The organism is Marinomonas sp. ATLA20 (genome assembly GCF_057180105.1).
Genome location: NZ_JBXUKU010000011.1, coordinates 57,672 through 114,512, shown reverse-complemented (window position 1 = coordinate 114,512; position 56,841 = coordinate 57,672). Strand labels below are relative to the sequence as shown.

57 protein-coding genes (2 of these 57 running past the window's edge) are annotated in these 56,841 nt (G+C 42.8%); 36 read left to right on the top strand and 21 right to left on the bottom strand.

All coding sequences use genetic code 11. The annotated features are described in order from the left end of the window. Positions 1 to 29: the final stretch of a YheU family protein gene (locus AC2A4J_RS16775; protein ID WP_255825957.1), read on the top strand. The gene continues 208 nt to the left of window position 1, outside the view; only the last 29 of its 237 coding nucleotides appear in the window; the start codon falls outside the window, past its left edge; the stop codon is at positions 27 to 29. 55 nt (positions 30 to 84) lie between these two features. On the opposite strand, the gene cysE is transcribed toward AC2A4J_RS16775, so the two are convergent. Continuing rightward, positions 85 to 900, bottom strand: a complete 816-nt coding sequence (gene cysE / locus AC2A4J_RS16770) for a serine O-acetyltransferase (RefSeq protein ID WP_255829302.1) — start codon at positions 898 to 900, stop codon at positions 85 to 87. A gap of 116 nt (positions 901 to 1,016) precedes the next feature. Here cysE and AC2A4J_RS16765 point away from each other — a divergent pair, with 116 nt between their 5' ends. Further along, entirely contained in the window at positions 1,017 to 1,346 is a 330-nt protein-coding gene (locus tag AC2A4J_RS16765) for a hypothetical protein (RefSeq protein WP_255825955.1), read from the top strand. A 68-nt stretch (positions 1,347 to 1,414) separates the two neighbouring features. Here the strand turns inward: AC2A4J_RS16765 and mnmC are convergent, their stop codons facing one another. Together mnmC and AC2A4J_RS16755 are read right to left on the bottom strand one after the other, a co-directional pair. Continuing rightward, positions 1,415 to 3,418, bottom strand: a complete 2,004-nt coding sequence (mnmC, locus tag AC2A4J_RS16760; protein ID WP_484176825.1) for a bifunctional tRNA (5-methylaminomethyl-2-thiouridine)(34)-methyltransferase MnmC2/FAD-dependent 5-carboxymethylaminomethyl-2-thiouridine(34) oxidoreductase MnmC1 — start codon at positions 3,416 to 3,418, stop codon at positions 1,415 to 1,417. After that, positions 3,408 to 3,959 carry a peptidylprolyl isomerase gene (locus tag AC2A4J_RS16755; RefSeq protein ID WP_114410362.1) on the bottom strand — a complete coding sequence of 184 codons (552 nt, stop codon included), beginning with the start codon at positions 3,957 to 3,959 and terminating at the stop codon, positions 3,408 to 3,410. The genes mnmC and AC2A4J_RS16755 overlap by 11 nt, the downstream gene beginning before the upstream one ends. Before the next feature lie 91 nt (positions 3,960 to 4,050). Here AC2A4J_RS16755 and AC2A4J_RS16750 point away from each other — a divergent pair, with 91 nt between their 5' ends. After that, positions 4,051 to 4,332 carry an Rdx family protein gene (locus AC2A4J_RS16750; protein ID WP_114410361.1) on the top strand — a complete coding sequence of 94 codons (282 nt, stop codon included), beginning with the start codon at positions 4,051 to 4,053 and terminating at the stop codon, positions 4,330 to 4,332. 72 nt (positions 4,333 to 4,404) lie between these two features. On the opposite strand, the gene AC2A4J_RS16745 is transcribed toward AC2A4J_RS16750, so the two are convergent. Both AC2A4J_RS16745 and AC2A4J_RS16740 read right to left on the bottom strand, forming a co-directional pair. After that, positions 4,405 to 4,710, bottom strand: a complete 306-nt coding sequence (locus AC2A4J_RS16745) for a YciI family protein (protein WP_114410360.1) — start codon at positions 4,708 to 4,710, stop codon at positions 4,405 to 4,407. 2 nt (positions 4,711 to 4,712) lie between these two features. Then, the gene (locus tag AC2A4J_RS16740) at positions 4,713 to 5,249 is read right to left on the bottom strand and encodes a septation protein A (RefSeq protein ID WP_114410359.1); all 537 of its coding nucleotides are present in this window, start codon (positions 5,247 to 5,249) and stop codon (positions 4,713 to 4,715) included. An 83-nt stretch (positions 5,250 to 5,332) separates the two neighbouring features. Between AC2A4J_RS16740 and AC2A4J_RS16735 the strand changes: the two genes are divergently transcribed. From AC2A4J_RS16735 to AC2A4J_RS16710, 6 genes are all read left to right on the top strand, one after another. Next, a complete protein-coding gene (locus AC2A4J_RS16735) occupies positions 5,333 to 6,184 on the top strand; it encodes a PHP domain-containing protein (protein WP_484176824.1) in 852 nt (283 codons plus the stop codon). A gap of 71 nt (positions 6,185 to 6,255) precedes the next feature. Further along, on the top strand, positions 6,256 to 6,876 hold the full coding sequence (locus AC2A4J_RS16730; RefSeq protein ID WP_255825943.1) for an L-threonylcarbamoyladenylate synthase: 621 nt from the start codon (positions 6,256 to 6,258) through the stop codon (positions 6,874 to 6,876). A gap of 115 nt (positions 6,877 to 6,991) precedes the next feature. Continuing rightward, positions 6,992 to 7,894, top strand: a complete 903-nt coding sequence (rluB, locus tag AC2A4J_RS16725) for a 23S rRNA pseudouridine(2605) synthase RluB (RefSeq protein ID WP_255825941.1) — start codon at positions 6,992 to 6,994, stop codon at positions 7,892 to 7,894. Positions 7,895 to 7,923: 29 nt separating this feature from the next. Continuing rightward, positions 7,924 to 8,379 carry a DUF1499 domain-containing protein gene (locus AC2A4J_RS16720; protein ID WP_484176823.1) on the top strand — a complete coding sequence of 152 codons (456 nt, stop codon included), beginning with the start codon at positions 7,924 to 7,926 and terminating at the stop codon, positions 8,377 to 8,379. A gap of 71 nt (positions 8,380 to 8,450) precedes the next feature. Further along, positions 8,451 to 9,170, top strand: coding sequence for a winged helix-turn-helix domain-containing protein (locus tag AC2A4J_RS16715; protein ID WP_255825937.1), 720 nt, complete (start codon positions 8,451 to 8,453; stop codon positions 9,168 to 9,170). Positions 9,171 to 9,253: 83 nt separating this feature from the next. Then, the gene (locus AC2A4J_RS16710) at positions 9,254 to 10,690 is read left to right on the top strand and encodes an ATP-binding protein (protein ID WP_484176822.1); all 1,437 of its coding nucleotides are present in this window, start codon (positions 9,254 to 9,256) and stop codon (positions 10,688 to 10,690) included. A 226-nt stretch (positions 10,691 to 10,916) separates the two neighbouring features. Here AC2A4J_RS16710 and AC2A4J_RS16705 read toward each other — a convergent pair whose 3' ends face one another. Together AC2A4J_RS16705 and argF are read right to left on the bottom strand one after the other, a co-directional pair. After that, positions 10,917 to 11,843: a LysR family transcriptional regulator gene (locus tag AC2A4J_RS16705; RefSeq protein ID WP_304941363.1), complete on the bottom strand. Its 927-nt coding sequence runs from the start codon at positions 11,841 to 11,843 to the stop codon at positions 10,917 to 10,919. 158 nt (positions 11,844 to 12,001) lie between these two features. Beyond that, the gene (gene argF, locus AC2A4J_RS16700; RefSeq protein ID WP_255825933.1) at positions 12,002 to 12,907 is read right to left on the bottom strand and encodes an ornithine carbamoyltransferase; all 906 of its coding nucleotides are present in this window, start codon (positions 12,905 to 12,907) and stop codon (positions 12,002 to 12,004) included. Positions 12,908 to 13,149: 242 nt separating this feature from the next. On the opposite strand from argF, the gene grxD reads away from it, so the two are divergent. Beyond that, positions 13,150 to 13,482 (top strand): Grx4 family monothiol glutaredoxin, encoded by a 333-nt coding sequence (gene grxD, locus AC2A4J_RS16695; RefSeq protein WP_072841300.1) that lies wholly within the window; start codon positions 13,150 to 13,152, stop codon positions 13,480 to 13,482. Positions 13,483 to 13,569: 87 nt separating this feature from the next. Beyond that, a complete protein-coding gene (locus AC2A4J_RS16690; RefSeq protein WP_255825928.1) occupies positions 13,570 to 14,193 on the top strand; it encodes a peroxiredoxin in 624 nt (207 codons plus the stop codon). Between the two features lie 103 nt (positions 14,194 to 14,296). On the opposite strand, the gene gloA2 is transcribed toward AC2A4J_RS16690, so the two are convergent. Both gloA2 and AC2A4J_RS16680 read right to left on the bottom strand, forming a co-directional pair. After that, positions 14,297 to 14,686, bottom strand: coding sequence for an SMU1112c/YaeR family gloxylase I-like metalloprotein (gene gloA2 / locus AC2A4J_RS16685; protein WP_484176821.1), 390 nt, complete (start codon positions 14,684 to 14,686; stop codon positions 14,297 to 14,299). Positions 14,687 to 14,711: 25 nt separating this feature from the next. Further along, positions 14,712 to 15,662, bottom strand: coding sequence for a LysR family transcriptional regulator (locus AC2A4J_RS16680; protein ID WP_484176820.1), 951 nt, complete (start codon positions 15,660 to 15,662; stop codon positions 14,712 to 14,714). A 229-nt stretch (positions 15,663 to 15,891) separates the two neighbouring features. Between AC2A4J_RS16680 and AC2A4J_RS16675 the strand changes: the two genes are divergently transcribed. Beyond that, the gene (locus tag AC2A4J_RS16675; protein ID WP_484176819.1) at positions 15,892 to 17,310 is read left to right on the top strand and encodes an esterase-like activity of phytase family protein; all 1,419 of its coding nucleotides are present in this window, start codon (positions 15,892 to 15,894) and stop codon (positions 17,308 to 17,310) included. Between the two features lie 1,252 nt (positions 17,311 to 18,562). Here AC2A4J_RS16675 and glgA read toward each other — a convergent pair. Then, the gene (gene glgA, locus AC2A4J_RS16670) at positions 18,563 to 19,999 is read right to left on the bottom strand and encodes a glycogen synthase GlgA (RefSeq protein ID WP_484176818.1); all 1,437 of its coding nucleotides are present in this window, start codon (positions 19,997 to 19,999) and stop codon (positions 18,563 to 18,565) included. A 93-nt stretch (positions 20,000 to 20,092) separates the two neighbouring features. On the opposite strand from glgA, the gene glgC reads away from it, so the two are divergent. From glgC to acpS, 8 genes are all read left to right on the top strand, one after another. Then, the gene (glgC, locus tag AC2A4J_RS16665; RefSeq protein ID WP_484176817.1) at positions 20,093 to 21,343 is read left to right on the top strand and encodes a glucose-1-phosphate adenylyltransferase; all 1,251 of its coding nucleotides are present in this window, start codon (positions 20,093 to 20,095) and stop codon (positions 21,341 to 21,343) included. 374 nt (positions 21,344 to 21,717) lie between these two features. Then, positions 21,718 to 22,350: a riboflavin synthase subunit alpha gene (locus tag AC2A4J_RS16660; protein WP_255828263.1), complete on the top strand. Its 633-nt coding sequence runs from the start codon at positions 21,718 to 21,720 to the stop codon at positions 22,348 to 22,350. A 236-nt stretch (positions 22,351 to 22,586) separates the two neighbouring features. Next, positions 22,587 to 24,392: a translation elongation factor 4 gene (gene lepA, locus AC2A4J_RS16655; protein WP_255828264.1), complete on the top strand. Its 1,806-nt coding sequence runs from the start codon at positions 22,587 to 22,589 to the stop codon at positions 24,390 to 24,392. Positions 24,393 to 24,442: 50 nt separating this feature from the next. After that, positions 24,443 to 25,267: a signal peptidase I gene (gene lepB, locus AC2A4J_RS16650; RefSeq protein WP_484176816.1), complete on the top strand. Its 825-nt coding sequence runs from the start codon at positions 24,443 to 24,445 to the stop codon at positions 25,265 to 25,267. An 18-nt stretch (positions 25,268 to 25,285) separates the two neighbouring features. Further along, a complete protein-coding gene (gene rnc / locus AC2A4J_RS16645) occupies positions 25,286 to 25,969 on the top strand; it encodes a ribonuclease III (protein ID WP_113917248.1) in 684 nt (227 codons plus the stop codon). Then, positions 25,962 to 26,870, top strand: a complete 909-nt coding sequence (gene era / locus AC2A4J_RS16640) for a GTPase Era (RefSeq protein ID WP_255828266.1) — start codon at positions 25,962 to 25,964, stop codon at positions 26,868 to 26,870. Before rnc ends, era begins: the two co-directional genes overlap by 8 nt. 5 nt (positions 26,871 to 26,875) lie before the next feature. Further along, the gene (gene recO, locus AC2A4J_RS16635; protein ID WP_484176815.1) at positions 26,876 to 27,613 is read left to right on the top strand and encodes a DNA repair protein RecO; all 738 of its coding nucleotides are present in this window, start codon (positions 26,876 to 26,878) and stop codon (positions 27,611 to 27,613) included. A gap of 27 nt (positions 27,614 to 27,640) precedes the next feature. Then, positions 27,641 to 28,024 carry a holo-ACP synthase gene (gene acpS, locus AC2A4J_RS16630; protein WP_484176814.1) on the top strand — a complete coding sequence of 128 codons (384 nt, stop codon included), beginning with the start codon at positions 27,641 to 27,643 and terminating at the stop codon, positions 28,022 to 28,024. Between the two features lie 21 nt (positions 28,025 to 28,045). Here acpS and AC2A4J_RS16625 read toward each other — a convergent pair whose 3' ends face one another. Next, entirely contained in the window at positions 28,046 to 30,829 is a 2,784-nt protein-coding gene (locus AC2A4J_RS16625) for a response regulator (RefSeq protein WP_484176813.1), read from the bottom strand. A gap of 382 nt (positions 30,830 to 31,211) precedes the next feature. Here AC2A4J_RS16625 and cysM point away from each other — a divergent pair, with 382 nt between their 5' ends. From cysM to AC2A4J_RS16580, 9 genes are all read left to right on the top strand, one after another. Then, positions 31,212 to 32,105: a cysteine synthase CysM gene (gene cysM, locus AC2A4J_RS16620; protein WP_255828270.1), complete on the top strand. Its 894-nt coding sequence runs from the start codon at positions 31,212 to 31,214 to the stop codon at positions 32,103 to 32,105. Positions 32,106 to 32,233: 128 nt separating this feature from the next. Continuing rightward, positions 32,234 to 33,556 (top strand): 23S rRNA (uracil(1939)-C(5))-methyltransferase RlmD, encoded by a 1,323-nt coding sequence (gene rlmD / locus AC2A4J_RS16615; protein ID WP_484176812.1) that lies wholly within the window; start codon positions 32,234 to 32,236, stop codon positions 33,554 to 33,556. A gap of 16 nt (positions 33,557 to 33,572) precedes the next feature. Continuing rightward, on the top strand, positions 33,573 to 35,822 hold the full coding sequence (relA, locus tag AC2A4J_RS16610) for a GTP diphosphokinase (protein ID WP_484176811.1): 2,250 nt from the start codon (positions 33,573 to 33,575) through the stop codon (positions 35,820 to 35,822). Beyond that, a complete protein-coding gene (gene mazG, locus AC2A4J_RS16605; protein WP_484176810.1) occupies positions 35,819 to 36,622 on the top strand; it encodes a nucleoside triphosphate pyrophosphohydrolase in 804 nt (267 codons plus the stop codon). Before relA ends, mazG begins: the two co-directional genes overlap by 4 nt. Before the next feature lie 68 nt (positions 36,623 to 36,690). Beyond that, a complete protein-coding gene (gene ppc / locus AC2A4J_RS16600; RefSeq protein ID WP_484176809.1) occupies positions 36,691 to 39,321 on the top strand; it encodes a phosphoenolpyruvate carboxylase in 2,631 nt (876 codons plus the stop codon). Positions 39,322 to 39,546: 225 nt separating this feature from the next. Beyond that, a complete protein-coding gene (adk, locus tag AC2A4J_RS16595) occupies positions 39,547 to 40,203 on the top strand; it encodes an adenylate kinase (protein ID WP_484176808.1) in 657 nt (218 codons plus the stop codon). 7 nt (positions 40,204 to 40,210) lie between these two features. Next, complete coding sequence (tsaB, locus tag AC2A4J_RS16590) at positions 40,211 to 40,918, top strand: tRNA (adenosine(37)-N6)-threonylcarbamoyltransferase complex dimerization subunit type 1 TsaB (RefSeq protein ID WP_484176807.1); 708 nt, start codon at positions 40,211 to 40,213, stop codon at positions 40,916 to 40,918. A gap of 4 nt (positions 40,919 to 40,922) precedes the next feature. Next, positions 40,923 to 41,723 carry an undecaprenyl-diphosphate phosphatase gene (locus AC2A4J_RS16585; RefSeq protein WP_255828277.1) on the top strand — a complete coding sequence of 267 codons (801 nt, stop codon included), beginning with the start codon at positions 40,923 to 40,925 and terminating at the stop codon, positions 41,721 to 41,723. 197 nt (positions 41,724 to 41,920) lie between these two features. Beyond that, positions 41,921 to 42,715, top strand: coding sequence for a class I SAM-dependent methyltransferase (locus AC2A4J_RS16580; RefSeq protein WP_255828278.1), 795 nt, complete (start codon positions 41,921 to 41,923; stop codon positions 42,713 to 42,715). A 277-nt stretch (positions 42,716 to 42,992) separates the two neighbouring features. Here AC2A4J_RS16580 and AC2A4J_RS16575 read toward each other — a convergent pair whose 3' ends face one another. Further along, entirely contained in the window at positions 42,993 to 43,205 is a 213-nt protein-coding gene (locus tag AC2A4J_RS16575) for a SlyX family protein (protein ID WP_484176806.1), read from the bottom strand. A 289-nt stretch (positions 43,206 to 43,494) separates the two neighbouring features. Between AC2A4J_RS16575 and AC2A4J_RS16570 the strand changes: the two genes are divergently transcribed. Together AC2A4J_RS16570 and tpx are read left to right on the top strand one after the other, a co-directional pair. Beyond that, positions 43,495 to 43,965: a cold-shock protein gene (locus AC2A4J_RS16570; protein WP_304941379.1), complete on the top strand. Its 471-nt coding sequence runs from the start codon at positions 43,495 to 43,497 to the stop codon at positions 43,963 to 43,965. A 27-nt stretch (positions 43,966 to 43,992) separates the two neighbouring features. After that, positions 43,993 to 44,490: a thiol peroxidase gene (gene tpx / locus AC2A4J_RS16565; protein ID WP_255828280.1), complete on the top strand. Its 498-nt coding sequence runs from the start codon at positions 43,993 to 43,995 to the stop codon at positions 44,488 to 44,490. A 98-nt stretch (positions 44,491 to 44,588) separates the two neighbouring features. On the opposite strand, the gene panD is transcribed toward tpx, so the two are convergent. The 4 genes from panD to dapE are packed head-to-tail and all read right to left on the bottom strand — an operon-like array spanning position 44,589 to position 46,853. Beyond that, positions 44,589 to 44,969: an aspartate 1-decarboxylase gene (gene panD / locus AC2A4J_RS16560; protein ID WP_484176805.1), complete on the bottom strand. Its 381-nt coding sequence runs from the start codon at positions 44,967 to 44,969 to the stop codon at positions 44,589 to 44,591. Between the two features lie 53 nt (positions 44,970 to 45,022). Further along, positions 45,023 to 45,397, bottom strand: coding sequence for a hypothetical protein (locus AC2A4J_RS16555; RefSeq protein WP_255828282.1), 375 nt, complete (start codon positions 45,395 to 45,397; stop codon positions 45,023 to 45,025). 4 nt (positions 45,398 to 45,401) lie between these two features. Further along, entirely contained in the window at positions 45,402 to 45,668 is a 267-nt protein-coding gene (locus AC2A4J_RS16550) for a hypothetical protein (protein ID WP_255828283.1), read from the bottom strand. Positions 45,669 to 45,710: 42 nt separating this feature from the next. Beyond that, a complete protein-coding gene (dapE, locus tag AC2A4J_RS16545; RefSeq protein WP_484176804.1) occupies positions 45,711 to 46,853 on the bottom strand; it encodes a succinyl-diaminopimelate desuccinylase in 1,143 nt (380 codons plus the stop codon). Between the two features lie 79 nt (positions 46,854 to 46,932). On the opposite strand from dapE, the gene AC2A4J_RS16540 reads away from it, so the two are divergent. Further along, positions 46,933 to 47,130 (top strand): hypothetical protein, encoded by a 198-nt coding sequence (locus AC2A4J_RS16540; RefSeq protein ID WP_113917269.1) that lies wholly within the window; start codon positions 46,933 to 46,935, stop codon positions 47,128 to 47,130. On the opposite strand, the gene AC2A4J_RS16535 is transcribed toward AC2A4J_RS16540, so the two are convergent. The 5 genes from AC2A4J_RS16535 to map all read right to left on the bottom strand — a co-directional run bounded on the left by AC2A4J_RS16535 (position 47,127) and on the right by map (position 53,441). Next, on the bottom strand, positions 47,127 to 47,471 hold the full coding sequence (locus tag AC2A4J_RS16535; RefSeq protein ID WP_484176803.1) for an ArsC family reductase: 345 nt from the start codon (positions 47,469 to 47,471) through the stop codon (positions 47,127 to 47,129). The two genes, AC2A4J_RS16540 and AC2A4J_RS16535, sit on opposite strands and share 4 nt — an antisense overlap. 61 nt (positions 47,472 to 47,532) lie before the next feature. Then, positions 47,533 to 48,570, bottom strand: coding sequence for a 2,3,4,5-tetrahydropyridine-2,6-dicarboxylate N-succinyltransferase (gene dapD / locus AC2A4J_RS16530; RefSeq protein WP_255828286.1), 1,038 nt, complete (start codon positions 48,568 to 48,570; stop codon positions 47,533 to 47,535). A gap of 46 nt (positions 48,571 to 48,616) precedes the next feature. Then, positions 48,617 to 49,804, bottom strand: a complete 1,188-nt coding sequence (gene dapC / locus AC2A4J_RS16525) for a succinyldiaminopimelate transaminase (protein ID WP_484176802.1) — start codon at positions 49,802 to 49,804, stop codon at positions 48,617 to 48,619. A gap of 6 nt (positions 49,805 to 49,810) precedes the next feature. Further along, on the bottom strand, positions 49,811 to 52,504 hold the full coding sequence (gene glnD, locus AC2A4J_RS16520; RefSeq protein ID WP_255828288.1) for a [protein-PII] uridylyltransferase: 2,694 nt from the start codon (positions 52,502 to 52,504) through the stop codon (positions 49,811 to 49,813). A gap of 79 nt (positions 52,505 to 52,583) precedes the next feature. Next, entirely contained in the window at positions 52,584 to 53,441 is an 858-nt protein-coding gene (gene map / locus AC2A4J_RS16515; RefSeq protein ID WP_484176801.1) for a type I methionyl aminopeptidase, read from the bottom strand. A gap of 332 nt (positions 53,442 to 53,773) precedes the next feature. On the opposite strand from map, the gene rpsB reads away from it, so the two are divergent. The 4 genes from rpsB to frr form a co-directional block, all read left to right on the top strand. Beyond that, positions 53,774 to 54,508 (top strand): 30S ribosomal protein S2, encoded by a 735-nt coding sequence (gene rpsB, locus AC2A4J_RS16510; RefSeq protein ID WP_012068986.1) that lies wholly within the window; start codon positions 53,774 to 53,776, stop codon positions 54,506 to 54,508. Between the two features lie 85 nt (positions 54,509 to 54,593). Further along, positions 54,594 to 55,454, top strand: a complete 861-nt coding sequence (gene tsf, locus AC2A4J_RS16505; RefSeq protein WP_255828290.1) for a translation elongation factor Ts — start codon at positions 54,594 to 54,596, stop codon at positions 55,452 to 55,454. 128 nt (positions 55,455 to 55,582) lie between these two features. Next, on the top strand, positions 55,583 to 56,305 hold the full coding sequence (gene pyrH, locus AC2A4J_RS16500) for a UMP kinase (RefSeq protein WP_113917277.1): 723 nt from the start codon (positions 55,583 to 55,585) through the stop codon (positions 56,303 to 56,305). A 7-nt stretch (positions 56,306 to 56,312) separates the two neighbouring features. Beyond that, positions 56,313 to 56,841: the 5' portion of a ribosome recycling factor gene (frr, locus tag AC2A4J_RS16495; RefSeq protein ID WP_255828291.1), read on the top strand. The gene runs 29 nt beyond the window's last position; only the first 529 of its 558 coding nucleotides appear in the window; the start codon lies at positions 56,313 to 56,315; its stop codon lies beyond the right edge, outside the window.

Genomic DNA, 56,841 nt, shown 5'->3' with positions numbered 1-56,841 from the left:
GTGACTTAAGTCATTACGACCTCATGTGAGGTCGTAATGCGCACGACTACTGTAACGTCGTGTAAAAGTCCTTTTGCTGTTTCGCTATTCAGTGCACTCTCGAACACAATGATTGATATTGTGATCCATGGCTCTTGATGGGTCTTCTCCCATGTTACGACCAACTACTTTTGCTGGAACGCCAGCGACTGTAGTGTGATGTTCTACGGCTTCTAACACCACGCTACCTGCACCAATTTTTGCCCCTTCGCCAATTTCAATGTTGCCAAGGATTTTTGCACCGGCGCCAATTAATACACCAGTGCGAATCTTAGGGTGACGATCCCCGTGCTCTTTACCTGTACCGCCTAGAGTGACCGATTGCAAAATAGATACGTTGTCTTCAATAACACAGGTTTCGCCAACCACAAGGCCTGTGGCATGGTCTAACATGACACCGCAGCCGATTGTTGCCGCAGGGTGGATATCAACACTAAACACCATGGACATTTGTCCCTGAAGGTACAAAGCTAAACTTTTTCGGTTGTTTTTCCATAGCCAGTTTGCTACTCGATGAGTTTGCAAGGCGTGGAAGCCTTTAAAAAATAGCAAAGGCGTTGTAAGAGTGTCGCAAGCGGCATCTCTTTCTTTTATCGCTAAAATATCTTGCTCGATGCATCTGACAATGCCAGAGTGAGTATCTGCCATGGCTTCTTCGAATACTTCTCGTAATACCATAGCGGGAATTGATATGCTGTCTAGCTTACTAGCGAGTAAAAAGCTTAAAGCAGAACACAATGATTCATGGCGCAAAATAGTGGTGTTGAAATAACTGGCTAAAATAGGTTCATCTTGGGCAAGCTTTTCTGCTTCCATCTGTAAGGATGACCATAAATTGTCAGAAGTCACGGCATGACGCATTGTTGTACTCAAGGGGTATTCACCTATATCGATTCACGTTTAGAATGTAGGTTATAAGGTTAGGGTTAAACATTACAAGGGGCAATGTGAAGATTGCTCAAAAAGATGGAGATAATATGTCTAAAAAAAATGTTGCTGATGCATTGCATATCTTTTATGAATTAAATACTGCGTTTTCCGATGCTTATTGGGAAACCAATGATATTAATCAGAAAGATCGCTTTTTTGCGATGAAGGGCATATTGCAGGATGAACTTGATGAATTGCATAAATTGAGCCTACAGGATCACGTTTATCCTTATGAGCCAATTAATCCAAGTTTGCTTCAACTGAGTGATAAGTTACGAGCTTTATTGCCAGAACTTAATCGATATGTATTCCGTCCTCAAACTTCTAATCGATTCGTTGAGCTCATTCCAAGTGCTTGTGAGTTGTTTGAGTCATAAGGAAATAGTGTGGCATGCATCACTGCATTGCGTTTTCATGAGCAATGCAGTGAATAAAGTGTGCCATGTTAAAGGCTTTGGCTTCGTCTTAGGTCGCGAATGATAAAACGGCTTGGGTGCAGTCTATGGCTTACTTGTTGTTCTAAAGGAGAAGGAGTTCCCGTAATTAAGCTGGCGATATAACTGCCGCTTAATGGTGTTGAAATAAGTCCTCTCGATCCATGTCCAATATTGATATAGAGCTGCTTTATCGGCTCGGCAATGTTATTGCTTTGCCATTTAGCGTTCTTGGTTAGGCTTGAGTAAGCTTGCTGATAGATGTCTTCCGATTGAACAGGGCCAACAATTGGTGTGTAATCTGGTACGGCACATCTAAAAGATACTCGTCCTCCGCAGTCTTCACTATTAAAAGTCTCTTTTGGTAATAAAAGCAGGCTTTCCAAAATAGCTAAGTTTCGTTTGTGTCCTTCTTCTCTTACTTGGCCATCTTGATCTTTTAGATCGTAAGTGGAGCCAAAATGCAGCAAGCCATTTATTGACGGGGAAACATAGCCAAACTCACAAAGTACTTTGTCGAAATTTATTTTATCGGCAGATTCTCCCATGGCTTCGCACGCTGACTTGGCTTTTTCTATATCAATAAACGAGACTTGCCCCCGAATCGGGTAGTCTGGCATATTTGGTGTCATGTCTAAGGCTTTGGTGTCATTGGCTGTACAAAGCACTACATGAGAGAAGTCAGTTTTAAGATCGGCAGATCGAGCCTGCCAGCCAATAGTTTGATCATTTGTCTTGATGGCAGAAAGGTCTTCAAGCTTAGTGTTTAAGCAAACCTTAATATTGTCATGAGACAAAAGAGTCTTGCAAAGCTCTGTCAGAACGACCCAGCCAGATAGCGGTAAGAGTAAACTGCCTTCTCTGTCTTTTGAGGCTTGCAAAATAGTTTCAGGGTATAGCTTTTCATTGAGCAACTTTTGAAAGCGTTCGGCTTCTTTATCGTGCTTCGGTATTTGTATTAATCCGCAGGCGTCCCAGAATTGTTTGTTTGTATCTAGGCTGGAATATAAGCGAGTCGCATGTAGATAAGCGGATAGATAAAAACGATTTACGGGTGTGTCCTGCGCAGCCAATTTAGGGTAAAGCATTCCTTGAGGGTTACCTGACGCGCCGCCAGCAATACAGTCACCTTGTTCCCATACCTCGACTTGTATGCCTTGTTTAGCAAGAGCGTAAGCTGTATTGGCACCTGCTAGTCCAGCACCCACGACCAATACCTTAGTGATGTCTTGAGTGTCATCTTGGCGAAGGTTGAACCAAGATTGTCCCTGAGACATGCGTTCAGTCAATGGGGCTGTTGTGGTGTTTAGAACGCCAACGGTCATTTCTCTTTTCTGGCCAAAGCCTTTTACTTTGCGCACGTCAAAGCCAACGCTTTGTAACCCTCTACGTACAATACCTGCTGCGGTAAAGGTTGAGCAGGTCGTGCCTTGGTGGCTAAGGCGATGGATATGGTGAAATAGGTTATCAGACCACATTTCAGGGTTTTTACTTGGTGCAAAACCATCTAAAAACCAAGCATCGACGTCTGCATCAAGCGCCGCGAAACCGTTTTCAGCTTCCCCAAACCAAAGCGTTAATTGGATTCGCCCTTGTTCTAATTCAATGCGATGGAAGCCATGACACACTTCTGGGTAGGCATCGATTAGTTGCTGACTAAAATGGCTTATAGATGGCCACATTTTTAATGCGTCAGTCAGCATGCTTTTGGTCATGGGATATTTTTCGACCGAGATGAAGTGCAACTGTTTATCGCTGCCCGCTTCGACTAAAAAAGCCTGCCATGCACATAAAAAATTTAGCCCTGTACCAAAGCCTGTTTCAGCAATCACGAAGGCGTTTTTTTGAAGTGATGCCCAGCGTTCGCTTAACTGATTGTTTTTTAAAAAAACGTGGCGTGTTTCTTCCAGTCCTGACTCTTTGTCAAAATAAACATCGTCAAACTGGTTGGAGTGAGGTGCGCCATCCTCACCCCAACTTAATGCAGGAGATTCTAACTGGTAACTAGTTAACACGCGTGATGCTCTCGATAATAACTGGTGTCTTTGGGACATTTTGGTAGGGACCAACTGTAGAGGTTGGTACAGCAGAGATGGCATCAACGATATCCATTCCCGAAATGACCTTGCCAAAAACAGTGTAGCCGGCCGCACCGCGGGCACCGTCATTCAAAAAGGTGTTATCAACTTGATTGATAAAGAACTGCGATGTGGCGCTGTTCGGATCTTGTGTACGCGCCATGGCAAGTGTGCCACGATTATTAGCCAAGCCATTGTCACCTTCATAGGCAACGGCTTGATGGGTTGTTTTTCGTTCTAGGTCTTTCGTAAAGCCACCGCCCTGAACCATAAAACCACGAATAACGCGATGAAAAATCGTGTCGTTATAGAAACCTTCATCAGCGTAACGAAGAAAGTTAGCAACAGATTTTGGTGCGGCTTCATCATTTAGATCAACTCTAATCGAACCTTGATTTGTTACAATATCCACTTCGGTGGCGTTTACTTGGGAGCAAAGGGTGAATAAAGCCAGACCAGTGATAAGATATTTACGCATAGTGCTACTTCCTAATTTAATGTATGGGCAATAGTATTGGGTATGTCTTGACGTTCCAAGACGTCGAGTGAAAATTTTGGAGAAAAAGCGAATGCGAACTGCAGCCGTAGAAATTGAATATTGTACCTTATGTCGTTGGATGTTGCGTGCGGCATGGTTATCCCAAGAGCTACTGACAACCTTTGATGACGATATCAAGAGCGTCACATTGGTACCAACCCAAGGTGGGATCTTTAAAGTTAGGGTGAATGGAGAAGAAATTTGGTGCCGTAAAAAAGAAGACGGTTTTCCAGAAGCGAAAGTACTAAAGCAGAGAATGCGGGATGTGATTGACCCTGAACGAGATCTTGGGCATTCGGATGTGAAGAAATAACGCCCTCCCAGCCTCCCTCTTAGCAGAGGGAGGGGCTAAAAGCTTCAAGGGAAGGGTTGGCGGGTGTTTCTTTTAGGCGTTCGGAAAAACTTGCTTGAACGGCTTAACAGTCACATTTTCATAAACGCCAGCGGCTACGTAAGGGTCTGCGTCTGCCCAAGATTTCGCTTCTTCAAGGCTGGCAAACTCAGCAATAACAACACTGCCACTAAAGCCCGCATCGCCTGGATTTTCTGAGTCGATGGCTGGATTTGGTCCAGCTAATACTAAGCGACCCTCATTTTGTAGGGCCTCCAATCGAGCTAAGTGAGCAGGGCGAGCCTGCATGCGAGCGCTAAGGCTGTTTGCTACATCTTCACCAATAATTGAGTACAGCATTGTTATTCCTTATTTTGCAAATGCGATGATAAATAAATGCCTTGTAGTATGATAAATACAATGGTCATTCCTAATAAACCGAACAATTTAAAATCTACCCAAATTTCTTCGCTATATGAAAACGCGACATATAAATTGGTGACACCAGATATAATGAAAAAGCCAACCCATGCAAGGTTTAATGTTCGCCATACCTTGAAAGGTAAATCTAATTTATCACCCATCATACGTTGAATAATGTTTTTATCACCAATGAATTGACTGCCTAAAAATGCAATCGCAAACAAACCATTTACAATTGTTGGCTTCCATTTAATAAAATCACCGTCTCCAAGTAGAACTGTTGCTCCACCTAGCAGTACAACTAATGCCAGAGAAACCAAGTGCATCTTTTCTACTGTTCTGTTTTTGAACCAAGTGAAACCCACTTGAAGTATGGTGGCGGGGATCAAGATAGCTGTTGCTAAAATGATATTGCCTGTCATTTTATAAACAACGAAGAAGATAACAATAGGAAGGAAGTCGAACAGTATTTTCATATAAAAATCCAGTGAATGTATACTTAAATGTATGTATGCTGGACTTATGATAACCACCATTCCTTTTAAAGAACAGCCAATCTATGCCTGAAGCAGCAAGTTATCGAAAAGTCGATTTACATACACACTCTACGCGTTCAGATGGTCGTTTATCGCCAACGGAACTTGTCGATCTTGCCGTTGAGCAGGGCGTTTCCTTGTTTGCTCTTACTGATCATGACACATTAGATGGCATTGCAGAGGCGAGTCAGCGAGCTTCTGAACATGGACTTAGTTTTATTCATGGTGTCGAGTTGTCAACGCAATGGAATGGTATTCCTTTGCACATGGTTGCTTTGGATTTTTCCTTAGATAACATAGCCTTGCTGTCTATTGTGAATGAAAATCAGGCGATTCGTCTTGACCGAGCCAGACGGATAGCCGACTTATTGGTTAAACAGGGGCTACCTGATTTATATGATGAAGCGGTTGCTTTGGCGGGAGAGAGTCAGCTTGGGCGACCACATTTTGCCACTTTGTTGGTAGAAAAGGGTTTTGTAAAAGATACTAATAAAGCGTTTGATCGTTACCTTGGTAATAAAAAGTTAGGCCAGTTGCGTGATGTTTGGCCGGAACTAGAAGATGTTTTAGTGGCTCTTTCAGGTCAGGGAGTTGAGCTGGTTTTAGCTCATCCTAAGCGCTACCCTTTAACTGTCACCAAATTAAAACGTTTATTGGGTGATTTTAAAAAATGGGGTGGAACCGGGCTTGAAGTCGTTTCAGGAAATGAACGCCCTGATAGTGTTCGTTTGCTTGAACGCTTATCCCGAGAGTTTGATTTAAAAGCCTCTGTAGGAAGTGATTATCATGGACCCTTTGGTCCGTGGATGCAGGTTGGTAAGTTTACCCAAATACATGAAAGTGAGGTGGATTTAGTGTGGCGAGCTTGGCCGTAGTGCTGATTATTCATTAGGACTATTGAGTTGGTTATGAGTTATCGATTATATATTTTTCAGTGGAGAACAGGTTGAGTCAATTTTTTCAGATACACCCAGAAAACCCGCAAGCGCGTTTAGTAAAACAGGCAGCGGAAGTGATTCGTAATGGTGGCGTTATTGCGTATCCAACAGACTGTGGGTATTCGCTTGGCTGTCATTTGGGCGATAAAGAAGCGTTAGATAGAATTCGTGCTATTCGTCGTTTGGATGATAAGCATAATTTTACCTTGGTGTGTCGTGATTTGTCTGAAATATCAACCTACGCACGATTTGATAATCGTTTGTATCGGTTGTTGAAAAATAATACGCCTGGCCCCTACACTTTTATATTTAATGCCACATCGGAAGTACCTAGACGATTATTACACCCTAAAAGAAAGACAATTGGTATTCGTGTTCCGAATAACAACATAGTGTCTGCGTTATTAGAAGAATTGGGTGAACCAATTATGAGCGTTTCTCTTATTTTGCCTGGAGAAACGGACCCAATGACAGATCCGTATGATATTCGCGATACGTTGGAACATGCGCTAGATTTAGTCATTGATGGCGGGTTTTGTGGGCTGCAGCCAACAACGGTAGTAAAAATGGATGCAGATAGTATTGAAGTTGTACGTGTTGGTGCAGGTGATCCTGCTCCCTTTCTGTAAAATCTTTAATATTCAGCTGTCAAGGCCCATGCCGTGTGGCTTATAATGTGTAAAATGATTAATTAATATTACTAAAACTGGGTTGCTGAGAAGCATTCCCTCTAAGAGGTTCGTAATGGACGAGAAGTTACAAAAAGTATTAGCAAGAGCGGGTCAAGGTTCACGTCGTGAAATGGAAACCCGTATTCGTGAAGGTCGTGTATTGGTTAATGGTGAAGTTGCTACATTAGGCGACCGCGTTAGCGTTAAAGATACGATCACAATAGATGGTTATTCTATTATTGCTACCGAAGCCGGTGAAAATCGCCGGGTTATTATTTATAACAAACCAGAAGGTGAAGTCTGTACTCGTAAAGACCCAGAAGGTCGACCGACTGTGTTTGATAAACTGCCAAAATTGCGCGGAGAGCGTTGGATTGCCGTTGGCCGTTTGGATATTAATACTTCCGGTTTGCTGCTTTTCACCACAGATGGTGAGTTGGCAAATCGATTAATGCACCCTTCAACCGAAATAGATCGCGAGTATCTTGTCCGCGTGATGGGTGAAGTTACTGATGAAAATCTGGCTACCTTGAAAAAAGGCGTTATTTTAGATGATGGTGTTGCCAAGTTTACCGACATTGTTGATGGCGGTGGTGAAGGTATTAACCGTTGGTTCTATGTTTGCTTGATGGAAGGTCGTAACCGTGAAGTTCGTCGTCTTTGGGAGTCTCAAGGCGTAAAAGTGAATCGTCTTAAACGTGTTCGCTTTGGTCCTGTCTTCTTGCCGTCAAAAGCAAAAGTTGGCCGTTGGGTCGAGATGGAAGACAAAGATGTTAACTCTTTATGTGCCATGGTTGATCTGAAACTGTCAGAGTTGACACCAAAGACGCAGCAAGAGAAATTGGAATTAAAGCGTCATAAAAACAAAGCGACGGCTGGCGGCGCTCGTCGTGCGCCACCAAAAGGCTTTGATTGGCAGAGCAATGACAAGCCTGAGTTTAAACCCAAAAAACCAGGTAAAAGATCATTTCGTTAAGATAAAAATTGCTTAGGAGTTGTAGAAGCATGGTTCGCTGGATAGTTGCATTGATTGTTGTCTTGTTCGTAGGTTTCTTTGTATACGTCAATATAAGTAATAAATTGCCTGAGGGACTTGGACTAACGGATGGTGAGTTGATGCCTTGTCCTTCTTCACCGAACTGTGTTTCTACACAAGCATCTCCAGAGGATGTGGAACACTACGCGGAAACAATCGTCTACACTGGCGACCGTATGAAGACTCAGTTGTTGATTGAGTCTTTTATTCTAAACAATGGTAACGCTCATCTGGTTAGCAGCACATTGGGCTATGTTCACTTTGAAGTGATAAGTCCTCTGGTTGGCTATATTGATGATGTTGAGTTTTATCTACCAGCTGCCGACAGTGTGGTGCATGTACGTTCTGCTTCCCGAGTTGGTTATTCTGATTTTGGTACTAACCGCGAGAGAGTTAGACAAATTCAAAGTCTTCTAGTAGATTGATTTTAAAAGAGTTGATTTATAGCGCTTGATTTTTTAATACTGAAACAATAACAACTGGACGAGGATTGCCCATGAGCATAGATGACAACAGAAGCATTTTGATTGTTGAAGACGATGAGCGTTTGGCGTTACTTACTCAAGAGTACCTGCAGAAAAATGGCTTTACTGTTGGGATCGAACCTGATGGGCGCAAAGCGATTTCTCGTATTGTTGATGAACAACCTGCTTTGGTTATTTTGGATCTTATGCTGCCAGGGGCAGATGGTTTTACGGTATGCCGCAGCGTCCGTAATGACTACAAAGGTCCTATTTTGATGTTAACCGCTCGAAGTGACGATGTTGATCAAATATTAGGGTTAGAAATCGGTGCCGATGATTATGTGTCTAAACCTGCCAAACCTAGAGTTTTGTTAGCTCGGGTTCAATCTTTACTTCGTCGCAGCACACAAGATGTAGATCTGACGATTGATGTTTCTAAAGAAGAGCAGAATTTAGTTTTTGGTCCTTTGACGATTGATAATTCTCGCCGTGAAGCATGGTTGAGCGAGGAAGAGATCGAATTAACCAGTGCGGAATTTGATTTGTTATGGTTGCTGTCGAGTAATGCCGGCCGCATCTTGAGCCGAGAAGAGATTTTTGGTGAGTTGCGTGGTATCGAATACGACGGTCAAGATCGCTCGGTTGATGTTAGAATTTCTCGTATACGTTCAAAAATTGGTGATGATCCTATTCATCCCCGTCGTATAAAGACTATACGAAGTAAAGGGTATCTATTTGTAAAAGAAGTATAAATAGAATGCGGGCTGAAATGTGGCGGTTATATCGACACCTTATTTTTGGGGGTGTCGTTATTGTGGTGTGTTGTTACATCGTCATGGAATTCACCCAAATTCGGTTTGGTACATCAAAAGCTGAACAATTACTTTGCGTTGATGCTGAAATTAGTTCTGCGATACTCCTTTCAGGTATTAAAAAAAATCTCTCCGACTCCCAATTTAATTGGGCTTCTGAGTCTTCAGGTCCACTTTCTATCGAGTCCATTTCTTCTCTTATCGCCGATAAGAAATGGCTTAAGCTCCCCAATAACAAATATCAAATTACATTCGGTAAAAACGATGAGCCTGTTCTTATTGGGCATGCTGATCAGGGTAGCCCTCTGTTTAAAATAGAGTCGTTGTTAAGGCAGTTTTTGTTAGCAAATGACGTCTCCTACCATGATAAAGTTACCTTGCTAAAAAGTATGTCTTGCCTTTCTGTGGAGGATGTTTCCTACACGGTTTCTAGCCCACTAACAGCCGTTGCTCTTGTGAGTGGTGCCTATAGTGAATATGGCTTTGTCTGGAAGGATGAGGGAGCCAATAATCCCGTTTATTTGTCTGTTGTTCATGATGATAATGTGTCCTTGACTTTAATTGTGGTCATTGTTGTCGGTGCCGGCATTGCCATTATGTTACTGCTAATTTGGCGCGAGCTAATCTCATTGGACTTTAAACGCAAAACATTCGAAAGCATTACTCGTCAAATTGCTCGTGGTCGCAGTGGTTTACCGAAAGAGATTCCTGATAGCAGTGGCACGCTGAAAGAGTTAGCGTATTCATTTGATTCCATGTCTTCGCATATTCAGCGGCTATTAAAAGTACAGCGCGAAATGATTAATGCTATCTCTCATGAGTTAAGAACGCCCATTGCTCGTTTACGCTTTGGTTTAGAAGTGATGAAAGATGAAGTTGACGATGATGTGGCTAAAACGATTGAAGCACTTGAAGGGGATGTTGAGGAGTTGAATACACTGGTTGATGAAGTGCTAACTTATGGAAAGTTAGAGGAGGGCTCATTGGCTCTTAACTTCAAAGAACTGTCTATTTCTCAGTTAGTTGGCGATATATTAAAACATAATCATTTATTGCTTCAGCATCTCAATGTTGAGGTGAATATTAATGAAACTGATCTAGTTTTAGCTGATGAGCATCATTTGAGTCGAGCATTGCAGAACCTTATTTTAAATGCCTCAAAGTACGCTGCTGGTAAAATTGTTATTACTTTTTCTCATGATGAAGAGCGTTGGCAGTTAGATATTGAAGATGATGGGCCAGGCATCGCATTTGAAGATAGGGATAAGGTTTTTATACCTTTTCAGCGATTAGATAACAGTCGTACACGTGCTTCTGGTGGCTATGGATTAGGGTTGGCGATCGTGCAGCGAATTGCTTTTTGGCATGGTGGTGCAGTATTGATCGATGCCAGTGAATCTGGCGGAGCTAAGTTCAGTTTGATTTGGTCTCGTAATCAGCATCAGAACTCTCTGTCCTGATGCTGCACCTGTAACGATTACTGCGCTTGCCAATACTTTGTTAAAAATAGACTCGCTTATTCATGGATTTAGCAAAAAGGGCTCATTTATAACCCATAAATTCGGCTCTGGCTTCCTGCGTCGCCCTAATAACTACATCCATGTCGTCACTCACTTTTTCGTCTATTTTTGCCTCGTCTAGGCTTCGCTCGTGAAATCGTTTGAAAGTTGGTTTTGAGTGATGTTTTTAAAGTTCTGGCGCTAGAATACCTTTTAGATTTTTAAAGCAGGTTTTTGATGCGGTAGAAATCAGGTCTTCCATATAGGCGTTCTCGCGCTGATCCTTCCTGATGGCCAGGTAGAGTTTGCACCACACCCCTTCTTCGCCCAGCGACTTAGTAATGACGTATTGTCGATTTGTGTATTCTGTTAAGGCCCAGTTTGGTAAGCAGCATACCCCCCGCCCACTTGCCACTAACTGCATCATCATCAATGTTAATTCACTGTGACGAATTTTAGCTGGCGACACATCGGCAGGATTTAGGAAATGTTTAAAAATATCCAGTCTTTCTATTTCTACCGGATAGGTAATGAGTGTTTCTTTCTCAAAATCTTCAGGTGTTAGAAAATCTTTTTTTGCCAAAGCATGATGTCGAGACAAGGCGACCTGAGATTCATATTGAAACAATGGAATGTATTCAATATTCGGAATGTCTTGTGGATCGGATGTCACAACCAAATCCAAATCACCTCGAGCAAGAGCTGGTAATGGCATGAATCCAAAAGCGGTAGACAGGTCGAGTTCGACATCAGGCCAATGTTCGCGGAAGTGGTCGATTGTCGGCATAAGCCACTCATAGCAACTGTGGCATTCGATAGCTATGTGCAAGCGTCCACTTTCACCTTCAGCAAAACGTTGTATGTCGCGCTGAGCAGAGCGAAATGAAAGTAACACATCATCGGCAAGCTGCAATAAACGCAATCCTGCACTGGTAAAGCGGACGGGTTTTGTTTTTCGGATGAAAAGTGGGCAACCGAGTTTCTCTTCTAGATCTTTGAGCTGATGCGACAAAGCGGATTGTGTTAAGTGAACTCGTTCAGCGGCTTCGACTAAGCTGCCAGTTTCTCTGAGGGCGGTCAGTGTTTTTAAATGCCTAACTTCAATAATGCTCATAGTACTTCACTGTTGATGCTTACCCATATTTAAGAGTCTTATAGTTAAGAGGACCATTTTTAAAAGCCCCATACTTAAGAGTCAACGTTTAGAAGCTCAATGCTTGGATATAAAAAGGCTCGTAGGGAAGCTTAATCCTTACGAGCCTTGGTATTGTGTTAGTGGCAAAGCAAAAATTCAAGTAGTGCTTTTTGTGCGTGCAAACGGTTTTCTGCTTCGTCCCAGACAACACTATCTGGGCGGTCTATTACGTCCGCAGACACTTCTTCACCTCGGTGAGCGGGCAAGCAGTGCATAAACAAAGCATCAGGATTGGCTTTCGCCATTAGTTCGCTGTTTACTTGGAATCCATCGAAGTCTTTTAGACGCTGTTCTTGCTCGTCTTCTTGGCCCATTGAGGCAAACACGTCAGTAACAATAAGATCAGCGCCTTTGGCAGCTTCATGAGCGTCATGAAGTACTGAGACTCTATCGGCATGTTCTGCAACCAGGTCAGCGTTGGGTTCATAGCCTACAGGACAAGCAATGACTAGATGGAAGTCGAGCATAGCAGCTGCGTTTATATAAGAGTTGCACATGTTGTTACCATCGCCAACCCAAACAACCTTTTTACCTTCGATAGAACCGCGATGTTCCTGATAGGTTTGCATATCAGCCAGCAGTTGGCATGGGTGATAATCGTCTGTTAACGCATTGATAACTGGAACGGACGAGTATTTAGCAAAGGTTTCGACGGTTTCGTGATCAAAGGTTCTAATCATTACCGCATCGACCATGCTAGAAATAACACGAGCACTGTCTTCAACAGGTTCACCGCGTCCTAATTGAGTATCACGAGATGAAAGAAACAATGCGTGGCCGCCAAATTGAGCCATCCCAGCTTCAAATGAAACCCGAGTTCGCGTCGATGACTTTTCAAATATCATCGCTAAAACTCGATTTTTCAGCGGTTGAAATAGAGTGCCTTCGTGATGGATTTTCTTAAGCTCAGAAGCTCGTAGAAGTAACTGTTTTAACTCGTCAGAAGATAGATCCTTCAGAGTAAGAAAATGTCTAGGCGACACGCTAGGACTCCTTGTATGTCTTGAAAAAAGGGAATCGACCAATTTAATACACTCAGGTAGACGAGTAAAGGCTAAATAACAATAGAAAGTCGAAAGGAAAGCTTCTTTTTGGGGTTGTAAATACACCACGAGACCCAATAAACTGATGCAAGTTTAATGATTTTAATAGACTTGAATTTAGTAAGGGCATTAATAATTGATTTGTCCTTGCAAATTGACAGTCGCAGAGCGAGGTTTTTAGTATGAGTAATACAATCGAAACAATTAAAGAGCAGATTAGCAGTAATGATATTTTGCTATATATGAAAGGCAACCCTCGCGCTCCGCAGTGCGGGTTTTCATCTCAGGCAGTACAAGCGCTAATGTCCTGTGGCGAGCGCTTTGCGTTTGTAAATATACTAGATAATCCTGATATCCGTGCTGAGTTGCCAAAGTTTGCTAACTGGCCAACATTTCCGCAGCTTTGGGTAAAAGGTGAGCTAGTTGGTGGTTGCGATATTATCGTTGAAATGGCTGCAAACGGTGAACTACAGACCTTGATCAACGAAGCAGTTGGTTCCTCTTCAGAAGAGTAAGTTTTTTGTGTTGCTTACAGTAGTAAGTGGCATTATTGAGTTAAACATTAGCCTATAAACATTAAGCAATAAAAGGAGACGTTAAAGATGTCTATTTTAGTTGGTAAAAAAGCCCCAGATTTTACAGTTCCAGCCGTATTGGCTGATGGCCAAATCGTTGATTCTTTCAACCTTGCTGAAACAATTAAGGGCAAATACGCAATCGTGTTCTTCTATCCTCTAGATTTCACATTCGTATGCCCTTCAGAAATTATTGCTATGTCTCACCGCATGGATAAATTCCGTGAAATGGGCGTGGAAGTTATTGGTGTATCAATCGATTCTCACTTTACACACAATGCGTGGCGTAACACGCCTGTTGATCAAGGCGGTATCGGAGCAGTTGAATACACGCTAGCAGCAGATATGGACCACGCAATTGCTAAAGCATATGGCATTGAGTCTGAAGGTGGTGATTCTTACTACCCAGCTGGTGTTGCGATGCGAGCGTCTTTTGTTATTGACCAAAAAGGTATCGTTCGTTCACAAGTAGTAAACGATGAGCCTATCGGCCGTAACATGGATGAATTGGTTCGTGTTGTTGATGCGCTTCAGTTCTTCGAAGAAAATGGTCAAGTTTGTCCAGCAGGCTGGAACAAAGGCGACAAAGGCATGAACACTTCACCTGAAGGTGTTGCGTCTTACCTTGCTGAAAATTCTAAGTCTCTATAAGACGTTTGTTTTATAGCAAGAAAAACACCCACTATTGAAAAATAGTGGGTGTTTTTTTTGATTTAAATTCCTGTACTTAAATTATGGTGTATAGGATTTGGCTTTATAGTTCGTTAAGCTCAAGAGGTAAGTCGTCTGGATCTGCAAAAAAGGCAAAGCGCTTACCGGTTAGCTCATCTAATCTGATGTCTTCTGTGATTACACCGTGTTGGTTTAGGTGTTCAATACAGCTTTCTATATTTTCCACCGCAAAGGCTAGATGCCTCAAACCTTGTGCTTCAGGGTAAGAAGGGCGTGCTGGTGGTGATGGAAATGAGAAAAGCTCAATCTGTTGATGCTCATTAATAGCAAGGTCTAATTTATAAGACTGTCGTGCTTCGCGGTAGGTTTCTTTGATAATCTGAAATCCTAGAATTTCATGATAAAAGCGTTTTGAAACTGAATAGTCAGAGCAAATAATAGCGACGTGGTGAACATGAGAAACATTGAACATAGGATTTGTCTTCTTATGGCTCTTATTATTTAGCTTGTGCCTTTAGCTCGTTCGCGACAGCAATGACTTGTCTTCTAAACCATATATGACTGGCATCGTGATGAAGAAGTGGGCTCCAGATCATTTTTAGTTCGATTTGTGGAATATCGAAAGGTGGTTCTAAAATCACTAGGTCGGGATTTTTTCTATTCACCATGGCAACTTTTTTAGGAAGGGTGGCGATAAGGTCTTGCTCAAGCGCCAAGTGCATCGCTGTATGGTAGCTTCTTGTGAATACACGAATACTTCTTTTGTGATCAATGGCTTGTAATGCTTCATCAACCCAGCCTAATTTCTGTACATCGTTTGGATCCATTCCAACGCCGACTCCGAAGCCTGTTTTACTGACCCAAATATGTTGGGCTTGCAAGTAAGCATCAATATCAAAATGATCTTTGATCGGGTTTTTTGAACTCATCATGCAGACAAAAGTATCGAACCAGACGCTTTTTTGATGGAATGACTGAGGCAGCTCTTCGAAGCGGTTAATCGCCATATCTATTTTGCCAGCTTCAACATCATGAAAAGTAACATCGCTCGGTGTCATTATGTCGAGTGTAATGCCTGGTGCAAATTCCCGCAGACGGTTGAGTAATCGTGGAATAACCGTTGAGGCGGCATAATCACTTGCCATAATACGAAATACACGCGTACTAATACTTTCGTTGAAGTCTGCTTCTGGCTGCAGGGCCTCTTCTAGCTCTAATAGAACTTTACGTACGATCGGCTGCAGACGTAAGGCTTTTTCCGTTGGTTTCATACCTTCACTAGTACGAACGAGAAGGGGGTCGCTCAACAAGTCTCTAAGCCGCTTTAAGCCATTGCTCATCGCAGGCTGAGTAATGTTTAGTTGATTAGCAGAACGCGTGACGTTGCATTCTCGTAGCAAAACGTCGAGATAAATAAGCAGATTAAGGTCTATTTTATTAATATTCATACTTTTTATGGTTTTTATATCATTTATATATGGCGTGAATTTATTGTATTGACCTCTGTGCAAACTTCAACCGTAAAATGAAAAATTATGACTTTTATTAAGTGTGCTTATTTTGGTCGCTTATAAGGGGCTTTTATTTAGGCGTCATTAAATCGTCATGGCAAGTCTTTACCCTTAATTGAGAATTATAAGATGCACTGATGTGCGATTTTACAAAAAGGGCGAAGAAATGATAAGTAAGATTTGGTTAGCGAGTTTGATTTCTGTTGGGGTTTTATTTGGTTGTGCAAATCACTCTACAGCGACTTCAGCATTAAGTTTTGTTGATAATGTCCCAAAGCGAGGCAGTGAGTTGCCTTACTCTGTATTACGTGATGATTTGATTGATGGTAAGACGAATCAGTCATTTGAAATTCGCAATGGTGGTTTTGGCTCGGCAATGACGGCAAATCCAAATCAAGCGAATCAGTTTTATGCATTAACTGATCGTGGTCCAAATGCTAACTATAGTGGCGATTATGGAAAAGGTAAAAGCTTTCCTGTGGCCTCTTACACACCTCGTATTGGTTTGTTTGAAGTAGCCGAAGATGGCACTGTTTCTATGATAAAAAGCATTTTGCTGAAGCGACCAGAAGGCAGTTTGATTTCTGGTTTGCCAAATACGTCTGCATTAGGTGGCACAGGTGAGACGCCTTATCATTCAAATGGTCAGCCTGTTTTAGTAAATGACAATAAGCCTTACGATAAGACCACTAACCCTATTAAGCTTGATGATTACGGTTTGGATGGCGAAGGTTTAGTTGCACTTAAAGACGGTACGTTTTGGGTGAGTGATGAATATGGGCCACACATTGTTCATTTTGATAGTAATGGTGTCGAGATAGGTCGTATTAATGCTTTTAAAGACGACAGTCGTGATATCTATCACCTTCCTGCTGTCTTTGCACACCGTCGAGCCAACCGAGGCATGGAGGGGCTAGCCATTACGCCAGACGAAACGACCTTAGTGGGCATCATGCAGTCGACTTTGCAGAACCCAAATAAAGCAGCTCAAAAAAGTAATTTAACGCGTATTGTGACGTTGAATTTAACCACTGGCAAAACTGAACAGTATTTGTATCGCCAAGAAAAAAATGAAAACTCGAACTCTGAAATTTCTGCTTTAACAGCGAATAAGTTTTTGGTGATCGAGCGAGACGGTGCTTTCTTATTAGGCGGCCCCGATGGTGACTCTAAAGCTAAGCCGAATGCACAAAAGCATGTTTATCGTATTGATCTAACAACAGCCACTCCTCTGTCTTCTATCGCTTTGTCTAAGTCCGTTAAGCGTGATGCAAGCCATGGTTTGATGATTGACGGCTTAACACTAGAGCAGTTCGCAATTAAAAATGGCTGGCAAGCGTTGGCAGACAAAGGAATTAAACCCGTTAGCAAAACCTTGGTTGTTGATATGGTGAAAGCGGTTTCTTATCCACATGATAAAATGGAAGGCTTGTGGGTAATTGATAACAATCATCTTGGAGTGTTGAATGATGATGATTTTGCTACTTGGTCGACGAAAGGCAAATTGGAGCAAAAGCACCTTGATAAAAACATGGTTGACTCTAATCGTCTCTACATCATTAAAGCGGATTTGATGGGTAATTGATCGACTTATCGATACAACGAAAGGGTTTCATAAAAAGGAATGCCAAAGTTATATCCGAAACAAAACAGAGCTATTATCCAGTGCTCCTGAATTGACGCGTATCTGCTTTCAAGTCAGGTTTACATACACGCACAATATGTAGATACAAAAGCTGTTTGCAAAAGTGCTTTATGAACTAATGATTTAGTGCTCCTGTACACCTAACTTCAGGAAATCCTGCAGAAAAAATTGCCTCAGTTTCTATCAACGAACCATCATTGTCTATCCGGTTAGCCGGGCCTACCTTAGTGGTTGTACAATAAAGCGCTTCATAACTTTGGCACGCTAACATTGGGTAAGTTGCTTTAATACTGGAAGGCTTGATCACTTAATCAATTATCCCATCATATGCTTAACTAACTACACCCCATTCCACATTTCATAGAAAATCTTCTGCATCAATACAAGACCAAGACCCGTCTGGAGCGACTTGATCGCCGATTTTCTTGAGCTTGCGTAATGGTAATCACGGCAGTAAATATGAATCTGTATGGTACTTGGCGCTGCCGTCTGGGCTGAACATGTCCCCTAAAAGCATTGTCAGATAGCTATAAGGTTGATGTCATTGGTGTTAATATGACGCATATCTTGAAGAAAAGGGTATCCCACAGACTTCAGAAGACTTATCTCATCACCGAGTCGTCCATTATTTTCAGGTCGCGCCAAGTAAGCGGCTGAAATGTACTTTGTCAGCGCCCGCCAATGAGACAGGCTTCTCAATAAAAATGTGCCTTGATAGATTCGGGCTGGCACAGCTTGCTGAAAAGTAGTATCAGATCATCTGTATGCTGATCAGAAGTTCTGACTGACTAGTAGTCTGCGTCCGTGGTAGTAACCTTACTCTATCTGCATCAACGTTTTCTATCGCCAGACGTGTGCTTGTGGATTGGGTAACCGAACTTATGCGCGACATTCACTCGACAACATGAAATATCGATTCAGTTAGATGATGGGCAGGTTCAATATGGACGTTTCGCTCGGCCATCATGTCTGCCAGGAGATGGCTACCAGTATTACCCCCGGAAAGGGCATGGCCAGTTGAGATGCCTCATGCACGGTCTCAGGTATAGCTTGATTGATCAGAATAGTCGTCAACCAGCCTACGGCTACATATAAAATGGATCGTATTGAACCCCATTACTTAGTATAACCTGCCATGCTATAGGTGACTGTTAGGCTGTTACCGTAGCTGATTATTTCAGAGAGAGTAGACTCACGAGCTTATTATCAAGGACTCATAGAGCTGAATCCACTGATCGGTTACCGCTTCCCAGCTGTAGTCATAACTCATTGCATTTTGTTGCTTTTGTCGCCAATTAGTGGCGTCATGGAAGCTCTCAACTGTACGTTCCATTGCCGCTTGCAAAGATGCTGCATTGGCATCTTTGAAAACAAACCCGTTCGCTTTCTCCCCTTCTTCAAACACGGTATCGGCTAAGCCTCCTGTTTGCCTTACTACCGGTAGGGTTCCGTATTTAAGCGCATAGAGTTGTGTTAATCCGCAAGGTTCAAAGCGCGATGGAATAAGCAAGGCATCAATGCCAGCTTGGAGGCGATGCGAATAATCTTCAAAGTATCCAATCCGCACAGAGACTTGTTTTGGGTAATCGTTTTGAAGCTCTAAATACTGGTTTTCTAGATATTTATCGCCTGAACCTAATACTATAAGTCGGGCTCCTTTCTCCAATATAGCAGGTACAACTTGCAAAATAAGATCTAATCCCTTTTGCTCGGTTAGTCGGCTGACAACACCAAACACTGGTTGGTTTAGATCTTCTGATAGACTGTTCTCTTGTAATAAAGCGAGCTTGTTGGCTTGTTTTTGATTGAGCGTGTCTGTGCTGTAGTTTTGTGGAATTAATGTATCTTTCTCTGGTGACCATTGATCGTAGTCGACACCATTTAAAATACCGACTAACTTGTTTTGCATGGCCCTTAGAGTGCCATCTAGTCCGTCGCCATATTCTGGTGTGAGAATTTCTTGGGCATAAGTGGCGCTGACGGTGGTGATTGCATTTGCGTAGACTAAACCCGCTTTAAGGCCAGAGAATCTGCCATAAAACTCCATGCCATGCATGCTGAGTAATTCTGGAGATAACTGCATGGCGGAAAATTGATCCATGTCAAAACTACCGTTATAGCGTAAATTATGTACGGTCGTGACAACGGGGATATGCTCTGTTTTCCAGCTTTCCAAATAGGCGGCTGCAAAGCCTGTTTGCCAATCATTTAAATGGAGAATGTCGGCTTGCCAATCCATTAGGTGCCCATGCAGCGCTAAGGTAGCGGCAGCCCATGATAGCGCGGCAAAACGGATGTGGTTGTCTTCGAAGTCTATACCGTTTTTATCGACATAGGGCCCGTCTTCCCGTTCATAAAGAGCTTGGCATTGTAAGAGCCAAATTGGCGTGTCATTTTCGGGGATATGAGTTTCAAGAAGTAACAAATCTCCAACCCCAAATGGATTTCCTAGGTTGATACTCTTTTGAATTGGCGCTACCTTTTCTAATATGCCTTGGTAAGCGGGCATTATCAGTTTGACATCGTGGCCTTTTTTTCTCAAAGCAACGGGAAGGGCGCCAGCTACATCGGCTAAGCCACCTGTTTTGATTAAGGGATAAATTTCGGAGGCAGCAAATAGTATTTTCATTATTAGGCATCTTATTGATTTGGAATAATGATAAGAGTATACCTAAATGAAACTTCGAATAGAGTGTGTTGATAAAAATTTTAAGGGCATTACATGGATTTAAATACGGCGCGTATGAAAACTCTGTCCATTATTCTAGCCGGTGGACGTGGTTCAAGATTAAAGCAATTAACAGATAACCGTTCTAAACCTGCCGTGCCCATTGCCGGCAAGTATAAAATTATTGATTTTCCGCTTTCTAATTGTATCAATTCAGGCATGCGACGTATTGCTGTCCTCACGCAATATCGCTCTCACACTTTAAATCAACATGTTCAACGAGGATGGAACTTCCTACGTTCTGACTTCAATGAATTTATTGAGCTCTGGCCCGCCCAACAGCAAACAGGTAGTGATTGGTATCGTGGCACAGCGGATGCGGTTTACCAAAATCTAAGCATGATTAATGATTTAGACAGCGAATACATTTTGATTCTTGCTGGCGATCATGTTTATAAACAAGATTATAGCCTTATGTTACAAGACCATATTGAAAGTGGGGCGGATGTAACTGTCGCTTGTATAGAAGTTCCGCTGAAAGAGGCCGATCAGTTTGGCATCATGCATGTGGATGAAAACGATAATATTATAGCGTTCGAAGAAAAGCCTTCTAACCCACCAACGATGCCTGGTAAGCCTGATGTCTCGCTTGCGAGCATGGGGATTTATATTTTTAACACTAAATTCTTGTCTGAAAATTTACGCTCAGATGCGAGTGATGATGCATCCAGTCATGATTTCGGTAAGGATTTGATTCCGCTATTTGTGGGCCGCAGTAAAATTAAAGCGCATCATTTTGCTAACAGTGTCATCGATAACAAGAACTATCCTGATGATCCTTACTGGCGTGATGTGGGGACGTTGACGGCCTATTGGGAAGCCAATATGGATTTGACTCGTTTGGTTCCTGAACTGGATTTGTATGATGAAGAGTGGCCTATTCGTACGGCTCAATATCAGCGACCAGCAGCCAAGTTTAATTATAACTACGAAGAGCGAATTGGTACCGCGTTAAATTCTGTGGTGTCAGCGGGTTGTATCGTATCAGGCTCAACGGTTGAGCAGTCCATTTTATTTAATAATGTCCGCGTAAACTCTTATTCTCATGTAAACAAATCGGTCATATTGCCTCGTTGCGATATTGGGCGACACTGTCGTTTGACTAAAGTGGTTGTTAACTCTGATTGCTGTATCCCAGAAGGTACGGTTATTGGTGAAGATCCTGCTGCGGATGCGGCGCGTTTTTATCGAAATTCAGATGGTATTACCCTGGTGACACAAGAAATGATCGAAGCACTAGCCTAGCCATTTTTGGGTGATTTAGTTTTGTTTTGAATGAAGACAAACCGCTTTTTAAAGCGGTTTTTTTATCTCTAAAATAAGTGAAAATGTGTATTTTCTTTCGTTGTTGGTTGGTATTTATTTAACTATTGTTTTTGCAGTGCTTGAAAAACAATAAATTGGGCGCATTAGTAGGGTTAAGAATTTTAGTTATCAGGTTGAATGTTGGTTATCCCCGTAACCTGTGGATAACCCTATTGGTGAATCTTTGATAACTTACGCAGAACCAGTCACTATGCAGCTTTGATCATAGGTGTTCATTTCTTCTTCAGTCTTTGATTTAACGTATGTTAATTGACTAATGTGTTTATATTTTCACCTGAAAGTGAGGGCGTTTTATGTTTACGGGTATTGTTCAGGGCACGGCGACTGTCCAGACAGCGAGTCAAGTTGGGCGAAATAAGCGCCTTGAAATTGTTTTTCCTGCTGGGGTTATGTTGAGCCAGCAACTTGGCGCGAGTGTGGCGATAAATGGTGTTTGTCTTACTGTTGCGGAAATGGGACATGATGTACTGACATTTGACGTTATTGATACCACGTTAGCATTAACCAATATTGGCCTTTTACAGGCAGGCGATGTAGTTAATTTTGAACGTGCCGCAAAAATGGGCGATGAGATTGGCGGGCATGTAATGTCTGGCCATATCATGACGTCTGTTACTGTGTCCCTTATCGAAAAAATTGAAGAAAGTGTCCATATTCGTTTTACAACTGATCGCCAAGATGAAGTCGATGCGAGACGTTACCTATTCAATAAAGGTTACGTCGGCTTGAATGGAGCGAGTTTGACGATTAGTGATATTGGCAATGATTGGTTGGAGGTGTCTTTAATTCCTGAAACGCTCAGGTTGACTACCTTTGGTAGTTTGTCGGTTGGCGATAAAGTGAATCTTGAGATAGATGCGCATACGCAAGCTACTGTCGATACTGTAGAGCGCATTTTGAAGGAACGAGGCATTGTCTTACCGTAAAGGCAAGTTGTTGAGGCTCCATCTTGTTTGATCTCTGAAATAAATGGAGTCCGCGCTCGATTTTCGGTAGAATGCTCGCCAATTTCTATTCTGAATACTTGTTGATAAATTTTTCCATTTGGCTTACATGATGATGTTAGCTAACGAATGCACGATTTAGATTAAAAAATGTGCATAGGTGACGTATTTATCAACAGGTAATCATTCAAACATCGCTTTTAAAGTGTGAGTAAATAGTGTCTTCCAATAATCTTAAGCACATACGCAATTTTTCTATAATTGCCCATATCGACCACGGAAAATCGACCTTAGCCGATCGCTTCATTCAGACTTGTGAAGGTTTGAGCGAGCGTGAGATGTCTGCTCAGGTTCTCGATTCTATGGACATCGAGCGTGAACGAGGCATTACCATCAAGGCGCAAAGCGTCACGCTGGATTACCATGCGAAAGATGGTCAAGTTTATCAATTGAACTTTATCGATACACCGGGGCATGTTGATTTCTCTTATGAGGTCTCACGTTCTCTTGCAGCCTGTGAAGGTGCATTGCTGGTGGTTGATGCGGCGCAAGGTGTTGAAGCCCAATCTGTTGCTAACTGCTATACCGCCATCGAGCAAGGTCTCGAAGTTATGCCGGTATTGAACAAAATTGACTTGCCTCAAGCTGAACCCGAACGCGTCAGTGCTGAAATTGAAGAGATCATTGGTATCGATGCAATGAATGCTGTGACCTGTTCTGCAAAAACTGGCATGGGCGTTGATGATGTTTTAGAACGTTTAGTTGCGACCATTCCACCTCCGGAAGGCGATGTGGATGCGCCGCTTCAAGCGCTTATTATCGACTCTTGGTTTGATAATTATCTGGGTGTGGTTTCCCTTGTTCGTATTAAGCAAGGTACTTTACGCAAGAAAGATAAGATTTATATTAAATCTACTAAGATGTCTCACCCTGTTGATATGGCTGGTATTTTTACGCCAAAACGTAAAGAAACTGGCGTGTTGAGAGCGGGGGAAGTAGGTTATGTTGTTGCGGGTATTAAAGACATTCATGGTGCGCCAGTGGGTGATACCATTACCCATACGTCGACTCCTGATGTTCCTCAATTAGCGGGTTTCCAAAAAGTTAAACCACAAGTTTATGCAGGTGTTTTCCCTGTAAGCTCGGATCAATACGAAGATTTTCGTGTCGCTTTGGATAAATTGACACTAAATGATGCGTCTTTGTTCTTTGAGCCTGAAAGTTCTGATGCACTAGGTTTTGGTTTTCGTTGTGGCTTCTTAGGGATGCTTCATATGGAAATCATACAGGAACGTTTAGAGCGTGAATATGATCTGGATTTGATTACCACTGCGCCAACGGTAGTGTTTGAAGTGGAGCTAAATAACGGTGACGTTATTAATGTAGATAGCCCTTCAAAAATGCCTGATCCTGCCACCATTAAAGAAATGCGTGAACCTATTGTGGAAGCCAATATTTTGGTGCCACAAGAGTACTTGGGGAACGTTATTACTCTGTGTGTTGAGAAGCGTGGTATTCAGAAAGACATGTTATATGTTGGCCGACAAGTGCAGTTGCGCTATCAGCTACCAATGAACGAAGTGGTTATGGACTTCTTTGATAAATTGAAATCTTGTAGTCGCGGTTTCGCTTCTTTGGATTACAGTTTTTCTCATTTTAGCCCAGCACCCTTGTGCCGTTTGGATATATTGATTAATGGCGAGCGAGTGGATGCACTAGCACTGATTATGCACAAAGATAACGTGCAGTTCAGAGGTCGAGCTTTGTGTGAAAAAATGAAGGACTTGATTCCTCGCCAGATGTTTGACGTCGCAATCCAAGGTGCAGTTGGTGCGAAAGTGATTTCACGTACCACGGTGAAAGCGTTGCGTAAAAACGTTATTGCCAAATGTTACGGTGGCGACGTAAGCCGTAAGAAGAAACTGTTGCAGAAGCAGAAAGAAGGTAAAAAACGCATGAAGCAGGTTGGTAACGTTGAAGTGCCACAGTCTGCTTTCCTTGCTGTTTTACAACTGGATAGCTAGCCAGATAATCAACAGGTGTGCTAGTGCACATCTTGGTGGAGAAATGAAGTATGGGTTTTGATTTCGAATTGATACTGGCCATAGCGTTTTTGGTGACGGGTGTCTTCTGGGTTTACGACCGTATTGTGTATTTGCCAAAACGTAAAGCGGTGATGGCAAATATGGCAAGCGAAACGCGAGCGGCCTTGAGCAAAGATGCTCAGCAACGATTGGCACAGACGCCTAAGTTTGTTGCAGAAGTGAAGTCATACTTCATTATTATCGCTGTTATCTTTGGGCTTCGCTCTTTTGTTGTGGAACCTTTTCAAATTCCCTCTGGTTCTATGCTGCCAACACTTAAAATAGGCGATTTCATTCTAGTAAATAAATTTGACTACGGTCTTCGCTTGCCTGTTTTAAATACCACTATCATTCCTACAACAGAGCCAAAACGTGGTGATGTAGTGGTTTTTAAGTATCCGCTAAAACCTGATTTAAACTATATTAAACGTTTAGTCGGTTTACCTGGCGATAATATTAGTTATCACAATAAGATATTGACGATAAATGGTAAGCAAGTGAGTAAAGAGCTTTTAGCTAAATTGTCAGTGTCATTGAACCCGGATCAAGAGCCGGTTGAGTTGTTTAGCGAAAACTTGGGTGGCGTACAGCACGATATTTATAATAGTTATCGATTTACCCCCCATGAAGGAGAATGGACTGTTCCTGCAGGGCATTACTTTGTTATGGGTGATAATCGAGATAACAGCGCAGACAGCCGCTTCTGGGGTTTTGTCCCAGATGAAAACATGAAGGGTCGCGCCTTTTATGTGTGGCTACATTGGGATAAGTTTTTCAGTATCCCAAGCTTTAAAAATAACGGTTTGATTGAATAAGTATTTTTTGGAGACATTTTGAGTTCATTGTATCAGAAGCTGAGTCGGCGAATTGGTTACTTTTTTGCTGACCTTGGACTGCTTGAACTGGCGCTAACGCACCGTAGTTTTGGTGGAAAAAATAATGAGCGCCTTGAGTTTTTGGGTGACTCTATTCTTAACTATGTGATTGCGGAAGATCTTTTTCACCGTTTTCCAAAAGCCAAAGAAGGCGAATTAAGCCGCTTGAGAGCCTCGTTGGTTAAAGGTGATACTTTGGCTGAATTGGCAAGGGAGTTTGAGTTAGGTGACTATCTTAAACTGGGAGCTGGAGAGCTAAAGAGTGGTGGTTTTAGACGTGATTCTATTTTGGCAGACACCGTCGAAGGGATCATAGGCGCCATGTACCTAGATGCTGGTATGGATGTTTGTCGTCAGCATATTTTAGAGTGGTATAAAGAGCGTCTAAATGCGACATCGTTAAAAATTGTCACTAAAGATGCAAAAACTCGTCTACAAGAGTTTTTGCAGGCTCGTAAACATGCATTACCTCAATATGATGTGGTTAATATTGTAGGTGACCCTCACGATCAGACTTTTTATGTGCATTGTCATATAGAGCTTTGTGAAGAGTTCATTGAAGGTAAGGGTAATAGCCGCCGAATTGCAGAGCAAAATGCTGCTGCAAAAGCATTGAAAAAATTGGAAAAGAAAGATGTCTGAAGCTGAAGTTGAAGTTACGCACTGTGGTTATATCGCCATTGTTGGTCGCCCAAATGTGGGTAAATCAACCTTGCTTAATCACATCTTGGGTCAAAAATTATCGATTACTTCACGTAAGCCGCAGACAACCCGAGATCAGATTTTAGGCGTAAAAACAGAAGGTCATGTTCAGGCCATTTATGTTGACACACCTGGATTGCATTTAGGTGAAGCGAAAGCCATCAATCGTATTATGAATAAAACAGCCGCCGCCGCGTTGAAAGATGTTGATGTTGTGTTGTTTGTTATTGATGCGGATAGATGGACAGAGGAAGATGAGTCGGTTCTTCAAAAGGTCAAGCATGCTCGCTGCCCTGTTATTTTGGTAGTGAATAAAGTGGATCAATTGGATCAGAAAGAAGACCTTTTGCCACGCTTAGCTAATTTATCTGATCGGATGAATTTCGCTCAGATCGTACCAATATCAGCACTGCGCAATAACAACTTGGACCGTTTGGAGCGCTTAGTTGAAAGCTACATTCCAGAAGGCACACAGTTTTACCCTGAAGATCAGATAACGAACCGTAGTTCGCGTTTTTTGGCCGCGGAAATTGTTCGTGAAAAAATCACTCGTCAGCTTGGTCAAGAAGTACCTTATGAAGTGGCTGTACAGATTGAAGAATTTGTTTTTGAGGAATCTGCTATTCATATTAGTGCTTTGATTTTGGTTGAGCGAAACGGCCAAAAGCGCATTATTATCGGTGAGCGTGGTGAAAAACTTAAGCTTATCGGTAAGGAAGCGCGTATTGATATGGAGAACTTGTTTCAGCATAAAGTGATGTTGAACCTCTGGATTAAAATACGTTCTGGTTGGTCTGATGATGAGCGTGCGTTGGCCAGTCTAGGTTATCAGGAAGAATAAATCCGATGCGCGTTTCTGCGTATGTTATTCATACCCGCCCTTTTCAGGACAGTAAAATCCTGCTTGATATGTTAACGCTTGAGCAGGGTTTGATTAGGGGAGTATGGCGATTACCAAAAAAAGAGGCTCGGGTCATACCTGGGCCTTTTTTATGTTATGAAATGGAGTTTTCTGGCCGTGGTGATTTAAAAACCGTAAAAAGCTTAGAGTCGATAAAGTCAGCCTCCTCTCTAGAGGGGCTGCCTCTTTACGCGGCACTTTATGTACATGAGCTGCTTGAGAAACTGCTGCCTGTTAACTTACCATTGCCAGATGTTTTTGAACTCTATAAATGGTTAATTGAAAACTTACATGCTGGTGCTCCGATAGCACCTTTGTTAAGGCGCTTTGAAGTCGGGCTTTTCTCTGAATTGGGTGTTGGTATTAATATGATATCAACCGGTCGGGGAGAGGCGCTTGAGGCGCGTCAGCTTTATCAGTTTCATTATAAGTTTGGTCTGCGGCCTTATTATGGCGAAATACCTAAACAAACACCCATGTTGTTTGTAGAAGGGCGGGTTGCACTCGATTATCACGCTGGTAAGTGGACTGATAAGCAGGTTTTGAGTCTCGCCAAAGAATTGCATCGTAATTGGCTGGACAGTTTGTTGAATGGTAAGCCCGTCGTTTCCAGACGCTTATTACCGAAACAACCTTTTCAAGGGGAGCGACATTTAGGTGTGCCTATTTTTCGTGCTTTGTGAAAATGAGTTCTATAAAGAGGTGAGTGTTTGATTATTGGTGTTGGCACTGATTTAGTAGAAATATCTCGTATTGCTCAATCTATTGAGCGATTAGGTGAGCGATTCATCGATAGAATATTAACCGACGATGAGAAAGCTCGTTGGGCACAAATTAGCAACTTAGAGAAAGCGAACGCCTATGTCGCTAAACGTTTCGCAGCAAAAGAAGCTGCAGTAAAGGCATTAGGAACGGGTATTGGGTCTGGGGTCAGCTTTCAGCATTTTAACGTTAGTAATCTGTCTTCTGGTCAGCCTGTACTTATCGTGGATGAGAGTATCACGGCTCGTTACGATTTTCCGGTATCTTGGCATTTAAGTCTGACAGACGAAAAAGCCTATGCTCAGGCTTTTGTCATTCTTGAGTCTAAATAGAAGAATCTAAATAGCAGAGCTTTACCGTTGAGGCCAAGGAATAAGTTGCCTGTGGTTCAGCAGATCTTCTATAGCCTCAATGAAGTCTTCCGCTACACCTTCTACCTCTTCTAGGCCCAGTTCTTTCAGATGTGTCTCTAAAAAACCTGCGTGACGTGCGATGTTTATTGTACCTGTGTATTTAGAAGCACCATGTATTCGATGCACAACTTCAATGAGTTTTTCTGTGTCTTGATTTTCTAGGTGATGTTGGACGAGCTTTTTCTCAGCATCCAGTGAGTCGGCTAGCATATCGAACATTTCCTTTGCTATTTCCACTTTTCCATCGACAATTTCGAGTGCTTTGTCTAAATCAAAAATGCCGACTAATTTGGCATCAACTTGATCTTGAAAGGTGTCGGTATTTGATCGCCATGTTGCAATGGTGTTAAGCAGTAGCTCTTCATTAATTGGCTTAGTGAGATAAGCATTCATGCCGCTAGACAGAATCTGTTGCTGCTCTGACCCTAATGCATGCGCAGTGAGGGCGATAATAGGAATGTTCTTATAGTGTTCGATTTGTCGAAGTTGGCGTGTGGTTTCCATGCCGTCCATTTCTGGCATTTGTATGTCCATGAATATCTGATCGTAGCTTTCATTCATTGCCATATCTATGGCTTGTCGTCCGCTGTAAGCTAAAGATACTTCAATGCCTATTGGGGCTAGCCAGTGCTTGAGCAGTTGTAAGTTTATTGGTGAGTCGTCTACCGCCAGAACTTTAAGCCCACTAATTTTTTCGTGTAGCGTATTTATTTTAGGTTTTTGAAGCTTAATTGGTGTATTGCTGTTGCTAAGGTTTTGCAGTGCGTTATAGAGGCGATCGTGACTAATAGGCTTAAGCAGGATGTCACTGCACAGCTCTTTTAGATCTGGGTAATGAGTGATTTGTCCGGGAGGCTGAATCATCAAAATGCATGGAATAGAAAATTGCTGTTTTGAATAGGTAATAAGCTCGCGGGCTTCGGCAGCGCTTTGCTCATCAGGCATAACGCTGAGCAAAATAGCATCAATACTATCGTGCTGCTTATTGAGCAGAGCGACCATTTGCTCTAAATCAGAACAGGCTGTACAGCTAACGCCAATGCTTTTTAAATAGCTGTTTAGATAGCTTTTATACGTAGTGCTAGGTTCGAGTAAAACGACATGTCGGTCTAATGTGCTTTTATCAAGGTTTAATTTTTGTGAGGCTTTGAGGTCGATGGTAAAACGAAATGTCGAGCCAATGCTTGGATCGCTGCTAACTTCGATTTTACCATTCATCTGCTCAACTAACTTTTTAGTGATAACCAAACCCAGTCCAGTTCCACCAAATTGTCTGGTGGTGCTGGTATCAACTTGTGAAAAAGGCTTAAACAGTCGGTGTATTTTGTGTTCAGCGATGCCGATGCCAGTGTCGATAATTTGAAAACACAGGGTTATATCTTGGCTGTTTTTTGTTGCGATAGATACCCTGGTACGAACCGAACCTTGGTGGGTAAACTTGATGGCGTTACCTATAAGGTTGGTTAAAATTTGGCGAACTCGTGTGCTGTCGCCAATGACCCACTCTGGCACATCTTGGCTAAACTCTGGCACTAGGTCGATCTGTTTTTCTTTTGTCAGTAGGTTGATGCTGAGGATTTGATAAACATCATCTAGAAGTGCCTTTAAGTTAAAGTGATTGCTTTCAAGGCTAAGTTTACCAGCTTCAATTTTTGAAAAGTCTAAAATGTCGCCGATAATCGTGAGTAGGCTATTAGTGGACTGTTCGATGGTATCTACATAAAGACGTTGTTGGGTGTCGGTAATGTCTTTTTGCAGGGTTTTGGTGTAACCCAATATAGCATTCAATGGCGTTCGTACTTCATGGCTGATGTTGGCCAAGAATTGTGATTTTAAACGGTTTGACTCCATCGCTTCGCGGTTGGCTATGTGTAGCTGAGCACTTTTTTCTTCCATGCTATCCATGCTTCGGCGTATGTCTTCCGTTGCTTGCTCAATACCCGCTGTCATTTCTTCGTTATGATGCTCAAGTCTTTCACTTAGATCTAATAAGTCCTTTTGAAGCGTTGCGTATTCTGGCGGTAATTTCATCAGCTTAGCGGTAGAAAATTGACCTTTCACCAGTTTATTTAAGGCAGAAGAGAGTCTGTCTATTGGCAGTGTTAGAGTTTTAGAAAGATGAAAGGCCCCTAAAATAACCAGGATGTTAAAAATGACGAGAGTAAAAATGATCAAGCTAGCATATTGATACATTTCTATTTGTATTGCAGATTTATTCGCTTCAATTTTCACCCAGCCTATTAGGCTGCGCTGATTCGCTGAGTTGAACAAATCGGCTTGAGTGCTAAAGGCGGCATCGGAGGAATTGTTGGTATAGTGAATGGCGCTAATGGATTCTAAGTAGGAATCGTACTCTCTTATCGTGCTGTCATCGGGAAATATAATATCGTTCGGCTCTGGTGCTTTGCCTAGTTCTGCTATGATTTTTTGTTCACTACTAAACAGTTGCACACTACTAATGTCTTGATTTTTTAGAGCATTTTGCAGAATTCGATACATCATGTTTTGGTCGGAAAATACAATCGCGTATTCACTCGTGGTGGCAACTTGCTCTGTAATGTGGGAAGTGTGCTCGTATAAATTGTTATTTAGGTCGTGAAAACGTGTCGATAAAAGAAAGCCACTGGCCAGCAAAGAAATGATGAAAACTGGCGCAAATAATGCCCAAAATAGTTTGTTGCTTAGACTGAGCGTAGGTAGGTTTTTAATGGATGGTTTCTTCATGCTATGAATCTAATTGGCGAGTTAGTAGCAGGATAGATTGCCTTTATTTTTACGGTCATTGCATTCTCTTTCATAGTTACCGCATGCTTTCTGTTCACTGCTAGTTGGCGCGTTAATGTAAGCGCATCCGCGCCACTTTTTTCTGAGTTCTACATTATTTAGTCCAGTAAGATCTTCATTGGACTGGTCACAGCTACTTATTATTAGTGATAAACAAAGTAGGGTGAAAATGCGTGTTACGAGCATATCTTTTACTCTAGAATGCGAAATTGAAACTAAGTTTATAACGCTTTCTTATTGTACTGTTTAGTGTAAGTGTTCTTAAATAGGCGTAATGCGTTAAGTGTCATTCCCTAAGTCATCAATGTCAATGAAGTTTTTTATGATCCAATACCCTAGTATCGAGTCCTTAATCGGGCAAACACCTTTGGTTCGCTTGCAGCGTATCAATCCTAATACACGTAATACGATTTTATTAAAGCTAGAAGGGCAAAACCCCGCTGGCTCAGTAAAAGACCGTCCTGCTTTAAATATGATACTTCAGGCAGAACTTCGTGGTGATATAAAACCGGGCGATAGCTTGATTGAAGCAACCAGTGGTAACACAGGTATTGCGTTAGCTATGGTAGCAGCGATTAAAGGCTATAAAATGCATTTGATCATGCCTGATAATATGAGCCAAGAACGTAAGTCTGCTATGTCAGCTTATGGGGCAATATTGCACTTGGTGACCAAAGAAGAAGGTATGGAGAAGGCGCGGGACCTTGCTCAAGAAATGCAAGATCAAGGTGTGGGTATCGTTTTAAATCAATTTGCTAATCAAGATAACCCCAACGCGCATTATGTCACGACCGGTCCAGAAATTTGGCAACAAACACAAGGTGCAGTGACTCATTTTGTAAGCTCAATGGGCACGACTGGTACCATTATGGGCGTTTCTCAATACTTGAAAGAGCAGAATAAGGATATACAAATTGTTGGGCTTCAGCCTCAAGACGGCTCAAGTATTCCAGGTATTCGCCGTTGGCCAAAAGAGTATTTGCCCTCTATTTTTGATGAGACTCGAGTGGATACTGTTATGGATGTTTCTCAAGAGGATGCAGAAGTAACAATGCGTCGATTAGCTAAAGAGGAAGGGATTTTCTGTGGTGTATCTTCAGGAGGTTCTGTTGCTACCGCGCTGGAATTATCGAAACAGCTAAATGATGCTGTGATTGTGGCGATTATTTGTGATCGTGGTGATCGTTATTTGTCGACAGGTGTTTTTGATAGTTAGCAAACCCTTGCTCATGATATTTATCAAGGTCCCAATTATTTAAGGCTCGCTATCGCATACTGTTCTGTATTCAGATGCGATAGAATAACCACGCAATTATCCTAGACTCAGGAATAAGAGAGCCTCCTTTGAGAAGAAGAACATCCCCACGTCGAGCAACAGCACCTAAACCACGGCCGATGGGCCCAATACAGACCTTTGCGGTAGATGGTTTGACGCATGAAGCAAAAGGCGTCGCGCGTTTACAAGGTAAAGTCACTTTTATTGAAGGTGCTTTGCCTGGTGAGACTGTCGAGGCACAAGTTAAGAAAGCGGGTCGTCGCTTTGATGAAGCGGTTCTGGTAAACATCATCGAACCGAGTGCTTATCGAGTTGATCCCTCTTGTCAGCATTTCAACGTTTGCGGCGGTTGCAGTTTTCAGCATCTAGCGGCTGAGCAACAGCTTTCTGCAAAAGCCGATTGGTTGAAGGGGCAACTACGTAATCTAATTACCACCCAAGAACTTGAGCTGTTATCAGATAAACCTAGCGGTTATCGTCGACGCGCTCGCATATCGATTGCTCTCAAGAAAGGCCGTGTGACTTTCGGCTTTCGTGGTAAAGCATCTAATGACATTATCACGATCGATCAATGTGTTGTGCTTACCCCTAATTTGCAAAATACCTTTCTTTCACTCAAGCACGCGCTACTAGAAAATGAACTAGCGGGTGTACTGGGTCATGTGGAGTTACTTGAAGATACGAAAGGTGTTTCTGTCCTTTTACGGTTAACGTCTTCAATCCCCGATGAACTTGAAAAAACATGGGAAGACTGGGCGGAAAAGGAGCAGGTTGCTTTATATTGGCAGGCACCAAAAGCGAGCAAGGCGGAAGTGGTACCTGAAAAAATGCGCTATTATGATCTTGGTGAGTTGAGGTTGAAGTATCATCCACAAGACTTTATCCAAGTAAATGCTGCCATGAATCAAAAAATGGTGGCGCAAGCAATGGACTGGCTAAGTCCAAGTAAGCAAGATGTAGTACTAGATTTGTTTTGCGGTGTCGGTAATTTTTCGTTACCGCTAGCACAGCATGCGCAATCGGTTATTGGCGTTGAAGTGCAAGAAATGATGGTTAAAGCTGCGCGGGACAATGCGCGGCTTAATGGTTTTGACAATCTGTCGTTTGTAGCGGCTGATTTGACCAAAACTGTTGAAAATGAACTTTTTAAGCAGAACATTACCAAAGTGTTGTTGGACCCACCTCGTGCTGGAGCATTTGAGTTTTTAGACAGCATAATAAAAATTGGACCCATGCAAATATTGTATGTTTCTTGCAATGCTTCTACTTTAGCCAGAGATGCTGAATATTTAGTTGCAAAGGGATATCGTGTTTTACGGGTTAGTTTGATGGACATGTTTCCTCAAACCTCTCATGTAGAAACGATGATGTTATTGCAAAAAAAGAAGTGAATTTAAGGGCGGATAAATGGTAACGGTAAGAAAAGATCACCCTGTGTTAGAGGATGGAAGCGTCGATATTGATGCTTGGATGGGGCATTTTGCCCATTTGATTGACGACAGTTCCCGAGTCCCTCTACGTATGGCCTGTGAGTTGGCTCGTCAAGCTGAATTACAGTGCGCTAGACCCTCCTATTGGGGGGCGCAAGCGAGTACTTTCCGTGCAGGACTGGAGATGGTTGAGATCCTTTCCGGTTTTAGAGCCGACCAAGATTCATTGGTTGCCGCTGCCTTATATCGTGTTGTACGAGAAGATCAATTGCCTATTTCTCGTGTGACTGACATGTTTGGTCGAAAAGTCTCTTCGCTTGTCGAAGGGGTAATGAAGATGGGCGAAGTCTCAAAAAATTTGACGGCTGACTCAGCAGCTGAAGTGTTGGGTCGTAGTGATAATCAGCTAGAATCTTTACGAAAGATGTTGGTTTCAATTATTGATGACGTGCGAGTGGTGCTGATAAAACTCGCAGAACGTGCATGTGCTATTAAAGAAGCTAAGCATCAAGATGAAGATCGTCGTGTTGCTGTTGCACTAGAAGTGCAAAGTGTTTATGCACCTTTAGCTCACCGTTTGGGTATAGGTCATATCAAATGGGAGTTAGAAGATCTTTCTTTTCGCTACCTATATCCAGGTGATTATAAACGCATCGCCACTTGGCTAGATGAAAAGCGTTTAGACCGACAGCAGTATATCGATGATGTGATCAGCTTATTAGATGAGCGCTTAAAGGCTATTAATATTCATGCGGATTTGATGGGGCGAGCAAAACACATCTACAGTATTTGGCGTAAGATGAAGCGCAAAAATATTGGTTTTGATGAAGTGTATGACGTTCGCGCTGTGCGTATCTTAGTTGATGAGCCAATGGAATGTTATGGCGTTCTTGGTGTCGTTCATAATTTATGGCGTCCTATTCCACAGGAATTTGATGACTACATTAGTAATCCAAAATCGAACGGTTATCAGTCTCTTCATACGGCGGTTGTTGGTCCTCAAGGTCGTGCTTTAGAAATTCAGATTCGTACTCACAAAATGCATGAAGATGCAGAGCTTGGGGTGTGTGCCCATTGGAAATACAAAGGTACGGATTTAAGTTCCAATAGCAGTAGTTACGAAGAGAAGCTCCAATGGCTAAGAACCATTTTGGACTTTCATGAAGTGCAAGGTGATTTGGAATCTTTGTCTGAGCAAGTTCGTAGTGACATCGAGCAAGATCGTATCTATGTCTTTACTCCTGATGGTCACGTAGTTGACTTGCCTGTCAATGCAACGGCGGTTGACTTTGCTTATCGAGTTCATACCGAAATTGGCCATCGCTGCCGTGGTGCCAAGGTAAACGGTAAAATCATTTCTTTGGTTACTCACTTAAAAACGGGCGATAAGGTTGAAATATTAACCACCAAAGAAGGTGGACCTAGTCGTGACTGGTTACACCCTACATTGGGTTATGTTCAGACCAATCGAGCCAGAGCCAAGATTCAAAACTGGTTTAGGAAAGAAGATCGAGAGAAAAACCTAGAAGCGGGTAAGCTCTTGCTTGATAAGCAATTAAAACGGCTTGGTCTGGAAGACAATCGGATCGATTTACACGCTATTTCTTCGCGTTTTAATTTTTCTTATGCTGATGAAGTCTATGTTGCTCTCGGTGCGGGCGATATCCAGTTATCTCGTGTGTTACGAGTTATTGATGATTTCTACAATCTTAATGGTGAAACATCGACGCCGCGTCCTATTCGTTTGAAAAAGAGCCGTCATAAGTCTTCGGATAATGATGTTCATATCCTGGGCGTGGGCAAATTATTAACGCAGATGGCGAAATGTTGTACGCCTATACCCGGAGATGACATTGTTGGCTTTATTACCCAAGGCCGGGGCGTATCGGTACACAGACAGGATTGTATTAATATCGTTCAGTTGGGTTTAGATGAGCCAGAACGTATTATCGATGTTAGCTGGGGAGAAGAGCTTGATAATCAATACCCAGTTAATATTCAGGTAGAAGCTTATGACCGTACCGGATTATTGAATGACATCACTGGTTTGTTGGCGAATGAAAAGGTAAATCTTTTATCGATGAATACCTTGTCGGCAAAAGAAAACCATACAGCCAGTATTCGCTTTACTATTGAGGTAGGTGAGTTGAGCGTGTTGAGTAAGTTGTTGCATCGTATTAATCAGTTGCCTAATGTGTTGAATGTGTTCAGAGAGAGAGACTTTTGAGCAGCAAGGTTGAACAGCTTCAGTATTTGATGAGTTGTCTTAGGGACAAGCAGTTTGGTTGTGCTTGGGATAAAAAGCAAACTTATAAAAGCATTGCGCCTTACACGTTGGAGGAAACGTATGAAGTGTTGGATGCCATTGAGCGTGAAGATTTTGAGCATTTAAAAGAAGAGCTAGGGGATTTGCTTTTCCAAGTGATTTTTTATGCGCAAATGGCAAATGAAGAGCAGCGCTTTACGTTTGATGATATAGCGGCTGGTATTGTTGAAAAAATGCTGCGACGTCATCCTCATGTTTTTCCTGATGGGGATATTACTCGTTTTGGAGAGCCCACAACGCTGACTGAAGCGCAAATCTCCGAGCAATGGCAACAGATTAAAGCGCAAGAAAAAGGCCCGACAGATATGGCCTTGTTAGCAGAAGTACCAAACTCTATGCCTGCGTTAATGCAGGCAGTCAAGATCCAACAGAAAGTGGCTAAAGTGGGGTTCGACTGGCCGGATGTTGCCCCCGTTTTTGACAAAATCAGAGAAGAATTAGATGAACTTGAAGAGGCAATGAAGGAGCAAAACCATCCTCATATTGAAGAGGAAATGGGAGATGTTCTTTTTGCTGTCAGCAATTTGGCCTGTCATCTTAAGGTCTCGCCTGATGTGGCATTAAATAAGACGAATATAAAGTTTCGCCGCCGTTTTGGTAGAATTGAAAGCCTTGTAGCGGCACAGAATAAAAAATTAACAGATTGCTCTTTAGAAGAACTAGACCGTTATTGGGATCAGGCCAAACGCGAAGGTTTATAGTGGGAGAATCTATACACGGATAATAGATCGCTTGAAAGGGCGTTATTGGCAACATTTAGGAGGGTGAAGTGAGTGATAGTCAGGCGTCATTACGCGAAAATGTTAGGTTGCTAGGAGATTGTCTTGGCGAAAGCATGAGTAATCATTTAGGAGAGGGCTTTCTAGAAAAAGTAGAAAATATCCGGTTGCTATCGAAAGATGGGCGTCAGTCTGGCGACTCTGCGGCTCTTATTCAGGCTTTAGAAGCGTTAGAAGACAAAGAGATTGTGCCTGTTGCCCGTGCGTTTAATCAATTTTTGAATTTATCTAATATTGCTGAGCAATACCACCGTGTTCACCGCCGCCGAACCAATGAAAGCTTAGGCGTGTACCATAACCCTGTTGGCGATTTGTTAGTCCGTCTTTCGAAGCAGAACTTTACTGCTGAGCAAATGATTTCATCATTGCAGTCACAATCGATTGAACTTGTTCTTACTGCACACCCAACTGAAGTGGTGCGTCGTTCATTGATTCGTAAATACGACAACATCTCCAGTGAACTAGAAGCTCTTGATAAAGATAATATCCTACCCTTAGAAGAAACCAAGCATATACGCCGCTTAAAGGAAATCATTACTCAGGCTTGGCATACAGATGAAATTCGTGAAGATCGGCCAACGCCAGTTGATGAAGCTAAATGGGGATTTGCGGTTATCGAGCAGTCCTTATGGCAAGCTGTGCCACGCTTTTTTCGCCAATTAGATGAGCAATTTAGTGAGTTTTCAAATGAAGATCGTTTGCCATTGGATTTGGCGCCTATTCGTTTTGCGACCTGGATGGGCGGTGACCGAGACGGTAACCCGAATGTGACTCATACAGTAACCAAAGAAGTGACGTTATTAGCTCGCTGGATGGCTGCGGATCTCTATATAAAAGACTTGAATGTTTTGCGTTCAGAGTTTTCTATGACGCAATGCAATGATGCGTTGCGTGCCCGTGTTGGCGATAGCGCTCAGCCTTACCGTGAAGTTTTACGACATCTAGAAAACAAGATGCTTGCAACTAAGAACTGGGCGAAAGCCTGTTTAGATGGTAAGCCAACATCTGGTGAGGATATCTTCCTTGATATTCAAGAGCTCACTGATGATCTTATTTTGTGTTACGAGTCTCTGTTAGATTGCGGTATGAAGGTGATTGCTAATGGATCACTGCTAGATCTCATTCGGTGTGCTGCTACGTTTGGGGCGACTTTAGTGCGTCTCGATGTTCGTCAGGATGCTTCTCGACATATTGATGCGTTATCTGCGATTACGCGTTTTTATGGTCTTGGAGACTATGCGGAATGGGATGAAGCGTCGCGTCAGGCTTTCTTGTTGACGGAGCTAAACTCTAAACGCCCACTTTTACCTATGGAGTGGACGCCAACGGCTGAAGTAAAAGAAGTATTAGATACTTTTACGATGATCTCTCAAGGTCAGCAGAACTCATTTGGCTCTTATGTTATTTCCATGGCGAGTGCGCCATCTGACGTTTTGGCGGTTGCCTTAATGCTAAAAGAGTCTGGTGTTAACTTTCCAATGCGTATTGTTCCTTTGTTCGAAACCCTTGCTGATTTGGATAATGCAGAACCTATTATTGAGCAGTTGTTTTCAATTCCTTGGTACAAGTCTTATATCAATGGTCGTCAGGAAGTGATGATAGGCTATTCTGACTCTGCCAAAGATGCAGGGCAAATTGCCGCAACGTGGGGCCAATACCGAGCGCAAGAGGCTTTGACTCGACTCTGTAAAAAACATGGCATTCACCTGACGTTGTTCCACGGCCGTGGTGGCACCGTAGGTCGAGGCGGCGGTCCTGCTCATGTAGCGATTTTGTCGCAACCGCCGGGGTCTGTGAACGGTGCTATTCGGGTGACCGAACAAGGTGAAATGATCCGCTTTAAATTTGGTATTCCAGATATCGCGGTTCGTTCTTTGGAGCTTTACTGTTCAGCTGTGATGGAGGCATCTTTGATTCCTGCTGAGCCTCCTAAGGAGGAATGGCGTGCGATTATGGATGAAATGGCCGAAGTAGGAATGAATCAGTATCGCTCTATTATTCGTGGTCATGAGGATTTCGTACCTTACTTTAGAGCGACAACACCAGAGCAAGAATTAGCCAAGTTACCTTTAGGTTCTCGTCCTGCTCGTCGTCGTTCGGATGGTGGCGTAGAAAGCCTGCGCGCTATCCCTTGGATCTTTGCTTGGATGCAAATTCGTTTAATGCTACCTGCTTGGTTAGGTGCAGAGAGCGCGTTGCAGCAAGGTATTGAATCTGGAAATTTAGAAAAACTGCGTGAAATGCATAAAAAATGGCCGTTTTTTGGTGCTTATTTAGACATGCTCGACATGGTATTAGCAAAAGCAGAGCCAGAGATTGCTGAATATTATGAAAAGCGTTTGGTCGGCGAGGAGCTTCAAGGTTTAGGGCGTTTGTTGCGAGGTAAGCTTAAGCAAGTAAGTGAGTTGGTGAAAATGCTGAAGAAGCAAGAGCGCCTTATTGAAGATAATAAGACCATCCGTCAGTCTATTGATGTGCGTAACCCATACATAGATCCATTGCATTATTTACAGGCAGAACTTTTGTACCGTAGTCGAAAAGATGAAGAAAATGCGGAAGTGAACAAAGCCTTAATGATCACCATGGCAGGCATTGCCAGTGGAATGCAAAATACGGGCTAATTGTAAAATTGGTTGATAAATACTCAGTAAGAGTAAGAAAACGACAAAAAAGGCAGGTAAATTTGCATAATGGATGGCTGCTTGGGTATGCTTGGCGGCCATTCAATTTTTTATTATGCAATTGGTTTGTCTGGACACACTGCTGCCGTGCTTAACTGTACGTTGAAGAGGCATTGTGTCGGGCATCCTTGCTATTCAGTTAACGCTGTCTTTTGGAGACTTTTTATGCGAGTAATACTATTAGGTGCGCCAGGCGCTGGTAAAGGTACTCAGGCTCAATTTATCACGGAAGAGTTTGGTATCCCGCAGATCTCTACCGGAGATATGCTGCGTGCGGCCGTAAAAGCAGGAAGTGAGATGGGCTTAAAAGCCAAAGCGGTTATGGACGCAGGGCAACTTGTTTCAGATGATATTATTATTGGTTTAGTTAAAGAGCGTCTGACGCAAGACGACTGCGCTAATGGTGCTTTGTTTGATGGTTTTCCACGCACTATTCCTCAAGCTGATGCTTTGAAAGAAGCTGGTGTGAAAATTGACTACGTTGTTGAAATTGATGTGGCTGATGAAGAAATCGTCAAGCGCATGAGCGGACGTCGTGTGCACGAAGCTTCAGGCCGAACTTATCATGTTGTTTACAATCCGCCTAAAGTAGAAGGTAAGGACGATGTGACAGGGGATGACCTTGTGCAGCGTGCAGACGATACAGAAGAAACAGTTCGTCTTCGCTTAGGTGTTTATCACGATCAAACCGCGCCGCTAATTGGCTATTACCAAGATTGGCTAAAAGCAGACAGCGCAACAGCGCCTAAGTTTGTCAAAGTTAATGGTATTGGCGATTTGAATGAGATTAAACAAAGCCTATTAGCGTCTTTAAAGGCTTAATTATTCAATGACGGTTATTTTAGCATTAGATACATCAACGCCAGCCTGTTCGGTGGCGTTGAATATTGACGGGGTCGTGTTGGAAGATTTTCGCATGGCTCCACGTCTCCATAATGATTTGATTTTACCCATGGTTGATCAGATTCTTAGTCAATCAGGTTTGAGTTTATCTGATATTGACGCTATCGCTTTTGGGCGAGGTCCTGGTTCATTTACCGGGCTTAGAATTAGTGCAGGCGTTGTACAGGGGCTCGCTTTTGGTGCAGATTTGCCAGTTATTCCTATTTCTACACTTGCGGCTTTGTCGTTGGAAGGATTTCAGAAAACGGGGCAAAATAATTGGCTGGCTGCCCTTGATGCTCGTATGGGTGAAATCTATATGGGTGGTTACCGTGTCAATAAAGTAGAAGGGCGCTACGAAATAGAGCCTTTAATTGCTGAGTGCGTGGTTAAGCCTGCGGCATTGTCTGCGTTTTCAATTAACTTTGATGGTGTTGGTTCTGGCTGGTGCTACGAAGATGTTTTAACACCTTTGCTGCCTATTCTTCCTGCTCATATTTTAACTGATTTAGCACCTCGTGCCGCTTGTATTGCGGAGTTGGCCATGTTGGAATTTCAGAAAGGTGAAATGCTGTCTTCCTATGACGCTATTCCAACGTATTTAAGGGATGAAATAAGCTGGGAAAAACAGGCTCCACGTATAGGGAAGCGTTAAATATATGTTGTGGTATCACATTGTCTTTTTGGCCGTTATTCAAGGGTTAACAGAATTTCTGCCTATTTCAAGTTCTGCTCATTTAATACTTCCTGCGCAATTGTTGCATTGGCCTGATCAGGGCCTAGCGTTTGATGTTGCCGTGCATGTAGGAACCTTAATTGCCATCGTTGGATATTTTAGAAAAGACATCGTGCAAATCGTGGTGGCTTGGTTAGTTTCCATTAGAGATAAGCGTTCAACAACTGATAGTCGCTTGGCTTGGTGGATTTGCCTTGCGACCTTGCCGGCGTGTGTGGCAGGTTTGGTGTTTGATGATTTTATTAGTACTCACTTGCGTTCTTTGGAAGTGATTGCTTACACCACGATTGGTTTTGGTGTTTTGCTTTGGTTATCTGATCGATATGGCTCTTCCAACAAGAGTGAGCAAGATTTTGGACTAAAAAATGTTCTGTATATTGGCTTAGCTCAAGCTTTAGCTTTAATACCAGGAACTTCACGTTCTGGTATTACGATGACGGCGGCTCGGTTTCTTGGTTTTAGTCGAGAGTGTGCGGCACGGTTTTCGTTCCTATTATCTATCCCTCTTATTTTGGCCGCTGGTGGTTTGAAGTCGATTGAGCTGGTAACGTCAAATATTGACGTTGATTGGGTGAGTATCCTAATGGGGGTTATTTTATCAGCGATCAGTGCTTATCTATGTATTTATCTTTTCCTAAAATGGCTTAATAAAATCGGTTTTTTTCCGTTTTTTGTCTACAGGTTAGTCTTAGGTGTCATACTTTTGTTAATTGTTTACCTCTAGTTGCTCGAGGCTCTTTATTTAGGTTGAGTGCTTGGTAATGGATGCAGTGAATGGACTTCTTTAGTTAATGTGAAAAGCTTCTAATGTTTAGAAGCTTTTTCTATTTGTAGTCATATAAATATCCGTTTTATTTGGCGTTATTGTTATGTGGTGGCGCGGTTTTTGTTTTTGTTTAATGATATTTTTTGGAGAGACTTTTGCTTAATTCCATTGCTGTTGCGACAACTGATAAGTCTTTGGAATCGGAGTCTCGCTTATTGGCTAAGTCATTAAATCTTGATTTTATGTCTTTGCATGAGCCTCTCAAGTTTGTTTCTAAAATTGATTATCTGTTATTAATAACGCCGGATGGGATTGCGGTGGCTAAAACAGGTAAAGGGGCTCCGAAGCCTGTTTATGTGGACTTTACCTCCGGGGCTGTCGATCACAGAAGGCGGTTCGGAGGGGGGAAAGGCCAAGATATTGCTAAAGCTGTTGGGCTTAATAAGCGCGCAAGCTTATCTGTACTGGATGCGACGGCCGGTTTGGGGCGCGATGCTTTTGTATTGGCCTGCTTAGGTTGTTCTGTTTCCTTGTGCGAACGGGTGGGTTTTGTACGTGCCATGTTAAAAGATGGTTTGTATAGAGCGTCTTTTCATCATGAGGTGGCTGAAATTGTCGCTAAGATGTCATTGCTCGAGACGGATATTGCTGGTATCGATGTACAAGAGAGGTTTGATGTTGTGTATTTGGACCCTATGTACCCACACACAGATAAATCCTCAGCGGCTGCTAAAAAAGAAATGGCTTTCTTTAGGGATCTAGTAGGTAAGGATCTAGATGCTGATAACCTACTGACTTATGCGTTGCGTTTAGCGGAATATCGAGTTGTTGTGAAACGCCCTAAAGGCGCTCCATTTTTAGATAATACTGAGCCAACCTACCAATTAGAGGGTAAGTCTGGGCGATTTGATATTTACGTATTAAAATCACTCGATTCTCCCTCTGTTTAACGCACTGGCTATTAAGGAAGGTGCGAATAAGTCTACTAAGCCTCAGTCTTTCAGAGAAATCGTCAAATAAGGCGCGACTCTGAAGGGATGTAGGTACCTTTCAAAGAGTCGCAACGACATGTGGCGTTTTCTCTGAAAGACCCGTGGGGCATGGTCTAAAAGCCTGTATTCTTTGTTGAGCACCTCGAAAATAGAACCACTATTCACATTCGGTACTCGCCTCGAACAACAGGCTTTTATCCACATGCTGAGGCAAGAGGACTTGTTCGTACCTTCCTTAATAATGCGGTGGTCGATCACCATCGTGAATAGGTTGCTGTTGGCGATAAGACTCTAGCTTATTGCCTAACTGAACCAATTTTTCTTTCATTAATAGTATGTCTTTTTGTTGGCTGATAAGCGCCTGATTTAAACTATCAATCGTATCTTCTTGAAATTGCAGTTTGAATTCTAATTCGTCAATACGTTGATTGATTTGTGAGGTGTTCATAGATACCTTCTGTGTGTTAACCTTAGTAGGCTAAATTCGTATTTAATGAGCGATTCTATACAAAAACATGACGTAAGTATTGGTCAGTTTACGTGTAAGAGTGGCGTGAAAATTGCTCTCATAAGAAGTTGAGTATTTTACTACTATCTTCTTTAGCTTCACATGGCGATTTCAGCAAGAGTTTAGTAAAAATATTCATTTATTCACGTTTTACTAATACAGGCTTGATTTCTGTTAGGGAATTAGTCTGCTTCACAATAATATTTAATTTAATAAGAGATATACTGTTATGAATGATCATCAGGATAATGTTTCGCGTAATAAAGGGTCTTCTGTTGGTTCCGGTTTGTTTTCGTTGCGCACATTTATAGTTAGCCTTGTTATTGCTTTGATTGTGCCTTTGCTTTTAGCTTTGGTATTGAAAGAAGAGATAGGCACAAATTACCTAGTATATTTTGGCTTTTTTCTAGTGTCTGTTTTTGTCGGTGCTATGGTAAGCCAGACCAGTTCTGCTGGATTTGATTCTGAGTCTGAAGAAGATGAAGATGATGATCGTGAGCAAGGAACGGTTAAGTGGTTTAACTCCTCTAAAGGTTTTGGTTTTTTAACCATGGAAAATGGTGATGATGTGTTTGTTCATTACCGTGCTATTCGTGGTCGTGGTCGCCGCTTTTTGGTTGAAGGTCAGTTGGTTCGCTTTTATGTCACTGAAGGTGAGAAAGGCAAGCAAGCTGAAAATGTATCTATAATCCGCGGTTAATTCTTTTATTCGATTTAAGAGGTTTTTATGGCAACTGTAACATTAAAAGGTAACTCTTTTGAGACAGTAGGTTCCCTTCCTGCAGTGGGTTCTGTCGCGCCAGCGTTTGAGCTTGTCAAAACGGATTTGTCTGTCGCTACATTGGCGGATTATGAAGGCGCTAAATTGGTGCTAAATATCTTTCCTTCTGTTGATACGCCAACTTGTGCAACATCTGTGCGTAAATTCAATGAGTCGGCAGCGTCACTAAAAGGTGTTAACGTCATTTGTGTGTCGGCTGACTTGCCTTTTGCTGCAGCGCGTTTTTGTGGTGCTGAGGGTATCGATAATGTTGATACTGGATCTACTTTCCGTTCAACATTTGGCGCTGATTACGGCCTTGCTTTTGCAACGGGACCTCTTACTGGTCTTTTGTCTCGTGCTGTTGTGGTATTGGATGAAAAGGGTTCTGTAATTTACACAGAACAAGTTGCTGAAACGGCTGATGAGCCTGATTACGAAGCGGCTTTGGCTGTATTATCGTAATTTGATAATGATAAAAAAGGCCGCTTCTGAGTTGATCGGAAGCGGCCTTTTTTTGTCTTTGTAAAAAAGTTTTGGCTCTTAAATCCAGAAAGTCTGGTCTAGTCTTTTTGCATAGCAATAGTGTTGGTTGTTCTTTCTACACTGTTGTCTTTGTTTAGGTAGACTAATTTGGGCTTGAATTCATCGGCTTGAGCTTCATCCATTTGACCATAAGCGGCAATGATGATTCGATCGCCCACTTGTACTTTTCTAGCGGCAGCGCCATTCATAGAAATAGTGCCTGAGCCTGACTCGGCTAAGATTACGTACGTATGAAAGCGTTCGCCATTGTCGACGTTGTAGATATCGATTTGTTCAAACTCTCGAAAGCCAGCGAGTTCTACAAGGTCCTTATCTATGGCGCAGGAGCCGTCATACCAAAGCTCCGCTTGGGTAACGCTAGCCATGTGTAGTTTGCCTTTAAGAAGTGTAATTTGCATGTGTTGGGTCTCTATAATTGTTTCTGTGTAGCGTGTTTACGTTTATGGCGCCTTTAGTTCCAGATGAACGGGCCTTCTTCATGGCTATTAATTCGCCACCATTGGTCTGGGTCTTGGTTGCCTTCTTCTTCCCATCCTTGAAAGTTGCAACGCACTTCGCAATTTAGGGATTTGAATGCTTGCTTGGCACAAGTGATATCGTCTTCCCAAGGGGTTTTATCTGAGTCGAACCAGATAGAGGTGAAGCGCTTGCCCGCTGCCTGCTCTAAAATAGTCACCTCAATTTCGTGATCATTTGATGCTAAGGTTAATTTTGAGCAGAGTGCCGAAGGGCTGCTTTTTTTGACTAGAGTAAACGTGTTTTCTAGCCAGGAAATGATGTTTTCTGTCGGGCAGGACAATACATATATTTCAATGTCGGCTTGCATCGTTCTAATCCTTCTTTTTAATCATGTGGTAAATTCTGAGGACGCTCATTGATAAATAGCCAATGAGCGTCCATAGCACGCCGCAACCCGCAAGTATCAGTCCAAATAATGCCATGATCTCTTGAGCTAGAGACTCAACAACAACACGATCTGCCACCATAAGTACCAAAACGCCAAAGACGAAAATTAATCCACCTTGTATCATCTTGATTAAAGCAGCTCTAGGGTTATTGCCCAGCTTCATGGCTAGTTTATGTATGGCATTCTTCATTTGGGTGTTGGTTTATACTCTCACGGATTACTTTATTTTGGGCTATTTTGTAGTAAAAAGATTCTCAAGTATTCGGGCATAAACCACTGAAAGTTGGTTTAGGCTCTCGGCGTCGACGCATTCGTTAATTTGATGGATTGTCGCGTTAATCGGACCAAGTTCGACAACCTGCGTACCCATTTTGGCAATGAACCGGCCATCGGAAGTGCCACCTGAAGTGGATAATTCGGGAGTGATATTGACCGTTGATTGAACGGCGTCAACTATCGCATCTACTAATTCGCCAGGGCGAGTTAAAAAAGGTAGGCCATTGTATGTCCACTCAATATCGTAGCGTAAATTGTGCTTGTCTAAAATTTCAAGAACGCGAATTTTGAGTGCATCAAAGTCTAGCTCAGAAGAGAAGCGGAAATTAAATTGAGCGTTTAATTTGCCCGGAACAACATTGGTAGCACCTGTTCCTGAGTGAATATTCGAAACTTGGAAACTGGTCGGTGGGAAAAAGTCATTGCCATCATCCCAATGCGCGCTTGCCATTTCAGTAAGCGCTGGTGCCGCTAAATGAATTGGGTTTTCTGCTAGGTGTGGATAAGCAACATGACCTTGTTTACCGTAAACGGTTAGGTCACCGCTGAATGAGCCTCGACGGCCATTTTTGATAATATCACCCAGTGTTTTGGTGCTTGAAGGTTCGCCAACGATACACCAGTCTACTTTTTCGTTGCGTGCCATTAAGGCATCAACGACTCTAGTGGTGCCATCAACGAAAGGGCCTTCTTCGTCGCTGGTGATCAAAAAAGAGATTTGACCTTGGTGGTCTGGGTGCTTGGCAACAAAATCTTCCACTGCCGTTACCATGGCGGCAAGGCTGCCTTTCATGTCGGCCGCGCCACGACCGAACAGCATACCGTCTACAATGGCCGGGGCAAATGGTGGGACTTTCCACTCGGCTTCTGGGCCAGTTGGCACGACATCAGTATGTCCTGCAAAACATAGATTAGGGCCAGTATTACCGCGCTTTGCGTAAAAGTTTTTAACTTCCCCAAAAGGCATGTATTCGATTTCAAAACCAATGTTTTTTAATCGCTCTATCATCAGATCTTGGCAGCCTGCATCTTCTGGGGTCACAGAAGGGCGTGAAATAAGATCCATGGCAAGTTTTAGTGTAGGAGACAAGTCAGACATTCTTTACCTTTGTGTTGGTTTTCGCTACCTTATGGAAGATTCTGTTACTATAACAGGAGATTCAAATAAAGGTGGGGTTATGAAGTTAGGTGTTGTTGTTTTTTTGGGTTTGATTTCCGCTGGTTGTAGCCTATTTCAGCAGCCTGTCATTCAGGAGTCCTATTTTGTTCCAGTTATCCGCTCTGATAACTCATCTTCTGGCTACACGCCAACCGTAACGCCTATGTCGCAGCAGCGACGAGAACAGCCTCGCATTTATACGCCAGTTCTTCGTTAGAGTAATTGCTTAGCATACTCTTCAGGGTTAAACCCTAAATATATTTCGTTATCGGTCACTAAGATAGGTCGTTTGATAATGGATGTGTTTGTGAGCATAGTGTTGATGGCGTTCTTGCTGTCCATTGTGCTCTTTGTTTCTTCATCCAGTTTACGCCAAGTCGTTCCACGTTTATTGATTACGTTTTCCCAACCGAGTTTATCGACCCATTCTTTTGCTGTGGCTTCGTCTAGATCTTGTTTTTTATAGTCATGGAAGCTGTATTCCACGTTGTTTTCATCTAGCCAGCGAAAAGCTTTTTTCATGGTATCGCAGTTTTTGATGCCAAATACTTTAATCATATTGTGTTCTCCTAATACGCCATTTTGGTGTTTAATCAAAATGGCGTTTTTGGACTTACTATTAGTTATGAGCGTGCAGTGCTTCGTTCAGTTCAATAGCCGTTTTATTGGTTTTGCATTCAATTGCGCCTGTCGCAGAATTGCGGCGGAACAATAGATCAGATTGACCAGAAAGTTCACGGGCTTTTACAGTGGAAACAACTTGGTTGTTTTCATCAAGAACAGCAACTTTAGAGCCTGCAGTAATATAAAGGCCTGACTCAACGATACAGCGATCACCAAGGCCAATACCTATACCGGCATTCGCACCGATCAAACATTTTTCGCCAACAGCGATGACAATGTTGCCGCCGCCAGACAGGGTTCCCATAGTAGAGCAGCCGCCGCCAAGGTCAGAACCGTTACCTACAACAACACCAGCAGAAATACGACCTTCGACCATGCTGTTACCAAGCGTTCCTGCATTGAAGTTAACAAAGCCTTCGTGCATAACCGTTGTGCCTTCTGCTAGGTGTGCACCTAAACGAACACGTGCTGCATCGCCAACGCGGATGCCTGTAGGGACAATGAAGTTTAGCATTTTAGGGAATTTATCAACGCTGAATACTTCGATGGTACGTCCTTCCATACGGGCGCTTAATTGGCGATCAGCCAGTTCACGAACGTCGATAGGGCCTTCGCTTGTCCATGCGGTATTGATTAATAGGCCAAACATGCCATCTAGCACAGTGTTGTGAGGTGTAACTAAACGATGCGAGATTAGTTGAAGCTTTAGGTAAACTTCAGCTGGGCTTGTTGGTGCTTCATCCGTTGCTAGAACGCAAAGAATAACAGGCTTAGTAGAGGCTTTTAGGCGAGAGGCTAATTCTGCTTGTTCGATATTGCCTGCTTTTAGAAGGCTCATGTGCAAGCGGTTTAGATCGCTTTCATCTAACACTAGCGTACTGTTACCGCCTTCGTAGTTTGTACTTTCTAAAAGTGCATCTAGGGTGCTTTTTTCTACGTTTAGGCTTGGCGCTGAGTAGAATACTTCTAGCCAGTTGCCTTCTTTGTTTTGTGATCCGATACCAAGACCGAACGCGAAAATTGTATTACTCATGTGATTCTCCAACTGAGTTATCTGTCTAAAGGGGGTTGCTAAGGGGTTATCTGCGACTGAGGAAGTCTCTAATTCTTTTAGCTGCCTCAACGCATTCAGATTCTTCTGCGACTAGTGCCATGCGTACATGGTGGCTACCAGGGTTAATGCCTTCTACTGCACGTCCTAAATAGCTGCCTGGCAGTACTAAAACCGATTCTTCCTGATACAAAGCAGTACAGAACTCTTCATCGCTCATGCTGAGTTCTGGCCAAAGGTAAAAACCGGCTTCAGGTTTAGATATTGGCATAATAGGAGATAATATTTCTAAAACTGAATCAAATTTACGTGTGTAAATCTCACGATTTTTAATGACATGTTCTTCGTCGTTCCAAGCGGCAACCGAAGCATCTTGGTGATGAATTGGCATGGCGCAGCCTTGGTAGGTGCGGTATAGAAGAAATGGCTTGAGGATAGTGGCATCGCCAGCAACAAAGCCAGATCGAAGGCCTGGTAAGTTAGAGCGTTTTGATAGGGATTGGAAGATTAGGCAGTGTTTATAATCTTTATGTCCCAATATTTCACAGGCTTCTAATAATCCTAATGGGGCTTGATCGCCAAAATAAATTTCGGAATAACATTCGTCAGCGACAATAGTAAAGTTAAAGGTTTTGGCTTTCTCTATTAGGTAAGCGTATTCCTCTAATGTTGTGATACTGCCGCTAGGGTTGTTAGGGGAGCAAACGAATAAAACTTCACAGCGCTGCCAAGTAGCGTCATCGACAAGTTGATAATCTACTTTGTAGTTAGTTTCTGACCCGCAAGGTAAAAAGTGCAGGTCGGCTCCTGCAAGAATGCCAGCACCTTCGTAAATTTGGTAAAAGGGGTTTGGGCTAACAACGAGAGGGTTTTGCTTTTCTCCAACAAGTGTTTGGGTAATGGCGAACAGGGCTTCTCTTGTTCCTGTTACAGGTAGTATTTCTGTATCAGGGTCGAGTTTTTCCAAATGGAAGCGACGTTTTGCCCATTTGCTAATGGCGTCTCTTAGTGGGAGTTCGCCTTTGGTGCTTGGGTACTTGCTCACACCACCAAGGCTATTGGCTAGTGTTTCAAGGACGATGGCTGGAGCATCGTGTTGCGGCTCTCCAATCGTTAGTTTGATCAGCGGCTTTTCTGGGTTTGGAGTCAACCCTTCTATAAGCTCTGCAAGCTTTTGGAAAGGGTATGGGTGCAAAGAATGTATAAGAGGGTTCATTGGTCTTTAGTCCATCGCTTGAGAAAAACGGTCTATTTTCTCTTTTAAAAGGGTGCAAATTTTATTCATGGTTTCAGGGTCAGTAATAAGGTCACCATTTTCTTCGGTGATGTAGAAGGTATCTTCTACGCGCTCTCCTAGCGTGGCAATCTTTGCCTTATGAAGCATGATGTTCTGATTCATAAAAAACTGTCCCACCAAGGCCAGTAAGCCGGGTCTGTCTGGGGCGGTTATCTCAAGAGCAGACCAAACTTCTTCTGGTTGGCTGACAAAGTGAGCTGTAGAAGGAGAATTAAATATTTTTAAAATTCTCGGGGTGTGGCGTTGAACAACACTTTCATAAAGAGAGGGGGTTTCCAGTTGTTCCATCAATGTTTTACGAATAAGAGTGATGCGTTCTTTATCTAGGTGTAGGTTTGTATCGCTGTCGTTGCTGTCCATAACAACAAAGCTGTCTAAGCTGTAGTTGTTCGTGGTGTGGCTTATTTTGGCATCTAAAATAGTAAGGCCAAGCTGCTCAAACGTCGCGGCTGTCACTGCAAACAGGTGCTTACTGATTAAGGTATAGATGAAAATTTTGCTGGCACCTGAGAAGTTTCGACCACCTAATGGTGTGATGGCGATTAATGGCTTATCACTGGGTCTGTGGCGCAAAATGGCTTCGGTATTCCAGGCAATTTCGTCGCCGTTTGAGCGAATAAAGTACTCGTCTTCTATGGTTTCCCAAATTGTTTCGGCTTCCATTATGTCTACATTACGCTCGATCATAATTTCCAGAGCGCGTTGTTTGTGCTCGTCACTTATCATGTCAGCATCAATTGGAAAGTCCAAGCCACGGCGAAGTGCGCGTTTGGTTTCTAAATACAGCTGGCGCATAAGAGAGGCCCGCCAACTGTTCCACATCGTTGGGTTGGTTGCGTTGATGTCGGCAACAGTAAGTATAAATAAATAATCTAAGCGTTCTTGATCTTTTACGTAGCTGGCAAACTCCCAAATAACTTCTGGATCAGAGATGTCTTTGCGTTGCGCAGTTACTGACATGAATAGGTGGTTTCTTACTAGCCAAACGACAAGGTCGGTGTCTTGCTTTGACAGTCCGTGGCGCTCGCAAAAAGCTTGTGCATCAACGCAGCCTAGCTCTGAGTGGTCGCCACCTCGGCCTTTCGCTATGTCATGGTATAATCCAGCTATGTACAGGAGTTCAACTTTCGCAACGTGACGGATGGCCTGTGCAGAAATAGGGAATTTTTGCTTAAATTCTGGGAGCCAGAGGCGGCGTAAGTTTTCGACTAGCTGTAGTGTGTGTGCATCAACTGTATAAATATGAAACAAGTCGTGCTGCATTTGTCCAATGATTGCCCCAAACTCGGGTAAATATCGGCCAAGTAGTCCTAGGTGTTTCATCGATCTTAAAATGCTGGTGAGTCGATAACGACTGGCTATTATATCGAGGAATAGATCGGTATTTACTTTGTTGTTTCTATAGTCGTCATCAATAAGGTCTAGGCTATCGCGAAGTTGTCGCATTGTGTTGGCGCGAATGCCTTTTATGTTTTCGTGAGCGCCAAATAAAACGTACAATTCCAGCATGCTGGAAGGCGTGTCGTTGAACAGTGTCGCAGAGCGAGCTTCAAGTTGGCCGTTGGCAATTTGAAAGTGATCATTAATGACTTCTACCGTATTAATCGCATCTTTGGCTAAAAAAGACTCTTCAAAGTGTTGGAGGAGTAAGTCGTTAAGTTGTTGAATTGCGGCAACGCTTTGATAATAGCCTTGCATGAAGCGTTCAACGTTGCGCTTCAGGTCATCATCGTCAAATCCAAATAGTTTGGTTAGGGTGCGTTGATGGTCAAAAAGTAGTCGATCTTCTTTGCGTCCTGCGACCATGTGTAGAGCCCAGCGAACTCTCCAAAGGTGACTAACAGCGCCTTTTAGTTGTATGTATTCATCTTCCGATAAAAACTCTTTTTCGATGAGGGCGCTAAGTCTATGGGTGTGTAAGTGGCGTTTAGCAACCCAGTCGATGACTTGCATATCCCTTAGGCCGCCTGGACATTCTTTTAGGTTGGGTTCTAAGTTGTATGCTGTGTTTTGATATTTTGCGTGGCGCTGTTTTTGCTCGGCTAATTTAGCTTGGTAAAAAGAGTGGCCATCCCACATCTGAGATATATCAACGTGAAGTTTTAGTGTGGCTAATAAGTTAATTGGTCCGATGAGTGTGCGTGACTCAATTAAGTTAGTGATGACGGTAATGTCTTTGGCTGCCATCTCTGTGCATTCATCAATGGTGCGGACGCTATGGCCGACATCTAAATTGATGTCCCAAAGAAAGGTAATAAAAGCTTCAAGTTTATCTTTTGGTGCAGATGTTTCATTCTCTATTAAAATCAATAGGTCAATATCAGATTTAGGATGCAATTCTCCGCGGCCATATCCACCAACGGCAACAAGGCTGACATGAGCTTCGTTATCTAATCCCTTCGATATCCATGCGGCTTGCATGATTTCGTCGTAGAAACAGGAAAGGCCTTTAACGAGTTTTTCAATGGGATACAGAGAGTGAAAAAGATCATTATAGCTGTAGGTTTTTTCTTCAATGATGGCTTTGTAATGTGAAACAGAGCAGTTTGCTTTTGCTAGCTCGTGTTTCTCTTCCTGTGTCAGTAGTGGCGGAGCGTCTGGAAAAGCAGGGAAGTCCATACAATAGCCTCGAAGAATAAATGATTGTTAAGTGTGCGTGCAAAAGATTGTTAAACTATTCTTAAGAAATGCGCCCCTCTTAAGAGAAGCGCGTTTCCTCTGGTCGACGGGTAAGCACTTCAACCCCATCAGCAGTGACAAGGAGAGTATGTTCATATTGAGCGGATAAGCGGCCATCTTTGGTTTTAGCTATCCAATTATCTGGACCGGTGTGTTTAACTTGTTTTTTACCCGCATTAATCATTGGCTCTATAGTAAGAGTCATTCCTTCTTCTAGCATAACGCCAGTGCCAGCTTTACCGTAATGAGCGACTTGTGGTTCGCCGTGAAATGTCGTTCCAACACCGTGGCCGCAATATTCTTCCACAACTGTGTAATGGTGTTTGTGTGCATGGGCGGAAATAGCGGCGCCGATATCGCCAAGACGTGTGCCTGGTTTCACCATGTCGATAGCAAGGTAGAGACACTCTTGAGTGATTTTTGCTAAGCGCTCTGCATGAGGTAGAGCTGGGCCTGCGAAAAACATTTTACTGGTGTCACCGTAATACCCATCTTTTATAATGGTAATGTCGATATTGACTACATCACCTTTTTTTAGTGCTTTATCGTTTGGGATGCCGTGACAGATAACATCATTAACAGAGGTGCAGCAAGACTTAGGGAAGCCATGGTAGTTTAAGGGAGCGGGGATTGCGCCTTGCACTTCGATAATGTAGTTGTGGGCAATAATGTCTAGTTGCTCTGTCGTTGCGCCTGGAACAACAAATTCTTCTAGCATAACCAGCACGTCAGCAGCCAGTTTGCCTGCCGTACGCATACCTTCTATATCGCTAATGTCTGTAAAGCGAGTCGACGCTGGGCGTGGTGTCCAGCTAGGCGCTTCTATTCGACCATTTTTGGTCAGCTCTTCAATTTTCTGTAGGGTTTCGTTGCTCATAATTCACATGTCTTAAATAGGTTTATATCTGGGTCGATAATATCGTTGCGGGACATTCTACATGACTTGAGCGGCAGAATCGCCTCTCTAATTGAAAAAAACGTGTCTCTGATGGTGTGTAAAAAATACGTTCAAGTCTTTTGGTTTTTGCCTGAATGTGGTATAAAACGCCGGCTTGTTAGGCTTGTGCCTAAAATAAGCTAACTAACTTAAATCAACGATCTTGCCGCTACTAAAGAAAGTGTCTTGGGTGTCTTAGGTTGCCTTAAACCTTATTTGACTGACGCTTTTAGCTGGTAAGCATAAATAACCCAAATATAAAGGATAGTAAAATGCCTACAGTTTCTATGCGCGACCTATTATTGGTTGGTTCACACTTTGGTCACCAAACTCGTTACTGGAACCCAAAAATGAAGCCTTTCATTTTTGGTGCTCGTAACAAGATCCACATCATTAACCTTGAGCACACTGTTCCAGCTCTTAACAATGCTCTAGAGCTTGTTAAAAAAATGGCTGAAAACAAGAATAAGGTTTTGTTTGTTGGTACTAAGCGTGCTGCATCTAAAACGATTAAAGAGCAAGCTGCTCGCTCTGGTATGCCATACGTTAACCACCGTTGGTTAGGTGGTATGTTGACTAACTACAAAACTATTCGTGCATCTATCAAGCGTCTTCGTGAACTTGAAACTCAAATGTCCGATGGTACTTTCGATAAGCTGACTAAAAAAGAAGCTTTGATGCGTACTCGTGAGCTTGAAAAACTAGAGCTTTCTATGGGTGGTATCAAGGATATGGGCGGCCTTCCTGATGTATTGTTCGTAGTTGACGTTGATCATGAGCGTATCGCAATTAAAGAAGCAAACAAATTAGGTATTCCTGTTATCGGTATCGTTGATACTAACAGTAATCCAGATGGTGTTGATTACATCATCCCAGCTAACGATGATGCGATTCGTGCAGTTCAATTGTACGTTGGCGCTTTTGCTGATGCGGTTCTTGAAGGTCGTAATGCGACTGCTGGCACTGCTGACGAATTCGTTGAAGTAAGCGAAGCTACTGAAGCGTAAGCAAACTTTCTAGTTTGTTCTGGTTTCTAAAGGGAGGTTTCTTACCTCCTTTTTTAAATTTGAATTGGTATAAAGAGGATTTAACATGGCCGCAGTATCTGCAGCATTGGTAAAAGAGTTACGTGATCGTACTGGCCTAGGCATGATGGAGTGTAAAAAAGCACTTGTCGCTGCTGACGCTGACATCGAAGTGGCTATCGAAGAACTACGTAAATCAAGTGGCATGAAAGCAGCTAAAAAAGCGGGCCGTACTGCAGCTGAAGGTACAATCATTATGCGTGTAGCTGATGATTCATCTTACGGTGTCTTGGTTGAAGTTAACTCTGAAACTGACTTCGCTTCTCGTGACGAAGGTTTTATTTCTTTCGCTAATAAAGTAGCTGACGTTGTTTTTGCAACGAAAGAAACTGACATGGCGAAAGTGATTTCAGGCGAAATGCTTGAAGCTCGTGAAGCTTTGGTTCAAAAAATTGGTGAAAACATCACACCTCGTCGTGCTGTTATCATCGAGGGTGGCTTAGTAGGTGGTTACCTTCACGGTAATGGCCAAATCGCTGTATTGACTCAGCTTGAAGGTGGTTCTGCGGAGCTGGCTAAAGATGTTTCTATGCACGTTGCCGCTGTATCTCCTCGCGTTGTTCGCGGTGAAGATATGCCTGCTGAAGTTCTTGCAAAAGAAGAAGAGATTGTTCGTGCACAGCCAGACATGGCTGGTAAACCAGCAGAAATCGTTGATAAAATGATTGTTGGTCGTATGAAGAAGTTCTTGGCTGAAAACAGCTTAACTGAACAGCCTTTTGTTAAGAACCCAGAAATCAAAGTTGGTCAGTTAGTAAAAGACGCTGGCGCAACGGTAGCTTCATTCATTCGCCTTGAAGTAGGTGAAGGTATTGAAGTTGCTGAAGTGGATTTTGCAGCAGAAGTAGCAGCACAACTTAAAGGTTAATTCCTAGTTGTAATGTCTTGCAAAAAAAGGGGCAGCTTGACTGCCCCTTTTTATGAAAGACAAGTACATGAGTGTCGGCTACATTAGCCTCAATTACTCAAGATATGAAATCATTGCCGGAGGTTGATATGCCAAAAGAAAAGAGTCCAAAATACAAAAGAATTTTGCTTAAGCTGAGCGGCGAAGCCTTGATGGGGGATGAGTCCTTTGGTATCGATCCTAAAGTGTTGAATCGAATTGCCCTAGAGATTGGGCAGTTGCGCGGTATAGGGGTTGAGGTTGGTATCGTTATTGGTGGTGGTAATTTGTTCCGCGGTCAGGCGTTAAGTCAGGCTGGTATGGATCGTGTTACTGGTGACCATATGGGGATGTTGGCAACGGTAATGAATGCGTTGGCTATGCGTGATGCGTTAGAGCGTGCAAATATTGCAACTCGTGTGATGTCAGCAATCACAATGACTGGTATCGTTGAGCCTTATGATAGACGTCGTGCCATGCGCTTGATGAAAGAAGGTGATGTGCTCATTTTCTCTGCTGGTACTGGCAACCCTTTCTTTACGACTGACTCTGCTGCTTGTTTGCGCGGTATTGAGATTGATGCGGATGTCGTACTGAAAGCAACGAAAGTAGACGGTGTTTACTCCGCAGATCCAATGAAAGATCCTGCTGCGGTGAAATATGATACATTGGGCTACGATGAAGTTCTTGAAAAACAATTAGGTGTCATGGACTTAACTGCAATATGTTTGACCCGTGATCACAGTATGCCAATACGCGTATTTAATATGAATAAGCCGGGAGCCTTGGTAAATATCATGGTTGGTGGCAGTGAAGGTACACTGATTAAGTGAGGAAGTTATGATTAACGAAATTCTTAAAGATGCAGAAGACCGTATGGGCAAAGCTGTTGCCTCTGTAGAGTCTGCATTCAAAAAAATCCGTACAGGCCGTGCGCACCCTAGTATTTTAGATTCAGTTAAAGTGAACTATTACGGCTCTGAAACACCGTTAAGCCAAGTGGCCAACATTACCGTTGAAGACGCACGAACTTTGGGGGTTTCCCCTTGGGAAAATAACTTAGTCCCTGAAATCGAAAAAGCCATTATGAAATCTGATCTTGGCTTAAACCCAGCGACTAATGGCAATCTAATACGAATTCCTATGCCTGCGCTAACTGAAGAGACTCGTAAGAATTACTTCAAGCAAGCAAAGAACGAAGCTGAAAATGGCCGTATTGCTATTCGTAATATTCGCCGTGATGCTAACGGAAGTTTGAAAGACCTAGTGAAAGAAAAAGAGATTTCTGAAGACGACGATCGTCGTGGACAGGATCAGGTTCAGAAAATTACGGACAAGCATGTTGCGCTAGTTGAAGAGCGTCTTGCGG

What these genes read in the sequence shown, in the direction of transcription:
- AC2A4J_RS16705 (WP_304941363.1), bottom strand. Translation starts at nt 11,843, where the DNA reads ATGAGCATTATTGAAGTTAGGCATTTAAAAACACTGACCGCCCTCAGA.
- AC2A4J_RS16755 (WP_114410362.1), bottom strand. Translation starts at nt 3,959, where the DNA reads ATGCGTAAATATCTTATCACTGGTCTGGCTTTATTCACCCTTTGCTCC.
- dapC (WP_484176802.1), bottom strand. Translation starts at nt 49,804, where the DNA reads ATGAACCCTCTTATACATTCTTTGCACCCATACCCTTTCCAAAAGCTT.
- cysM (WP_255828270.1), top strand. Translation starts at nt 31,212, where the DNA reads ATGATCCAATACCCTAGTATCGAGTCCTTAATCGGGCAAACACCTTTG.
- dapD (WP_255828286.1), bottom strand. Translation starts at nt 48,570, where the DNA reads ATGAGTAATACAATTTTCGCGTTCGGTCTTGGTATCGGATCACAAAAC.
- tpx (WP_255828280.1), top strand. Translation starts at nt 43,993, where the DNA reads ATGGCAACTGTAACATTAAAAGGTAACTCTTTTGAGACAGTAGGTTCC.
- glgA (WP_484176818.1), bottom strand. Translation starts at nt 19,999, where the DNA reads ATGAAAATACTATTTGCTGCCTCCGAAATTTATCCCTTAATCAAAACA.
- tsaB (WP_484176807.1), top strand. Translation starts at nt 40,211, where the DNA reads ATGACGGTTATTTTAGCATTAGATACATCAACGCCAGCCTGTTCGGTG.
- AC2A4J_RS16585 (WP_255828277.1), top strand. Translation starts at nt 40,923, where the DNA reads ATGTTGTGGTATCACATTGTCTTTTTGGCCGTTATTCAAGGGTTAACA.
- AC2A4J_RS16675 (WP_484176819.1), top strand. Translation starts at nt 15,892, where the DNA reads ATGATAAGTAAGATTTGGTTAGCGAGTTTGATTTCTGTTGGGGTTTTA.
- adk (WP_484176808.1), top strand. Translation starts at nt 39,547, where the DNA reads ATGCGAGTAATACTATTAGGTGCGCCAGGCGCTGGTAAAGGTACTCAG.
- AC2A4J_RS16535 (WP_484176803.1), bottom strand. Translation starts at nt 47,471, where the DNA reads ATGATTAAAGTATTTGGCATCAAAAACTGCGATACCATGAAAAAAGCT.
- AC2A4J_RS16625 (WP_484176813.1), bottom strand. Translation starts at nt 30,829, where the DNA reads ATGAAGAAACCATCCATTAAAAACCTACCTACGCTCAGTCTAAGCAAC.
- lepB (WP_484176816.1), top strand. Translation starts at nt 24,443, where the DNA reads ATGGGTTTTGATTTCGAATTGATACTGGCCATAGCGTTTTTGGTGACG.
- glnD (WP_255828288.1), bottom strand. Translation starts at nt 52,504, where the DNA reads ATGGACTTCCCTGCTTTTCCAGACGCTCCGCCACTACTGACACAGGAA.
- cysE (WP_255829302.1), bottom strand. Translation starts at nt 900, where the DNA reads ATGCGTCATGCCGTGACTTCTGACAATTTATGGTCATCCTTACAGATG.
- AC2A4J_RS16740 (WP_114410359.1), bottom strand. Translation starts at nt 5,249, where the DNA reads ATGAAAATACTGTTCGACTTCCTTCCTATTGTTATCTTCTTCGTTGTT.
- AC2A4J_RS16680 (WP_484176820.1), bottom strand. Translation starts at nt 15,662, where the DNA reads ATGAATATTAATAAAATAGACCTTAATCTGCTTATTTATCTCGACGTT.
- rluB (WP_255825941.1), top strand. Translation starts at nt 6,992, where the DNA reads ATGGACGAGAAGTTACAAAAAGTATTAGCAAGAGCGGGTCAAGGTTCA.
- grxD (WP_072841300.1), top strand. Translation starts at nt 13,150, where the DNA reads ATGAGTAATACAATCGAAACAATTAAAGAGCAGATTAGCAGTAATGAT.
- AC2A4J_RS16735 (WP_484176824.1), top strand. Translation starts at nt 5,333, where the DNA reads ATGCCTGAAGCAGCAAGTTATCGAAAAGTCGATTTACATACACACTCT.
- AC2A4J_RS16575 (WP_484176806.1), bottom strand. Translation starts at nt 43,205, where the DNA reads ATGAACACCTCACAAATCAATCAACGTATTGACGAATTAGAATTCAAA.
- AC2A4J_RS16750 (WP_114410361.1), top strand. Translation starts at nt 4,051, where the DNA reads ATGCGAACTGCAGCCGTAGAAATTGAATATTGTACCTTATGTCGTTGG.
- AC2A4J_RS16710 (WP_484176822.1), top strand. Translation starts at nt 9,254, where the DNA reads ATGGAATTCACCCAAATTCGGTTTGGTACATCAAAAGCTGAACAATTA.
- AC2A4J_RS16690 (WP_255825928.1), top strand. Translation starts at nt 13,570, where the DNA reads ATGTCTATTTTAGTTGGTAAAAAAGCCCCAGATTTTACAGTTCCAGCC.
- dapE (WP_484176804.1), bottom strand. Translation starts at nt 46,853, where the DNA reads ATGTCTGACTTGTCTCCTACACTAAAACTTGCCATGGATCTTATTTCA.
- AC2A4J_RS16555 (WP_255828282.1), bottom strand. Translation starts at nt 45,397, where the DNA reads ATGCAAGCCGACATTGAAATATATGTATTGTCCTGCCCGACAGAAAAC.
- AC2A4J_RS16570 (WP_304941379.1), top strand. Translation starts at nt 43,495, where the DNA reads ATGAATGATCATCAGGATAATGTTTCGCGTAATAAAGGGTCTTCTGTT.
- rpsB (WP_012068986.1), top strand. Translation starts at nt 53,774, where the DNA reads ATGCCTACAGTTTCTATGCGCGACCTATTATTGGTTGGTTCACACTTT.
- era (WP_255828266.1), top strand. Translation starts at nt 25,962, where the DNA reads ATGTCTGAAGCTGAAGTTGAAGTTACGCACTGTGGTTATATCGCCATT.
- AC2A4J_RS16720 (WP_484176823.1), top strand. Translation starts at nt 7,924, where the DNA reads ATGGTTCGCTGGATAGTTGCATTGATTGTTGTCTTGTTCGTAGGTTTC.
- tsf (WP_255828290.1), top strand. Translation starts at nt 54,594, where the DNA reads ATGGCCGCAGTATCTGCAGCATTGGTAAAAGAGTTACGTGATCGTACT.
- pyrH (WP_113917277.1), top strand. Translation starts at nt 55,583, where the DNA reads ATGCCAAAAGAAAAGAGTCCAAAATACAAAAGAATTTTGCTTAAGCTG.
- AC2A4J_RS16540 (WP_113917269.1), top strand. Translation starts at nt 46,933, where the DNA reads ATGAAGTTAGGTGTTGTTGTTTTTTTGGGTTTGATTTCCGCTGGTTGT.
- AC2A4J_RS16765 (WP_255825955.1), top strand. Translation starts at nt 1,017, where the DNA reads ATGTCTAAAAAAAATGTTGCTGATGCATTGCATATCTTTTATGAATTA.
- gloA2 (WP_484176821.1), bottom strand. Translation starts at nt 14,686, where the DNA reads ATGTTCAATGTTTCTCATGTTCACCACGTCGCTATTATTTGCTCTGAC.
- glgC (WP_484176817.1), top strand. Translation starts at nt 20,093, where the DNA reads ATGGATTTAAATACGGCGCGTATGAAAACTCTGTCCATTATTCTAGCC.
- relA (WP_484176811.1), top strand. Translation starts at nt 33,573, where the DNA reads ATGGTAACGGTAAGAAAAGATCACCCTGTGTTAGAGGATGGAAGCGTC.
- AC2A4J_RS16550 (WP_255828283.1), bottom strand. Translation starts at nt 45,668, where the DNA reads ATGAAGAATGCCATACATAAACTAGCCATGAAGCTGGGCAATAACCCT.
- panD (WP_484176805.1), bottom strand. Translation starts at nt 44,969, where the DNA reads ATGCAAATTACACTTCTTAAAGGCAAACTACACATGGCTAGCGTTACC.
- recO (WP_484176815.1), top strand. Translation starts at nt 26,876, where the DNA reads ATGCGCGTTTCTGCGTATGTTATTCATACCCGCCCTTTTCAGGACAGT.
- map (WP_484176801.1), bottom strand. Translation starts at nt 53,441, where the DNA reads ATGAGCAACGAAACCCTACAGAAAATTGAAGAGCTGACCAAAAATGGT.
- AC2A4J_RS16660 (WP_255828263.1), top strand. Translation starts at nt 21,718, where the DNA reads ATGTTTACGGGTATTGTTCAGGGCACGGCGACTGTCCAGACAGCGAGT.
- AC2A4J_RS16715 (WP_255825937.1), top strand. Translation starts at nt 8,451, where the DNA reads ATGAGCATAGATGACAACAGAAGCATTTTGATTGTTGAAGACGATGAG.
- AC2A4J_RS16745 (WP_114410360.1), bottom strand. Translation starts at nt 4,710, where the DNA reads ATGCTGTACTCAATTATTGGTGAAGATGTAGCAAACAGCCTTAGCGCT.